Source organism: Mesorhizobium sp. LCM 4576, assembly GCF_001854815.1.
Classification (GTDB): domain Bacteria; phylum Pseudomonadota; class Alphaproteobacteria; order Rhizobiales; family Rhizobiaceae; genus Mesorhizobium; species Mesorhizobium plurifarium.
In genome coordinates this window covers 403699-461369 of the sequence record NZ_MDDT01000089.1, presented here as the reverse complement: position 1 = coordinate 461369, position 57671 = coordinate 403699, and the positions used below count along the sequence as shown (strand labels likewise).

At 64.7% G+C, this 57671-nt stretch carries 54 protein-coding genes (2 of these 54 only partly in view); 16 read left to right on the top strand and 38 right to left on the bottom strand.

Features of this window, described 5'->3' with window-relative positions; genetic code table 11:
• From LCM4576_RS33840 to LCM4576_RS33805, 8 genes are all read right to left on the bottom strand, one after another.
• A protein-coding gene (locus LCM4576_RS33840; protein ID WP_116389958.1) for a hypothetical protein crosses the window boundary here: on the bottom strand, positions 1-1493 show its 5' portion. The gene continues 502 nt to the left of window position 1, outside the view; the window shows 1493 of its 1995 coding nt (coding positions 1-1493); it begins with the start codon at positions 1491-1493; its stop codon lies off the left edge, out of view.
• Positions 1494-1857: 364 nt separating this feature from the next.
• Positions 1858-2799: an alpha/beta hydrolase gene (locus tag LCM4576_RS33835; protein ID WP_071036591.1), complete on the bottom strand. Its 942-nt coding sequence runs from the start codon at positions 2797-2799 to the stop codon at positions 1858-1860.
• A 217-nt stretch (positions 2800-3016) separates the two neighbouring features.
• The gene (locus LCM4576_RS33830) at positions 3017-3799 is read right to left on the bottom strand and encodes a carnitinyl-CoA dehydratase (RefSeq protein WP_071036590.1); all 783 of its coding nucleotides are present in this window, start codon (positions 3797-3799) and stop codon (positions 3017-3019) included.
• Positions 3792-5870, bottom strand: a complete 2079-nt coding sequence (locus LCM4576_RS33825) for an acetate--CoA ligase family protein (protein WP_071036818.1) — start codon at positions 5868-5870, stop codon at positions 3792-3794. The genes LCM4576_RS33830 and LCM4576_RS33825 overlap by 8 nt, the downstream gene beginning before the upstream one ends.
• A gap of 64 nt (positions 5871-5934) precedes the next feature.
• The gene (locus LCM4576_RS33820; RefSeq protein WP_071036589.1) at positions 5935-7098 is read right to left on the bottom strand and encodes an acyl-CoA dehydrogenase family protein; all 1164 of its coding nucleotides are present in this window, start codon (positions 7096-7098) and stop codon (positions 5935-5937) included.
• A gap of 3 nt (positions 7099-7101) precedes the next feature.
• The gene (locus tag LCM4576_RS33815; protein WP_052467846.1) at positions 7102-8241 is read right to left on the bottom strand and encodes a carnitine 3-dehydrogenase; all 1140 of its coding nucleotides are present in this window, start codon (positions 8239-8241) and stop codon (positions 7102-7104) included.
• 2 nt (positions 8242-8243) lie between these two features.
• Entirely contained in the window at positions 8244-8867 is a 624-nt protein-coding gene (locus tag LCM4576_RS33810) for an HD domain-containing protein (protein WP_041007543.1), read from the bottom strand.
• Positions 8868-8883: 16 nt separating this feature from the next.
• Positions 8884-9807, bottom strand: a complete 924-nt coding sequence (locus tag LCM4576_RS33805; protein ID WP_071036588.1) for a 3-keto-5-aminohexanoate cleavage protein — start codon at positions 9805-9807, stop codon at positions 8884-8886.
• A 137-nt stretch (positions 9808-9944) separates the two neighbouring features.
• Between LCM4576_RS33805 and LCM4576_RS33800 the strand changes: the two genes are divergently transcribed.
• Positions 9945-10925, top strand: a complete 981-nt coding sequence (locus tag LCM4576_RS33800) for a GlxA family transcriptional regulator (RefSeq protein ID WP_071036587.1) — start codon at positions 9945-9947, stop codon at positions 10923-10925.
• Here LCM4576_RS33800 and LCM4576_RS33795 read toward each other — a convergent pair.
• The 4 genes from LCM4576_RS33795 to xylA all read right to left on the bottom strand — a co-directional run bounded on the left by LCM4576_RS33795 (position 10906) and on the right by xylA (position 13469).
• Positions 10906-11481 carry an HAD hydrolase-like protein gene (locus LCM4576_RS33795; RefSeq protein ID WP_320411891.1) on the bottom strand — a complete coding sequence of 192 codons (576 nt, stop codon included), beginning with the start codon at positions 11479-11481 and terminating at the stop codon, positions 10906-10908. The two genes, LCM4576_RS33800 and LCM4576_RS33795, sit on opposite strands and share 20 nt — an antisense overlap.
• An 11-nt stretch (positions 11482-11492) precedes the next feature.
• Positions 11493-11678, bottom strand: a complete 186-nt coding sequence (locus LCM4576_RS37680; RefSeq protein WP_320411890.1) for a hypothetical protein — start codon at positions 11676-11678, stop codon at positions 11493-11495.
• Positions 11679-11741: 63 nt separating this feature from the next.
• Positions 11742-11945: a hypothetical protein gene (locus LCM4576_RS33790; protein WP_040979903.1), complete on the bottom strand. Its 204-nt coding sequence runs from the start codon at positions 11943-11945 to the stop codon at positions 11742-11744.
• A 198-nt stretch (positions 11946-12143) separates the two neighbouring features.
• Positions 12144-13469 carry a xylose isomerase gene (gene xylA / locus LCM4576_RS33785; RefSeq protein ID WP_071036586.1) on the bottom strand — a complete coding sequence of 442 codons (1326 nt, stop codon included), beginning with the start codon at positions 13467-13469 and terminating at the stop codon, positions 12144-12146.
• Between the two features lie 111 nt (positions 13470-13580).
• Here xylA and LCM4576_RS33780 point away from each other — a divergent pair, with 111 nt between their 5' ends.
• Positions 13581-13943 carry a nuclear transport factor 2 family protein gene (locus LCM4576_RS33780; RefSeq protein ID WP_071036585.1) on the top strand — a complete coding sequence of 121 codons (363 nt, stop codon included), beginning with the start codon at positions 13581-13583 and terminating at the stop codon, positions 13941-13943.
• A gap of 227 nt (positions 13944-14170) precedes the next feature.
• On the opposite strand, the gene xylB is transcribed toward LCM4576_RS33780, so the two are convergent.
• Both xylB and LCM4576_RS33770 read right to left on the bottom strand, forming a co-directional pair.
• Positions 14171-15625 (bottom strand): xylulokinase, encoded by a 1455-nt coding sequence (gene xylB / locus LCM4576_RS33775; protein WP_071036584.1) that lies wholly within the window; start codon positions 15623-15625, stop codon positions 14171-14173.
• 81 nt (positions 15626-15706) lie between these two features.
• Positions 15707-17032 (bottom strand): tetratricopeptide repeat protein, encoded by a 1326-nt coding sequence (locus tag LCM4576_RS33770; protein ID WP_071036583.1) that lies wholly within the window; start codon positions 17030-17032, stop codon positions 15707-15709.
• A 378-nt stretch (positions 17033-17410) separates the two neighbouring features.
• On the opposite strand from LCM4576_RS33770, the gene LCM4576_RS33765 reads away from it, so the two are divergent.
• A complete protein-coding gene (locus LCM4576_RS33765; RefSeq protein WP_071036817.1) occupies positions 17411-20101 on the top strand; it encodes an autotransporter outer membrane beta-barrel domain-containing protein in 2691 nt (896 codons plus the stop codon).
• Positions 20102-20134: 33 nt separating this feature from the next.
• On the opposite strand, the gene LCM4576_RS33760 is transcribed toward LCM4576_RS33765, so the two are convergent.
• Positions 20135-20758 carry a LysE family translocator gene (locus LCM4576_RS33760; protein WP_041003905.1) on the bottom strand — a complete coding sequence of 208 codons (624 nt, stop codon included), beginning with the start codon at positions 20756-20758 and terminating at the stop codon, positions 20135-20137.
• A gap of 331 nt (positions 20759-21089) precedes the next feature.
• Between LCM4576_RS33760 and LCM4576_RS33755 the strand changes: the two genes are divergently transcribed.
• The 8 genes from LCM4576_RS33755 to LCM4576_RS33720 all read left to right on the top strand — a co-directional run bounded on the left by LCM4576_RS33755 (position 21090) and on the right by LCM4576_RS33720 (position 27720).
• Positions 21090-21758 (top strand): L,D-transpeptidase, encoded by a 669-nt coding sequence (locus LCM4576_RS33755; protein WP_244508214.1) that lies wholly within the window; start codon positions 21090-21092, stop codon positions 21756-21758.
• 86 nt (positions 21759-21844) lie between these two features.
• Positions 21845-23011, top strand: a complete 1167-nt coding sequence (locus LCM4576_RS33750; RefSeq protein WP_071036581.1) for a diphosphate--fructose-6-phosphate 1-phosphotransferase — start codon at positions 21845-21847, stop codon at positions 23009-23011.
• Positions 23011-23772 (top strand): MBL fold metallo-hydrolase, encoded by a 762-nt coding sequence (locus LCM4576_RS33745; RefSeq protein ID WP_071036580.1) that lies wholly within the window; start codon positions 23011-23013, stop codon positions 23770-23772. The genes LCM4576_RS33750 and LCM4576_RS33745 overlap by 1 nt, the downstream gene beginning before the upstream one ends.
• A 186-nt stretch (positions 23773-23958) precedes the next feature.
• Positions 23959-25503: a DegQ family serine endoprotease gene (locus LCM4576_RS33740; RefSeq protein ID WP_071036579.1), complete on the top strand. Its 1545-nt coding sequence runs from the start codon at positions 23959-23961 to the stop codon at positions 25501-25503.
• A gap of 122 nt (positions 25504-25625) precedes the next feature.
• Positions 25626-26237 (top strand): molybdopterin-dependent oxidoreductase, encoded by a 612-nt coding sequence (locus LCM4576_RS33735; protein ID WP_071036578.1) that lies wholly within the window; start codon positions 25626-25628, stop codon positions 26235-26237.
• Between the two features lie 24 nt (positions 26238-26261).
• The gene (locus LCM4576_RS33730) at positions 26262-27008 is read left to right on the top strand and encodes a ferredoxin reductase (RefSeq protein ID WP_071036577.1); all 747 of its coding nucleotides are present in this window, start codon (positions 26262-26264) and stop codon (positions 27006-27008) included.
• A 77-nt stretch (positions 27009-27085) separates the two neighbouring features.
• On the top strand, positions 27086-27319 hold the full coding sequence (locus LCM4576_RS33725) for an AbrB/MazE/SpoVT family DNA-binding domain-containing protein (RefSeq protein WP_040979879.1): 234 nt from the start codon (positions 27086-27088) through the stop codon (positions 27317-27319).
• Positions 27316-27720: a type II toxin-antitoxin system VapC family toxin gene (locus tag LCM4576_RS33720; protein WP_071036576.1), complete on the top strand. Its 405-nt coding sequence runs from the start codon at positions 27316-27318 to the stop codon at positions 27718-27720. The genes LCM4576_RS33725 and LCM4576_RS33720 overlap by 4 nt, the downstream gene beginning before the upstream one ends.
• Before the next feature lie 65 nt (positions 27721-27785).
• On the opposite strand, the gene LCM4576_RS33715 is transcribed toward LCM4576_RS33720, so the two are convergent.
• The 6 genes from LCM4576_RS33715 to LCM4576_RS33690 are packed head-to-tail and all read right to left on the bottom strand — an operon-like array spanning position 27786 to position 32997.
• Entirely contained in the window at positions 27786-29258 is a 1473-nt protein-coding gene (locus LCM4576_RS33715; RefSeq protein ID WP_071036575.1) for a nucleotidyltransferase family protein, read from the bottom strand.
• A complete protein-coding gene (locus tag LCM4576_RS33710; protein ID WP_071036574.1) occupies positions 29258-29935 on the bottom strand; it encodes a glycosyltransferase family A protein in 678 nt (225 codons plus the stop codon). The genes LCM4576_RS33715 and LCM4576_RS33710 overlap by 1 nt, the downstream gene beginning before the upstream one ends.
• Positions 29935-30687 (bottom strand): glycosyltransferase family A protein, encoded by a 753-nt coding sequence (locus LCM4576_RS33705; RefSeq protein WP_071036573.1) that lies wholly within the window; start codon positions 30685-30687, stop codon positions 29935-29937. Before LCM4576_RS33705 ends, LCM4576_RS33710 begins: the two co-directional genes overlap by 1 nt.
• 46 nt (positions 30688-30733) lie before the next feature.
• Positions 30734-31486: a glycosyltransferase family A protein gene (locus LCM4576_RS33700; protein WP_071036572.1), complete on the bottom strand. Its 753-nt coding sequence runs from the start codon at positions 31484-31486 to the stop codon at positions 30734-30736.
• Positions 31455-32531, bottom strand: coding sequence for a serine kinase (locus LCM4576_RS33695; protein ID WP_071036571.1), 1077 nt, complete (start codon positions 32529-32531; stop codon positions 31455-31457). Before LCM4576_RS33695 ends, LCM4576_RS33700 begins: the two co-directional genes overlap by 32 nt.
• Positions 32532-32568: 37 nt before the next feature.
• Complete coding sequence (locus LCM4576_RS33690) at positions 32569-32997, bottom strand: PqqD family protein (protein ID WP_041004069.1); 429 nt, start codon at positions 32995-32997, stop codon at positions 32569-32571.
• 611 nt (positions 32998-33608) lie between these two features.
• Between LCM4576_RS33690 and LCM4576_RS33685 the strand changes: the two genes are divergently transcribed.
• Together LCM4576_RS33685 and LCM4576_RS33680 are read left to right on the top strand one after the other, a co-directional pair.
• Positions 33609-33815 carry a DUF680 domain-containing protein gene (locus tag LCM4576_RS33685; RefSeq protein ID WP_040979868.1) on the top strand — a complete coding sequence of 69 codons (207 nt, stop codon included), beginning with the start codon at positions 33609-33611 and terminating at the stop codon, positions 33813-33815.
• A gap of 69 nt (positions 33816-33884) precedes the next feature.
• Positions 33885-34118 carry a DUF680 domain-containing protein gene (locus tag LCM4576_RS33680; protein ID WP_041007501.1) on the top strand — a complete coding sequence of 78 codons (234 nt, stop codon included), beginning with the start codon at positions 33885-33887 and terminating at the stop codon, positions 34116-34118.
• 106 nt (positions 34119-34224) lie between these two features.
• On the opposite strand, the gene LCM4576_RS33675 is transcribed toward LCM4576_RS33680, so the two are convergent.
• The 5 genes from LCM4576_RS33675 to LCM4576_RS33655 form a co-directional block, all read right to left on the bottom strand.
• Positions 34225-35337: an ABC transporter ATP-binding protein gene (locus LCM4576_RS33675; RefSeq protein WP_071036570.1), complete on the bottom strand. Its 1113-nt coding sequence runs from the start codon at positions 35335-35337 to the stop codon at positions 34225-34227.
• 33 nt (positions 35338-35370) lie between these two features.
• Complete coding sequence (locus LCM4576_RS33670) at positions 35371-37035, bottom strand: alpha-glucosidase (RefSeq protein ID WP_071036569.1); 1665 nt, start codon at positions 37033-37035, stop codon at positions 35371-35373.
• 4 nt (positions 37036-37039) lie between these two features.
• Positions 37040-38194, bottom strand: coding sequence for a carbohydrate ABC transporter permease (locus LCM4576_RS33665; protein WP_071036568.1), 1155 nt, complete (start codon positions 38192-38194; stop codon positions 37040-37042).
• Between the two features lies 1 nt (position 38195).
• Entirely contained in the window at positions 38196-39209 is a 1014-nt protein-coding gene (locus tag LCM4576_RS33660; RefSeq protein ID WP_071036567.1) for a carbohydrate ABC transporter permease, read from the bottom strand.
• Between the two features lie 166 nt (positions 39210-39375).
• On the bottom strand, positions 39376-40731 hold the full coding sequence (locus LCM4576_RS33655) for an ABC transporter substrate-binding protein (protein WP_071036566.1): 1356 nt from the start codon (positions 40729-40731) through the stop codon (positions 39376-39378).
• Between the two features lie 361 nt (positions 40732-41092).
• On the opposite strand from LCM4576_RS33655, the gene LCM4576_RS33650 reads away from it, so the two are divergent.
• Entirely contained in the window at positions 41093-42115 is a 1023-nt protein-coding gene (locus tag LCM4576_RS33650; RefSeq protein WP_071036565.1) for a substrate-binding domain-containing protein, read from the top strand.
• A gap of 143 nt (positions 42116-42258) precedes the next feature.
• Entirely contained in the window at positions 42259-43605 is a 1347-nt protein-coding gene (locus LCM4576_RS33645; RefSeq protein WP_071036816.1) for an FAD-binding oxidoreductase, read from the top strand.
• A 178-nt stretch (positions 43606-43783) separates the two neighbouring features.
• Here LCM4576_RS33645 and LCM4576_RS33640 read toward each other — a convergent pair whose 3' ends face one another.
• The 12 genes from LCM4576_RS33640 to LCM4576_RS33585 all read right to left on the bottom strand — a co-directional run bounded on the left by LCM4576_RS33640 (position 43784) and on the right by LCM4576_RS33585 (position 57472).
• Positions 43784-45235, bottom strand: a complete 1452-nt coding sequence (locus LCM4576_RS33640; RefSeq protein ID WP_071036564.1) for a S8 family serine peptidase — start codon at positions 45233-45235, stop codon at positions 43784-43786.
• Positions 45225-45890: an anti-sigma factor gene (locus LCM4576_RS33635; RefSeq protein ID WP_116389976.1), complete on the bottom strand. Its 666-nt coding sequence runs from the start codon at positions 45888-45890 to the stop codon at positions 45225-45227. The genes LCM4576_RS33640 and LCM4576_RS33635 overlap by 11 nt, the downstream gene beginning before the upstream one ends.
• Positions 45887-46453 carry a sigma-70 family RNA polymerase sigma factor gene (locus LCM4576_RS33630; RefSeq protein WP_041007304.1) on the bottom strand — a complete coding sequence of 189 codons (567 nt, stop codon included), beginning with the start codon at positions 46451-46453 and terminating at the stop codon, positions 45887-45889. Before LCM4576_RS33630 ends, LCM4576_RS33635 begins: the two co-directional genes overlap by 4 nt.
• Before the next feature lie 279 nt (positions 46454-46732).
• A complete protein-coding gene (locus LCM4576_RS33625; protein ID WP_071036562.1) occupies positions 46733-47572 on the bottom strand; it encodes an alkaline phosphatase family protein in 840 nt (279 codons plus the stop codon).
• Between the two features lie 75 nt (positions 47573-47647).
• A complete protein-coding gene (locus LCM4576_RS33620; protein ID WP_071036561.1) occupies positions 47648-49237 on the bottom strand; it encodes an ABC transporter substrate-binding protein in 1590 nt (529 codons plus the stop codon).
• A 117-nt stretch (positions 49238-49354) separates the two neighbouring features.
• Positions 49355-51010 (bottom strand): ABC transporter ATP-binding protein, encoded by a 1656-nt coding sequence (locus tag LCM4576_RS33615; RefSeq protein ID WP_071036560.1) that lies wholly within the window; start codon positions 51008-51010, stop codon positions 49355-49357.
• Positions 51010-51831: an ABC transporter permease gene (locus LCM4576_RS33610; protein WP_071036559.1), complete on the bottom strand. Its 822-nt coding sequence runs from the start codon at positions 51829-51831 to the stop codon at positions 51010-51012. The genes LCM4576_RS33615 and LCM4576_RS33610 overlap by 1 nt, the downstream gene beginning before the upstream one ends.
• Before the next feature lie 58 nt (positions 51832-51889).
• Positions 51890-52849, bottom strand: a complete 960-nt coding sequence (locus LCM4576_RS33605; protein ID WP_071036558.1) for an ABC transporter permease — start codon at positions 52847-52849, stop codon at positions 51890-51892.
• Between the two features lie 101 nt (positions 52850-52950).
• Positions 52951-54540: an ABC transporter substrate-binding protein gene (locus LCM4576_RS33600; RefSeq protein WP_071036557.1), complete on the bottom strand. Its 1590-nt coding sequence runs from the start codon at positions 54538-54540 to the stop codon at positions 52951-52953.
• A 148-nt stretch (positions 54541-54688) separates the two neighbouring features.
• Positions 54689-56674 carry a CocE/NonD family hydrolase gene (locus LCM4576_RS33595; protein WP_071036556.1) on the bottom strand — a complete coding sequence of 662 codons (1986 nt, stop codon included), beginning with the start codon at positions 56672-56674 and terminating at the stop codon, positions 54689-54691.
• A gap of 79 nt (positions 56675-56753) precedes the next feature.
• Positions 56754-57170, bottom strand: coding sequence for a type II toxin-antitoxin system MqsA family antitoxin (locus LCM4576_RS33590; RefSeq protein ID WP_244510982.1), 417 nt, complete (start codon positions 57168-57170; stop codon positions 56754-56756).
• Positions 57167-57472, bottom strand: coding sequence for a type II toxin-antitoxin system MqsR family toxin (locus tag LCM4576_RS33585; RefSeq protein ID WP_071036815.1), 306 nt, complete (start codon positions 57470-57472; stop codon positions 57167-57169). The genes LCM4576_RS33590 and LCM4576_RS33585 overlap by 4 nt, the downstream gene beginning before the upstream one ends.
• A gap of 151 nt (positions 57473-57623) precedes the next feature.
• Between LCM4576_RS33585 and LCM4576_RS33580 the strand changes: the two genes are divergently transcribed.
• A protein-coding gene (locus LCM4576_RS33580; protein WP_071036554.1) for a BrnT family toxin crosses the window boundary here: on the top strand, positions 57624-57671 show its 5' portion. The gene runs 198 nt beyond the window's last position; the window shows 48 of its 246 coding nt (coding positions 1-48); the start codon lies at positions 57624-57626; its stop codon lies off the right edge, out of view.

Sequence of the window (57671 nt, the reverse complement as noted above, 5' to 3'; positions counted from 1 at the left end):
AACCAGGAGCCGAAAGGCGGCACGTTGGCCGGCTTGACCAGCGCGCTCGGCGTCAGCTGCACGCCATGCACGGCAAGCGGTCCGCCGGCGGCGAGCCGCTCGGCGAGCTCGGGATTGTCGCGCAGCTTGTCGCCGGTGTTGACGACAGTGTCGGTGCAGACGGACGTGTCGAGATTGCCCTCGGCGTCATAGCCATATTGCAGGTCGACGCCRCCGGCCGACTGGCGGTTGCCTTGCGGGAAGCCGATCGCATATTCCTCTGGAACCTTGACCCAGCCCGATTCCGTTGCCGGATCGTCAGGGTCCTCGCGCCAGTAACGGATCAACTCGCCTTTGCCGGAGGAGGCGAAGCGGCTGTAATCGTAGCGGTTCTCGACCGGGCCGCGCTGGGCGAGATACACGAAGCCCTTATTGTCGAAGGCGATGTCGGTGACGGCATAGTCCTGGTCCGCCTTGACCGTCAGTTCCCAGCGCGGATCGCCGGCAAAGCTTCCGTCGCTCGCAATGCCGACCGACCAGATTTCGGCCTTCTCGCCGACGGAATAGTAGAGCCGGCCGCCATGATAGGCGACAGCCCAGACGCGGCGCGCATCCTGCGTATAGCCCCAGGTCTCGGGGGCTTCGCTATCGAAAGCGGCAGCCTGGATGTCCATCGCGGCGCCGTCGTCGGCGACGGGCTCTAGCCCATGCGCCGGGCGTCCGGCGACGCCATGGTCGAAGCTGTCGATCAGATGGCCCTCGATATCGATGCGGTGAATGAGCCCCGTGTCGAGATCCGAAGCGAAGAACTCGCGATGGGTAGCATCGAAGGCGAGGTTGCCGATGCCCGGCCCGCTGTTGGTGTCGATGTCGGCGAATTTGGAGACCGCGCCCGTAATGCCGTCGATCTTCCAGATCGTGCCTGGACCGCCGCCATTCTCCGTGCCGAACTGGCCGTCCATGAAGACCGCGCCCGCGGCGCCGCGGCGCTGCCGTTCCGGCCTGCCGTCATTGTCGGCGTCCGGCGTGACGATCTCGATGCCGTGCAGCGAGGTCGCGGCCGCGTAGAGATTGGGAACGCCCGAAGGCACCCCGTCGCGCATGCCATCGTCATAGGCGAGGCCGAACACCTCGCCGATCTGGCCGGCGGTCACCTCGAAGGGCGGCGGCGTGTTGACCAGTTGGCCGGAGGCCGGCCCGCTGAGATTGGAAACGTTGAAGACGCGCAGGGATGCGCGAGACGTGTCGATGAAGGTCTCGTCGATGGGGTCGACGCCGGGCGGCAATCCCCCCTTTTCGGAATCGGGAGAGTCGAAATCGGGAATGGTGGTGCCCGGAAAGCCTGTGACCGCCATCGAGCCGGGATAGATGATCTGGGTTTCCTGTGCCTTCGCCACGCCGCCGAGCCACAGGCCGGCGGACAGCGCCAGGCCGAGAATTCCGCTGCTTGTCGCGATTGCGCGGCGCAAACGGCCGCCACGGGAACGCAGGAACGAGCCGCGAACGCCAGACATTGAACTCCCCCCGAAGCCGCTGGAAGGAGCGTCCGCCTCGACCGCGCCAACCGGGGCAAGGGGCGGCGTCGCGGCACGTTCTTCCCCAGCTGAATTGTCCGCCTTTGTCCGAGCGACGATACGCCTGCGCCGGGGAGGGGTCAACGGAATCAGCCGGAAGCCCAGCGCATCGACGCCATCGCGCGGGCGATGGTTGTGCCGGGCGCACGTCGTTCCTTGAACCCTCGGAATCTCTGGAGTTCTGATCATTGAGGCCTTCCTCCGTGCCGCATCATTGCGGCGCCAGACCGTCAGTCGCGGATCAGAGCGGAAAGGTTCAATGCGGCGGATGCGAGGCGGCAGAAAAGTCGGCCGTACGAGGCGATCACCAGAGCCAGTCGCCGCGCCCAAGCGCCGAAACCGCCTCGACGATGYGGCTGAAGCTCGTCCGAGCCCGGCCGACCATGTGCCGGGCCCTGAGATAACCATGCACCAGCCCCGGCTCCTCGAACCAGGTGGCGCGTCCGCCGGCCGCGACGACGCGGTCGCGATAGGCCTCGCCGTCGGAGGACAGCGGGTCGCATTGCGCGGTGATCAGCACCGTCGGCGGCAAATTGGCGAAATCGGCATCGGCGAGCGGGTAGAGCGTGATGTCGCCGGTCATGTCGACGCCGCCGGTGCGGACATGCTTGTAGAAGTCGAGGTCGCGCACCGTCAGCATCGGCGCCTCGGCATGCGTAACGTAAGAGCCCTTCGAGTGGTCGCCGCCGAGGCCGGGATAGATCAGCACCTGGCCGGCCGGCTTCTTGGCATGGYCGCGCGTGGCGTGAGCGACTGCGGCGCAGAGATTGCCGCCAGCGCTGTCGCCGCAAAGCAGCACGGGGCGGTCATAGGTCTTGGCGGCCCATTCGAAGGCGTCCATGGCGTCATCGAAGGCCGCCGGGTGCAGATGCTCCGGCGCCAGCCGATAATCGAGCGAGACCACCTCGAAGCCAGTGCGGGCGCAAAGCTCGGCGCAGACGTCGTCATGGCTGTCCAGACCGCCAAGGATGAAGCCGCCGCCATGGATATAGAGCACCATCGCGGTCTTGTTCGGCGCCGCGTTGCGGTAGATGCGGACCGGGATGCTGTTGGTCGGTGCGGCAACGACAGTCGTCTCCGCCGTCACGCCTTGCGGATAGCCGGCGAAGAACTCGCGGCACATCCGGTCGTAGATMGCACGCTGCTGTTCAATCGTGTAGTCGATCGTATCCGGCGGGTAGTAGGAGTTGGTCTTCTCGATGAAGGCCCAGGTCTCGGCGTCGATGAGGGTTTTGTAGTCGGTCATAGCGGTTGGACCGATTCCGAAGGCCGAGCCCAGGCACCCCCCTCTGTCCTRCCGGACATCTCCCCCGCAAGGGGGGAGATTGGCAGCGTCGGACTCGGCGCCTTTCTTGGAACGTCGAAGATTGGCGAAAGCCTTCGCGACATCTGATCTCCCCCCTTGCGGGGGAGATGGCCGGCAGGCCAGAGGGGGGTGTGAAGGAACGCCATCGTCCGCGAGACTATCGTCCTTTCCACACCGGATCGCGCTTTTCCGCGAACGCCCGGAACCCTTCCATATTGTCTTCCGACCCGTAGAGCTTGTCGACCGTCGGCAGTTGCCGGCGCGTCACCTTGTTCATGGCGTCCTGGAAGGTCAGCGCCTCGGCAACCCGCGCCGTCTCCTTGATCGAGGCGAAGACCAATGGCGGGCCGCTGGCCAAAAGCCTCGCGATCTCCCAGACGCGCTCCTCGAGCTTCTCCTTGGGCAGCACCTCGTTGACCAGGCCCYAGCGATGCGCTTCGGCAACGTCCATCCAGCGGCCGGTGAACAGGAGGTCCATGGCGATGTGGTAGGGGATACGCTTCGGCAGCTTGATGGTCGCCGCGTCGGCCAGCGTGCCGGCACGGATTTCGGGCAGCGCGAAGGAGGAATGGTCCGAGGCGTAGATCAAGTCGCAAGACAGCGCCAGCTCGAAGCCGCCGCCGACCGCCATGCCGTTGACGCAGGCGATCACCGGCTTGTTGAGGTCGCGCAGCTCCTGCAGCCCGGCAAAGCCGCCGACGCCATAGTCGCCGTCGACCGCGTCGCCGGCGGCGGCCGCCTTCAGGTCCCAGCCGGCGCTGAAGAACTTGTCCCCGGCCGTCTTGACGATGGCGACGCGCAGGTCCGGATCGTCGCGGAACGCCTTGAAGGTCTCGCCCATCAGCCGCGATGTCTTGAGGTCGATGGCATTGGCCTTCGGCCGGTCGAGCGTGACTTCGAGGATCGCGCCTTCGCGGCGGGTGGTGATGACGTCAGCCATTCTTCTTCTCTCCAAGCACCAGCAGGGCGTCCGCGATCCAGGCGCCCTTGCCTTCGGCGCAGACGATCAGCGGGTTGATGTCGAGTTCCTCGATCTCGCCTTCGTTCTTCTGCACGAAGTCGGCGATACCGGCGATGGCGTCGATGGCGGCGTTGACGTCGGCCTTCGGCCGGCCGCGATAGCCTTCGAGGAGAGGATAGAGCTTGAGTCCACGCAGTGCCGCCTCGATGTCGTCGCGCGTCGCAGGCAGCATGAGCGTCACGCTGTCGCGCAGCAGCTCCACCAGCACGCCGCCGGTGCCGAGCGTCATCACCACGYCGAACATCGGATCGCGGGTGAAGCCGACRATCAGCTYGGCGACGCCGTCGCGCACCATGCGCTCGGCATAAAGTCCCGTGCCGAGCGGCAGAAGGTCATGCGCGGCGGCGCTGACGGATTCGGCATCCTTGAGGTTCAGCCTGACGGCGCCGACTTCCGACTTGTGCGTGACGCCCAGCGCCTTCAGCGCCACCGGAAAGCCAAGCGTCATCGACGAGATCACCGCCTCGACCGCATTCGAGGCGCGCTCGCCCTTCGGCACCGGCAGGCCGGCCTTGATCAGCCTTTCCTTGGCTTCAGCCTCGTCCGGCGTGACGCGCGTGGCTTCGGACGCGCCTGCCGCCGTCGTGTCGACCGGCTGCGCCTGCGGCTCGCGCCAAGCCCAGCCGATGAAGGCGGCGGCCTGGGCGGCGTCCATGGCCTCCGAAATGCCGAACAACGGCACCATGCCGCGCGCCATCAGGCCGGCGGTGTACTCCTCCGGCAGGTTCTCCGGCAGCGAGGAGACGATCGCGCCTTGCGCCTTGTTGGTCTTCAGCGCCGACTCGAAGGCGCGCAGTGTCGTCCACCAGTCGACATCCGAGCAGCGGTCGGGACGCGGGAAGTCGAGCACCAGCATGTTGAGGTCGAAGCCGCCCGACACCATGGCGGTGAAGGTCGCCGTCATCGCCGGCTCGTTGTTCCAGATGAAGGTGTGGTAGTCGAGCGGATTGGCGACCGCGACCAGCGGCCCGAGCGTCGATTTCACATGCGCGCGATGCTCGGCCGTCAGCGCCGGGAAATGCACCCAGCGCCCCTCGGCGCTGTCGGCCATGACGGAGGCTTCGCCGCCCGAGCAGCTCATCGAGGACAGCTTGTAGCCGGGCAACGGCCCGGTGATGTGCAAGAGCTTCAACGCCTCGATGAAGGCGGGAATGGAATCGACGCGCGCGATGCCGAGCCGCTTCAGGAACGCGCCGGAGGCGGCATCTGAGCCGGCGAGCGAGGCGGTGTGCGACACCGTCGCCTGCCTTGCTTGCTCCGAGCGCCCGACCTTCATGGCGATGATCGGCTTCTTCAGCTCGCGCGCCCGCGCCGCCAGTCTCTCGAAGCCGGCTACGGAGTCGAACGCCTCGATATGCAGGCCGAGCGAGGTGACGCGCTCGTCCTCGATCAGGCCGAGCGCCATTTCGGAGAGCCCCGTCTGCGCCTGGTTGCCGGCCGTCATCAGGAAGGCGATCGGCAGGCCGCGCTTCTGCATCGTCATGTTGATGGCGATGTTGGACGACTGGGTGATGATGGCCACACCCTTGCCGCCTTCGGCCAGGCGGATGCCGCCATGCTGGTCGGGCCACAGCAACGCGCCGTCGGCATAGTTGATCAGGCCGTAGCAGTTCGGCCCGATGATCGGCATCTGGCCGGCGGCGGCGACGAGCTCCGCCTGCAGCCGCTGGCCGTCCTCGTCATAGGCCTCGGTCTCGAGGAAGCCTGCCGCGAAGCAGACGGCGCCGCCGGCGCCGCGCTCGGCCAGCGCCTTGATCACCTCGATGGTGAGATGCCGGTTGACGCCGACAAAGGCGGCGTCCGGCGCGCCGGGCAGGTCGGCGACGGAGCGGTAGGCCTTGCGGCCGGCGACCTCGTCCTTGGTCGGATGCACCGGCCAGATATCGCCGGCAAAGCCCATCTTGATCGATTGCGCCACAACGGCGGCGGCCTGCGCCCCGCCGAACACGGCGATCGATTTCGGGCGCAGGAGACGTTCGAGTTTATGCATGGTCATCTTTTCGTTTGAGCGCGATCTTCCCCAAAGCCGTATCCCGGCTTTGGCGCATCATGCTCTAAGCTCCGAACGGACGCAGCAGCGCCCGCGAAATAATATGTCGCTGAATCTCCGAGGTGCCTTCCCAGATGCGCTCGACGCGGGCGTCACGCCAGATGCGCTCCAGCGGCAGGTCGTCCATCAGCCCCATGCCGCCATGGATCTGGATGGCTTCGTCGGCGACGAAGGCCAGCATCTCGGTGGCCTTGAGCTTGGCCATGGCCATGTCCTGGTCGGTGACGGTGCCCTGATCGTATTTCCAGCCGGCCTCGAACACCATCAGGTCGGCGGCCTTCAGTTCCGTCGCCATGTCGGCGAGCTTGAACGAAACGCCCTGGAACTTGCCGATCTGCTGGCCGAACTGCTGGCGCTGCGCGGCGTATTCGATGGCGTGCGACAGCGCGCGCTCGGCGCGGCCGAGGCAGGTGGCGCCGACCTGGAGACGCGTGGCGCCGAGCCAGGAATTGGCGACGTCGAAACCCTTATGCACTTCGCCCAGCACTTGGCTCGCCGGCAGCCGGCAATCGTCGAATTCGAGGATCGAGTTGGTGTAGCCGCGATGCGAGACGTTGCGGTAGCCRTCACGTACCGTGAAACCCTTGGTGCCCTTGTCGACGAAGAAGGCGGTGATCTTCTTGCGTTTTCCACGCGGCGTCTCTTCCTCACCTGAGGCCATGAAGACGATGGCGAAGTCCGCGAGATCGGCGTGCGAGATAAAATGCTTGGTGCCGTTGAGCACCCAGTCCGAGCCGTCCTGCACGGCGGTCGCCTTCATGCCGCGCAGGTCGGAGCCGGCGCCCGGCTCGGTCATCGCCAGGCAGTCCCACTTCTCGCCGCGGATGCAGGGGAAGAGGTATTTCTCGCGCTGCTCCGGCGTGCCGGCGAGCAGGATGTTGGATGGGCGTGCGACGCAGGTCCAGTGCAGCGCGTAATTGGCGCGGCCAAGCTCCTTCTCGTAGAGCAGCCAGCTCACCGTATCGAGGCCGGYGCCGCCGACATCGGCCGGCATGTTGGCCGCATAAAGCCCGGCCTCGATCGCCTTGGCCTTCAGCTCGTCGATCAGCTCGCGGCGCAGCTCGCCGGTGCGCTCCACCTCGCGCTCATGCGGATAAAGCTCGTTCTCGACGAAGGCGCGCGTCGTCTCGACGATGAGCTTCTGTTCTTCCGAAAGACCGAAATGCATGGATCAGCCCTTCTTCTTGCTCTTCTTCGCCTTGTCGGCCTTCCCGGCTTTTGTCGGCTTTTCAGCCTTTGCCGGCTTGGCTGCCTTCTTCGCCGGCTTTGCCGCCTTGGTCTTTGCAGTGGGCTTGGCCGGGGTCTTCTTCGCCGCCAGCTTGGCGAGCTGCCTGGTATAGTCCTTGTGCAGCGCGCCGGCGCCCCAGCCCTTGCCCTTGTTCTGCCTCGACAGCGCTTCCATGATCGCGACCAGATTGTCGTCGCGGATCTTCTCCAACTCGCGGATCGACAGTCCGTGYGCCTGTTCGTCCGACTGCGTGGCGATCAGGTCGACCAGCTCGTCGTTGAATTCCGGCACGTCCATCAGCTTGGTCCACGGCCATTTCAGGCACGGCCCGAACTGCGCCATGAAGTGGCGCATGCCGGCCTCGCCGCCGGCGACGCGGTAGACCTGGAACATGCCCATCTGCGCCCAGCGCAGGCCGAAGGAGTAGCGCATGATGTCGTCGAGTTCCTCGACGGTGCAGATGCCGTCCTTGACCAGCCACAGCGCCTCGCGCCAGGCGGCCTCGAGCAGGCGGTCGCCGACAAAGGCCTCGATCTCCTTGCGCACCACCACCGGCTTCATGCCGATCGAGGCGTAGAGCTCCTTGGCGACCTCGATCGCCTCCGGGAAAGTCTGCTCGCCGCCGACGATCTCGACCAGCGGCAAGAGATAGACCGGATTGAACGGATGGCCGACCACCAGCCGCTCCGGATGTTTCTTCATCGCCACCTGCATGTCGGTCGGCTTGATGCCGGAGGTCGAGGAGCCGACGATGGCGTTGGCCGGCGCATGCGCGTCGATCTCGGCCAGCACCTTGTGCTTGAGGTCGAGCCGCTCCGGCACGCTTTCCTGGATGAAATCGGCATCGGCCACCGCTTCGGCGATGGTCTTGGCGAAAGTGAGCTTGCCTTCCTTGGGCAGGCCGCCGGGCAGCATCTGCTTGTAGGCGCGGCGCGCGCCCTTCATCACCTCGCCCACCTTGCGCGACGCTTCGGGATCCGGATCGAAGATCGACACGTCGATGCCGTTCAAGAGCAGCCGCGCCACCCAGCCGGCGCCGATGACGCCGCCGCCGATGGCGGCCGCCTTGTTGATGATGCTCATGGTCAGGCTCCGGTTCTCGTCTTGGCTATATCGGGGTTGGTGAGGGCCACGCGCTCGCCGGCGCGGATCACCGCCGGGTCGTAGGCCTTGCGGGCGAAGACTTCGAGCACGAAGGGCCGGAAGAACCCGACCGGCAGCGTTTCGTAGTCGGGATCGAAGCTCGACTGGTCCCAGCGCTCGCAGAACTGGTCGCAATCGTCGAAGTAGAGGTGGCCGGCGAAGCGGTCGCGGGCATGCCGGTTGCCGCCCAGGTGATGCGCGTARTAGAGGCGCTGGAAATCGCCGTGCTTCTCCACCACCCAGGTGCATTGYTCGCGCACGAAGGGCTTCAGGATCGTCGCAGCATATTCGTCGTGATTGTAGGGCGCGTAGATGTCGCCGATGTCGTGCAGCAGCGCCGAGACGATCCAGTCGGTGTCTGCGCCGTCCTTCCAGGCGCGTGTCGCCGCCTGCAGCGAATGGCCAAGCCGGGTGATCTTGTAGCCGGAGAGCCCTTCATCCAGCTGCACGAGCGCGTCGAGCAGCCGGTCGCCGGTCCTGGCGGCATAGTCGATCTCATGGGCGGTCAGGAATTCGTAGTCTTCCCTATCGCCATCCTTCATCGCGGTGAATTTGACGGTAGCCATGGTGTGCTCTCCCGTCTTACGCCGCGRCTGCGATCGGCGCCCGCTTGGTCAGGTTGAGCTTCTTGCGCACTTCCTCCGGCCCGAGGATACGGGCGCCGAGATTGGTGACGATGCTGGCCGCGCGCTCGACCAGCTGGGCGTTGGTCGCCAGCACGCCCTTGTCGAGCCACAGATTGTCTTCCAGGCCGACGCGGACATTGCCGCCGGCAAGCACCGCAGCCGCGGCATAGGCCATCTGGTTGCGGCCGATCGAGAAGGCCGACCAGTTCCAGGTCGAGGGCACGTTGTTGACCATCGCCATGAAGGTGTTGAGGTCGTCCGGCGCGCCCCACGGCACGCCCATGCAGAGCTGCACCAGCGCATCCGGGTTGAGGACCTTCTCCTCGACCAGCTGCTTGGCGAACCACAGATGTCCGGTGTCGAAGGCCTCGATCTCCGGCTTCACGCCCAGCGCCGTCATCATGCCGCCCATGGCGCGCAGCATGCCGGGCGTGTTCGTCATCACATAGTCTGCCTCGGCGAAGTTCATCGTGCCGCAGTCCAGCGTGCAGATCTCCGGCAGGCACTGGCGCACATGTTCCATGCGGTTGGTGGCGCCGCCCATGTCGGTGCCTTTCTCGTTGAGCGGCAGCGGCGCCTCGGGCGAGCCGAACACCATGTCGCCGCCCATGCCGGCGGTCAGATTCAGCACCACGTCCACGTTCGCCTCGCGGATGCGCTCGGTCACTTCGCGGTAGAGATGCACATCGCGCCTGGGCTTGCCGGTCTCGGGGTCGCGCACATGGCAGTGGACGATCGCGGCGCCCGCCTTGGCGGCGTCGATCGCCGAATCGGCGATCTGCTTGGGCGAGCGCGGCACATGCGGGCTGCGGTCCTGCGTTCCGCCGGAGCCGGTCACGGCACAGGTAATGAAGACCTCGCGGTTCATCGCAAGCGGCATCGTCTTTCCTCCCAAATTCAATCAGCCATTGACGTCGACCAAAAAGCCGGAAACCGGCTTTGCTATGACGACATGCGCCGAAGCTGGCCAAGAATGACCGACTTGCCGGAAACTGTTTTGCGTTTTACGAAGCTCTCATGATCAAAAGCGAAAAGCCGACCATCTTTCGCTCCGAACGCGAGACGCTCAAGGTGACGTTCCTGGTGTTCTCCGGGTCGTCGATCATGTGCGTCGCCTCGGCCGTCGATCCGCTGCGCGCCGCCAACCRCATCTCGGGCGAGACGCTGTTCGATTTCAAGCTGGTCTCGGTCACCGGCGAGGCGCCGGTCACCACGTGCGGCCTTCCCGTAGCGGTCAGCGGCCGCTTCGACGCCGCCGAGCCGACCGACATGCTGGTGGTCGTCGCCGGCTTCGGCACGCAGAACTACGCCACGTCGGCATTGTTGGCTGGCCTGCGCAGGGCGGCGCGGGCGGCCCGCGCCTGCGGCGGTGTCGAGGCGGGCACCTGGCTGGTGGCGCGCGCCGGCCTACTCGAAGGCCGCAGCGCCACCACGCATTGGGAGGACATGGAGGATTTCTCCGCCGCCTTCCCGGGCGTCGACGTGCGGCCGGACCGCTATGTCATCGACGGGCCGGTCTTCACCTCCGGCGGCGCCTCGCCGACCTTCGACCTGATGCTGCATCTCGTCCGCACAAGGCTCGGCATGGCGGCCGCGCTCGATGTGGCGAGCGTCTTCATCTACGACCAGGCCCGCGCCGCGACCGACGCGCAGCCGCTGGTCTCGCTCGGCCGGCTCGACGGCTACGACCCCAGGCTCGCCCAGGCGATCCGGCTGATGGAAGCGCATGTCGACCAGCCGCTCACCATCGACGCCGTGGCCAAACGCGCCGGCGTGACGGCAAGGACGCTGGAAAGCATCTTCCGCAAGTCGATCGGCGAGACGCCCGGCGCCTATTATCTGRGGTTGCGCCTCAGTGCCGCCCGTCGCCTTGTGGTCGACACACGCATCGCCATGGCCGATATTGCCGGGCGCACAGGCTTCTCGTCCGCCGCGGCATTTTCCAGGGCATTTTCAAGAGCGTTCGGCGATGCGCCGGTCAGGCTGCGGCGCGGTTGAGTATCCAATCGGCGGCGGCGGTGAGATCGTCTACCAGCGCAGTCGGAGGCGGCTCGAAGCGCGTTTCATCGTTGGGACGGTACTTGCCGGTCCGCACGAGCAGCGCGGCGCCGAGYCCGGCGCGCAATGCACCGGCGACATCGCTCTCCGCGTCGTCGCCGACCATGACCGCATCGGCCGGCGGACAACGCAAACCGGCAAGCGCCGACAGGAAGAAATCGGGCGACGGCTTGCCGAGCACGACAGGGCTGCGGCCGCTGGCGAATTCGAGCGCCGCGACGAAGGCGCCGGTGTCGAGGCTGAGCAGTCCGTCGRCATCCTTGAACGTACGGTTGACCGCAAGCGCCACGAAATCGGCGCCGGCAACCAGTTCGCGGAAAGCGCGGTTGAGGCTGGCGTGGTTGAACGCCTCGCCGGCATCGCCGACGACGACGGCTTTATCGCTCCGGCCCTCCACTCCGGAAAACTCGGCCTCGAGGTCGGGATGGACGAGCAGATGCGGCCGGCGGCYGTGCTTGCGCAGCCATTCGACGGCTGCGCGCGCGGGCGTCAGCAATTCCTCGTCCTCTACCTTGATGCCCAGCCCGGCAAGTTGAGCGATGATCGTACGCGTGGGGAGCGTGTCGTGTTGCTGACGAAACGAAGCGGCAGCCCGGCGCCGCGCAGACGCTCGATGGCCGCCGCGGCGCCCGCTATCTGGACGTCGCCATCGTAGACGACACCCAGAAGATCGAGCAGCACCGTGCGTATCATCGATGCAGGATGGAGAAACAGTCTCCGTTCGTCAAACCAGGGTAGAAATGGGCCAAGGAAGAATCAGGCGGCGTCGCGGCCTTCACCGACGATGCGCGAGCGCATGCTCCTGGCCAGCGCCGTTTCGAGCCGCGCGGCGACCGCGCGATCCCATTCATTCGGCTCGCGGGCGCCGTCTTTCGAATGCGGCAGCGCCATCAGCCGATCGATGATCGAACCAGCCTCACCGGAAGAGAGCAGGGCGTCGATTTCGCGTTCGTGCTGCATACGTTTCGCCTCCTTCTTTCCTTCCCGCCACAGGAGCCACGTTTATACGAGTTCCGTGACGGCTGTTTGAAGGCAAGAACGAGGTGATTGAGGGGCAGCACGGGGCAAAGTTTTGTCGCGTGATTCTGCCCTCCCGAATGCAATTTTCAGGCCTGCCCCGCGTCCCGATTGTTCGGGCGCGAGGCGGCCTGCCGTTCTTCAGACATACCGGTTAACGATATTCTCCAGCAGCTCCTGCCGGCCCGAGCGCGGCTGCGGCTCGATCTTCTCCTTCACCACGCGTTCGGCGATCTCCTCCAGCGTGCGCTCGCCCGAAAGCATCGCCTTGCCTTCGGCGGTGTTCCAGCCGRCATAGCGTTCGGCCAGCGGGTCGGACAGCGCCTTGTCCTCGATCATCTTCGCCGCCGCCTTCAGGCCGCGCGCGCAGGCATCCATGCCGCCGATATGGCCGATCAGCAGGTCGTCGGGGTCCAGCGACTGGCGCCGGAGCTTCGCGTCGAAATTGGTGCCGCCGGTCTTGAAGCCGCCGCCCTGCAGCACCTGGTAATAGGCCAAAGCCATTTCCGGCACGTTGTTGGGGAACTGGTCGGTGTCCCAGCCCGACTGGTAGTCGTTGCGGTTCATGTCGATCGAACCGAAGACGCCCAACRCATTGGCCAAAGCCAGCTCATGCTCGAAGGAATGGCCGGCGAGGATCGCGTGGCCCTGCTCGATGTTGAGCTTGACTTCCTTCTCCAGCCCGAAGCGCTTGAGGAAGCCGTACACCGTGGCGACATCGTAGTCGTACTGGTGTTTTGTGGGCTCCTGCGGCTTCGGCTCGATCAGGATCGTGCCCTCGAAGCCGATCTTGTGCTTGTAATCGACGACGAGGTTGAGGAAGCGGCCGGCCTGCTCCTGCTCGCGCGCAAGGTCGGTGTTGAGCAGCGTCTCATAGCCTTCGCGCCCACCCCACAGCACATAGTTCTCGCCTTTCAGCTTTTTGGTGACGTCGATGCATTTCTTCACCGTCGCCGCCGCATAGGCAAACACATCCGGATCCGGATTGGTGGCCGCGCCCGACATGAAGCGGCGGTGCGAGAACAGGTTCGCCGTGCCCCAGAGCAGCTTGACGCCGGTCTCTTTCATCTTGGTCGCGAAATAGTCGGTGATCTCGTCGAGGCGCGCGGCACTTTCGGAGAAATCCTTGCCTTCCGGGCGCACGTCCGCATCGTGGAAGCAGAAATAGGGCGCGCCAAGCAACGAGAACATCTCGAAGGCGACGTCGGCCTTGAGCCTGGCCAGCTCCATCGTGTCGACGCCGCCCGGCTTGGCGAACCAGGGCCGGTCGAAGGTTTGGCCGCCRAAGGGGTCGCCACCCGGCCAGGCGAAGGAATGCCAATAGGCGACGGCGAAGCGCAGATGGTCTTCCAGYCGCTTGCCGGCCACCACCTCGTCCGGATTGTAGAAACGATAGGCCAGCGGATTGGTCGAATCCGGCCCCTCATATTTGATCTTCTTGATGTCGCCGAAAAATCCGCTGCTCATGGTTTCCTTCCTCTCCAAGTGCTTTGCCCGATTACCTCAGGCGTAATTGGTTTCGCTCTTTCGCAGGGCCAAAAAGGTCATGTCGAAACGATCCAACGAAGGAGCATCGCAATGACCGACCTCAACACGATCGCCCGCAATTACATCGCCGCCTGGAACGAGAGCGATGCGGCCCGCCGCAAGGCGCTGCTCGAAGCCACCTTCACCAAGGATGTCAGTTATCGCGACCCGGTCATGCAGGGTGACGGCCATGCTGGCGTCGCCGCGCTGATCGACGGCGTGCAGCAGCGCTTTGCCGGCTTCCGGKTTTCGCTGAGGGGTGTGCCCGACGGTTTCGCCGATCGCATCCGCTTCTCGTGGAACCTTGGGCCGGAAGGCACGGAGTCGGTCATCGAAGGCACCGACATCGGCATCATCGAGAACGGCCGCCTGAAGAGCGTCACCGGATTCTTGGACAAGGTGCCGGCGCAGTGAAGATAACTGGGGAGGGGTGGCGCGAGGCCCCCCTCTCTGGCCTGCCGGCCATCTCCCCCTCAAGGGGGGAGATCGGATGTCGCTTCGGCTTTCGCCAATCGTCAGCGTCGCAGGAATGAGCGGGGCGCCCCAACTGCCAATCTCCCCCCTTGAGGGGGAGATGCCCGGCAGGGCAGAGAGGGGGGCCTCGCGCCCACTCACGCGGCTACAGGGTGCCTCGCTCCTGCTCACGCAGTTACAGCCCTGATCGCAGGATAAAGCGCGCGATATCTCTGATAGGCATCAGCAAAAGCCCCACCAAGCCCGGCATCCGGCTCAACCGTCGCATCCGTCGCCGGCGCCGTGCACACGGCAAGCGGATCAGCCCCCGTCGCGGCAATCAACCCCAGCCTTGCCGCGCCAAACGCCGCGCCGAAATCGCCGTCGGCGGGAATCTCGACCGGCACCTGCAGCGCGGTGGCGATCGCCTTCAGCCAGTAGCGCGAGCGCGAGCCGCCGCCGATCGCGGTGACCCGGCTCAATGTCGTGCCAGCCGTCTTCAGCGCTTCGAGACTGTCGCGGAAGGCGAAGGCGACGCCTTCGAGCACGGCCTGCGTCAGCACGGCCCGGCTCGATTGATGCGCAAGCCCGGTGAAAGAGCCGCGAATGGCCGAGTCATTGTGCGGCGTGCGCTYGCCCGACAGATAGGGCAGGAAGGTGACGCCCGTCGGCGCCTTGAGCGTGTCGCCGAGCTCGCCGGTCAGGTCGCCGGCGCTCTTTCCGGTGATTTCGGAGAGCCAGTTGAGCGAATCGGTCGCGGACAGGATCACGCCCATCTGGTGCCAGGTGTTGGGCAGCGCGTGGCAGAAGGTGTGCACCGCGCTTTCCGGATTGGGCAGATAGGAGGCGTTGGCCGCAAACAGCACGCCCGACGTGCCGAGCGACACGAAGGCGTGGCCGGCGCCGACCGTGCCCATGCCGCAGGCCGAAGCCGCATTGTCGCCGGCGCCRCCRGCAACCGGGATGCCCRCCGCGATGCCCCATTTGGACGCGAGCTCGCCACGCAGCCCACCGGCCTTGGCCGTGCCTTCGACCAGCGACGGCATGTGCTTTTCGTCGAGCGATGTCGCCGCCAGCAATTCGGRCGCCCAGCGCCGCTTGCCGACATCGAGCCAGGACGTGCCGRCCGAATCCGACATTTCCGATATATGCTCGCCGGTCAGCCAGAGCCGCAGGTAATCCTTGGGCAGCAGCACCTTGGCGACCTTGGCGAAGATTGCAGCCTCGTTGTTCTTCACCCAGGCAAGCTTCGGCGCGGTGAAGCCCGGGAAAACGATGTTGCCGGTGAGCTTGCGGAAGCGCGGATCGGCATCGAGCGCCGCCGCCTCGACATGGCTGCGCGTGTCGTTCCACAGGATGCAGGGCCGCAGCACCTTGTCCGATTGATCGAGCAGGGTGGCGCCGTGCATCTGGCCCGAAAGACCGATTCCCTTGACCGCCGCCAGCTCTTTCGGATGCGAAGCCTTGAGCTCGGCAATTGCTGCCTCGCAGGCCTCGATCCACTGCGCCGGATCCTGCTCCGACCAGCCGGGATGCGGCCGCGAGACGTCGAGCGTGCCATGGCCGGAACCGATCACTTTCTGGCTGTCGTCGATCAGCAGCGCCTTTACGCCCGAAGTGCCCAGGTCGAGGCCGAGATACATGATTTCCTCCCATTGCCATTAATTTTTTCGGATCTCGAAAAAATCTGGCTTGGCCGTTTTTAGGGCAAGATCCGCTTCGGGTCAATTCTCAGACAAATCGAATGCGCGCCGTGAGAACAGCGCCGACAACGGGCTGTCCGGCCGCGCCAGCTGCCGTTCGGCGGTAAGCGCCCGTGCGAGCGCCGTATCGCCGGCGCGCAGCGCGGCCTCGATCAGCGTCAGGTCGATCACGTCGCGCTGCGCGTGACTGCCGCCGAAACGGTGCGCGATCGAGCGGATCGGCCGGATCAGCCGCACGGCCTCGTCGTGATTGCCCTCGCCGAAGGCCTTGATCGCGAGCGTCAGCGGGTGGCCGACATCGCGCGTGAAGGCGGCGTTGTCGTCGCCGCCGCGCATCGCTTCGCGCTGCGCCTCGAGCAGCGTCTTCGCCGGCGCCTCCAGCCCGGCGCCAACAAAGGCCATCATCGCATGCGCGTCGTTGAAGGCGTAATTGYCGGCGGCGGCTTTCGGGACCCAGTTGGCGGCGAGTGCCGTCCAGCGGTCGCCGACATCGACGCCGCCCAGAGTGAGGCGCCAAAGGATCGCCGACGCATCGACCATGTTGAGCGCCAAGGTTGATCGGTCGCCATAGATAGGCCCGTCATAGAGCCGGAGCACCTCGTCCGTCTCGCCGAGATCATAGTGGAACAGCGCCAGGTGCCACCAATTGTGGATCTTGAGGAAGCTCTCCTTCGTCCACGCTTCCGGATTGGCCCGCATCCAGGCGATGCCGTCTCGTTGCCGGCTTTGCATTTCCATGACATGCGCGACCGCATGCTGTGCCCAGCCATCGCGCGGCTCGATCTCGACAGCTTGCCGGCCGAAGGACTCGGCGCGGGCATAGTCGCCCATTTCCTCCAGTCCGAAGGCCTGCATGCCGAGAATGGCGTGGTAGCCCGGCATGCCCTTCTGCCAGGCCGGCAGCGCCCGGCCGATGCGGTCGCGCAGCATGCGCGCATTGCCGGTGAAGAAATCGATCTGATGYCCGACCTGCAGCGCCAGCGCGTCGCGCGGATTGTCGATCGCGATATCCTCGAGGATGCGCGCGGCTTCATGCCAGCGCCCGTCGGCAAGATGGCCAAGCGCCGCGACATGCGCCTGTTCGCGCGCGGTGGCGGCAAGCGGCAGCGCCGCCTGATGGCTCGATCGGGCAACCGCCGTCGCGTCCCGTTCGGTGGCCAGGCCGAACAGATAGCCCTTGAACACATGCGCCATGACGAAGGCCGGGGCATCGGCAATGGCGCGGTCGATGGAACCCACCGGATCGCCGATGAAGCATTGCAGCTCACGCACGGCGCGGGCGTAGGACGACAACCCGGCTTCGGTCGCGCCCGAGTAAGCGAGGCCGAATGCGTCCTGCAGCGTCATTGAGTATCCTTAGACGATCGCGAATTGCTGTTCGGGGCCGATCCTAAAGCAATTCCAGGAAAAGTGTGTATCGGCGATCCTGTGAAACRCTGGATCGCTCTGGAGCATCGGCGCGGCGCGCGCCAATAGCAGCCTGGTCCAATCAATACTATAGCCGATTCAGTTCACTTTGCAGTTTATCAACCATGCAACCCAGAATAGGCTTTGTAAAATTTTCCGAATTGTGTCTTCATTGCGGYGCCGGGCGKGGGGATAAAAATCGCGAATTGCGAGGACGCGATGYGGCGCTTTGGAAATTCTCTTCCGAGACTCTTCTCGGAAGGAAAAATTATATCAGAAAATGTTGATCGACTAATAAATGGCTTGGAGCATCCTTGGATGCTTGGCCTTCTGGCATCGACAGCACTTACATTGCTGCCTGGCTCTCAGGCTTTTGCCGCGTGTGTGCTGAGCCCGCCCGCCGGCAATACGGCCTATGTCTGCGACAGCGGCGATTTCGGCGGCAGCCTCACTGACACCAGCGGCGACAACACGCTGACCTTCCCCGCCGGCGGCAGYGGYYAGATCAGCGGCAACGTCACCTTCGGTCCCGRCAGCGATCGTATCGACATACAATCCGGCGCCATCACCGGCACGGTAGACCAGGGCGACGGCGCGGATTCCTTCATCATCGGCGCCGGCACCGTCGCCGGCAACGTCCAGCAGGGCGCCGGTATCGACGATTTCAACATGAGCGGCGGCCAGATAGGCTCGCTCAACCAGGGCGATGGGCTCGACACGTTCACCATGAGCGGCGGACGCATCGTCGATTTCTTCGACGACGGCGACCATGCGGTAATGACCGGCGGCCGCATCGGCCGCGTCAACATGAAGCTCGACCAGAACTACTTCAACATGTCGGGCGGCATCATCGACCGCAACCTCGTCACCGGCTTCGACAAGGACACCATCATCCTTTCCGGCGGCACCATCGGCGGCAACATCAGCGTCAGCGGCGGCAACGACAGTGTCACGATCACCGGCGGCACGGTCGGCGGCGACGTGCTGATGAGCTTCGGCTCCGACAGTTTCGTCTGGGACGGCGGCGGCATCATCTATGGCAATGTCGATCTCGGCGCCGACAATGACACCGCCAAGCTCAGCAACCTCACCAACGCCAATCTCGGCGGCACCAAAACGCTCAACGGCGGTCTCGGCACCGACACGCTCACCTTCGACAACGTCAAGCTGGACGGCATCGCCAGGGTCCAGAACTGGGAAACCATCGACGCCACCAACGACACGCAATTGACATTGGACGGCAACCTCGTGCTGGGCGACTCGGGCACTGGCACCGGCAAGATCAACGTCGACCAGGCAAGCACGCTCTATGGCGGTGGCTTCAATGCCTCGATCCAGGCCTTCACGTCGGGGCAGCTGGCCGAGGTCTTCAATGCCGGCCGCATCGATCTGACCAACGGCAACACGGGCGCCACCGACCGGCTGACCATCAACGGCAATTATACCGGGCTCGGCGGCCTGCTGCTGATCCAGACTGAGCTTGGCGACGATTCCTCCGCCTCCGACAGACTCGTGCTGTCGGGCGGCGCCGCATCCGGCTCCACCGGCATCGCCGTCGTCAATGTCGGCGGCGCCGGCGCCGAGACGACGGCGGACGGCATCATGGTCGTGCAGGCAGTCAACGGCGCCACGTCGAGCGCCAACGCCTTCGCGCTCGACGCGCCGGTCGCGGCCGGCGCCTTCGAATACTACCTGTTCAAGGGTGGCGTCAGCGCCGGCAGCGCGGAGAACTGGTATCTGCGCTCCGCGCTGATCACGCCGACATCGCCGGCTGCCGCGCCTGGAGCGCTGGAGCCGACGTCGCAACCGGAGCCCGTGGCGCCGGAAACCGAGCCGCCGCCGCCGCCGTCGGACCTGCCGCCGGTGCCGGTGCCGACCGATGGCGATGCCAACAATCCGCCGGTCGATCCGACGCCGCCGGTGCAGGCCAGCGATCCCGAACCCGAGGCACCGCCAGCTCCGCCCGAGGCGCCGCCGGCCGATCCGCCGCCGCCACCGCCCCCGGTGCCGACCGCCGTGCCCGATCTGCCGACGCCGGCGCCCGGCCAGGAAATCCTGCTTTATCGCGTCGAAGTGCCGGTCTATTCGGCCGTGCCGCCTGTCGCGCAGCATCTGACGATGGCGACGCTCGGCACCTTCCACGAACGCCGCGGCGAGCAGAGCTTGTTGTCGTCCGACACCGATCTGCAGCCGGTCTGGGGCCGTATCTTCGGCCAGGACGCCAAGATGGGCTGGTCGGGAACGGTCTCGCCCTCCTTCGACGGCACTTTGTTCGGGCTTCAGGCCGGGGTCGACCTTATCGGCCGCGAAACCGCCTCAGGCTCGGTCGACCGCGCCGGCCTGTTCCTTGCCTATGGCAGCATGAACGGCGATCTGCGCGGCCAGGCCCTGGGTCAGGACGGTCTCGCCGTCGGCAACCTCGACGTCAGCGGCACCAGCGTCGGCGGCTACTGGACACGGCTAGGCAAGTCCGGCTGGTACCTGGACGGCGTGCTGATGGCGACCTTCTTCGGCGGTTCGGCTTCATCGTCGCGCGACATCGGCATCGATGTCGGCGGAACCGGTGTCACCGCATCGCTCGAAGGCGGCTACCCGGTCGCGCTCGGACAAGGCTGGACGCTGGAGCCGCAGGCGCAACTGGTCTGGCAGCATCTGTCGCTCGACGACGCCAAGGACCGGTTCTCCTCGGTATCGTTCGATTCCGACGATGACGTCGCCGGCAGGATCGGATTGAGGCTGCAAGGCGAGACGATCCTCGACGGGACGCCGCTGCAGCCCTACCTCAAGGCCAATCTCTGGCACGATTTCGGCGGCACCGACCGCGTCGATTTCGAGGGCACCGATATCTCGACCGAGAGCCGGTCAACGTCCTTCGAATTCGGCGGCGGCGTGGTCGCCAAGGTGACCGACAAGGTCAGTGTCTTCGCCACCGGCGACTACACCACCAATCTCGGCGGCGACAAGCGCCGCGTGCTGGAAGGCAATCTGGGCGTGAGCGTGAAATGGTAAGGCCGACAGGCCTTACCATTCGCTAGGCTGATCTCAATTCCCCGACCGCATCGCCACCGTGGCGATGCCGGCGCCGACCAGCAGCGTGCCGCCGGTGCGGTTGAAGATGCGGATCGCCTTAGGGTTACGCACGATCGCGCGGGCCCTGGATGCGATCAGCGCGTAGCCGAAAGCGTTGAGGAAGGCCAAAGTCAGGAAGGTCGTCTCGAAGATCAGCATCTGCGTCCAGAAGTCGGCGTGACGGTCGAGGAACTGCGGCAGGAAGGCGACGAAGAAGGTGATGCTCTTCGGGTTGAGCGCCGTCACCAGCCAGGCATGCGCCATCATTCTTGCCGCCGAGACCGCGTCGGTGCGGGGTTCCGCCTTCAGCGCGCCGCCGGCGCGGAACAGCTTTATGCCGAGATAGATCAGATAGCCGGCGCCGATCACCTTGAGCACGGTGAACACCGTCGCCGAAGCCGCGAGCAGCGCGCCGATGCCGAGCATCGACAGCGTCATGGCGGTGAAGTCGCCAAGCGCAACGCCCACCGCCATGGGCAGGGCGGTGCGCCAGCCCTGGCCCAGCGCATAGGAGACGACCAGGAGGATCGTCGGGCCCGGAATGACGAGAAGGATGGAAGAGGCGGCGGCGAAGGCGGCCCAGTTTTCGAAGGACATTTCCCTGCTCCTTGAGCGCAAAGAAAAGGATAAATCCTGGCGTCGTCGGGAATGTAAAGGGGCCGCTGGAAAAATCTTCGGCACCTGGGCCGGGGCCCGTCGATCGCCGCAACGATCCGTTAGGGTTAAGCCGGGTTCCCGCGCTTTCACCCTTTTTCAACCATGACTGGTGAAAATGCCTGCGATCCGGCCGGACCGTGCTTCCCGCCGGCAGCGTAGGGTTTGGTGCATGCGCGAGTTGCCGCAAAGTCTGACGCCGCCTTCCAACGGCGCCGCAATCGATACCGAAATTCAGCTTTCCCGCCGCGCCGTGCTTTCGGGCGCCGGCGCCATGGCGCTGCTCGGCCTTGCCGGCTGCAGCACCACCGACACGCTCGACCTGCCGCAGATGCAGCTCGACAACACCGTCACCGGCTCCGTGCCGCCCATGCGCCCGGCGATCAGCGTCGACAAGAACATCACCGGTCCCGACGTCATGTACGCCTCGCTCACCGATGGCGGCTTCAACGTGCCGGCCGTGCCGTGGCAGAAGGTCAAGCCGCAGTTCCGCCGCCAGATCGTCGTCGACAAGACCGGCGAGGCGCCCGGCACCATCGTCGTGCATCTGCAGGAACGCATGCTCTATCTCGTCCAGCCGGGCGGCGACGCCATCCGCTACGGCGTCGGCATCGGCAAGGACGGCTTCCGCTGGTCGGGCCGCGCCAACATCCAGTATGGCCGCGAATGGCCGGTCTGGACGCCGCCGCCGGAAATGATCCAGCGCAAGCCGGAACTGGTGAAATGGCAGGGCGGCCAGCCCGGTGGCCTCACCAATCCGCTGGGCGCCCGGGCGCTCTACATCTACCAGAACGGCAAGGACACCGGCTACCGCATCCACGGTTCGCCCGAATGGTGGAGCATCGGCCAGGCGATGTCGTCGGGCTGCGTGCGCCTGATCAACCAGGACATCATCGACCTCTACTGCCGCGTTTCCAAGAAGAACCCGGTCGTCGTGGTCTGATCGGGTCCGAGGCTCACTCTTCCGTTGCGCGATGCCGCAAGACAGGCGAAGGTGCCTTCAAAACCTTCGTCCCGGGAGAGAAAAGCATGGCTGGAACCTTCGTCATCGCGCAAGGCGGCGGCCCCACCGCCGTCATCAACCAGACGGTCGTCGGCGCCACGCTGGAAATCCGCAAGCGTCATCCAGGCGCCAAGGTGCTGGGCTCGATCCACGGCGTACGCGGCATCCGCGACGGCAACTATGTCGACCTCTCCGCCATTCCTGAGGACCGGCTGCGGCTGATCGCCGGCACGCCGAGCGCCGCCCTCGGCTCGACCCGCGACAAGCCGGACGCCGCCTATTGCGAGGTCATCCTCAACGGCCTGAAGAAGGCGGGCGCCGACGCCTTCATCTATATCGGCGGCAACGACACCTCGGGCACCCAGCAGATCCTGACCGATGCCGCCGGCGGCTCGATCGCCTTCGTGCATGCGCCAAAGACCATCGACAACGATCTCGAGGAGAATGACCACACGCCGGGCTTCATCTCGGCCGCAGAATTCGTCGCCGGCGCCTTCCTCTCGGTCGATCTCGATTTCCGCGCCCTTCCCGGCATCTATGTCGGCATCGTCATGGGCCGGCATGCCGGCTTCCTGACCGCCGCCGCGGCCGCATGGCAGCTCGATCCCGACAGYGGCCCGCATCTGGTCTATGTGCCGGAGCGCGCCTTCTCGGCCAAGCGCTTCATCGATGAAGTGCGCGAGAAGCTCGATCGCCACAAGCGCTGCATCGTCGCCGTATCGGAAGGCGTCAGCACCGCCGACGGCAAGGCGCTGGTCGAAAGCCTGGTGCCGCCGGACAAGCTCGAGCGCGACCAGCACGGCAACGTCAAACTGTCGGGCAGCGACCTGCCGGCGGCGCTCGAGCAGGCCCTGGCCGAAGGCCTGCCGGGCAAGCGGGCGCGGGTCGACGCGCTGGGCTACATGCCGCGCGGCTATGTCGGCGCCATCAGCGCCGTCGACGCTCAGGAGGCCTTCGACGCAGGCGCCTTCGCGGTTGCCGTCGCCGGCGAAGGCGGCGGCTCGGTCGCGCTGCAATATGACGGGTCGAAGACGGTGTTGAAGAAGGTGCCGCTGAAGGCGGTGGCCGGCAAGACGCGCCATATGCCCGACGATTTCATGCAGCCGGATGTCAACCAGCTTTCGGAAGCCGGCATGGCCTATCTGAAGCGGCTGGTGCCGGAAAAATACAAGGTCGGGRAGCCCTTCGTCTGATGGCCGGCGGCCCGAAGCCCGAGCTTGAGATTGGTGACTGGTTCGGCAAGGCGAAAGTCGATGCCGCCACCACGATGCTGACCGAGCCCTTCGTGCATGATTTCGTGCGCGCCAACATGTGGCATTTGAAGGGCCGCGACGCGGACCTGCTGGTCGACACCGGCATGGGCATCCGTCCGCTGGCGCCTGAGATCGACAYGCCGCCCGGCAAGCCGCTTATCGTTGTCGCCACGCATATCCATCTCGACCATGTAGGCTCGCTGCACGAATTCCCGCTGCGCATGGGGCCGAGGATAAGCGCGGCTAAGTTCGACGACATGGATGATGCCGTTACCTACGCGTACATGTTCCACAATCTCGATGGAGCCGTCTCGAAGCTGCCGGCGCCGGACTGGAAGGCGGCCGATTACCGCATTCCGTCCGCGCCGCTGACTCGTGCGCTCGACGAGGGCGACATCGTCGATCTCGGCGACAGGAAATTCCGTGTGCTGCATCTGCCCGGGCATTCGCCGGATTCGATCGGGCTTTTCGACGAGGCCGACGGCCTTTTCTTCGCCGGCGACGCCATCTATGACGGCATGCTGATCGACGACCTGCCGGACTCGGACCGCATGGCTTACTGCCATACCATGCAGCGCCTGCTCGACCTGCCGATCCGCATCGGCCATGGCGGCCACGGCCCAAGTTTCGACCGCGCCAGAATGGGCCAAATCGCCTCCTCTTACCTGCGCCGTCGGCAGCGGTTCGTAAGCGCTTCCTGAATTAAATCTTTGTAAGGTCATCCAAAGGCCCTGATTCAGGCCATTCCGCGTCCTAAATCTTGACTGTCGATCCGGCCGGCTGCCATGCGCGGCGAGGCAGGCATTCCCGGTCGCCGACACGTCGACGGGCGCTCCTCCAGAAGCGCCTGCGGCRCTGGATCAACCACTCGCCCGGACAGAACGACCATGTCACCATCAAGCATTCTTCGCAGACATCGCGTCGCCGCCCTGCTGGGCGCCGCGCTGATCATTTCTCCCGTCGTCGTTTCCTTTGCCCAGAACAATGCCGGCCTCAGCACCGTGGCCGCGACGACGCAGACGCCCGTTGCCGGCATCACGGCCCCGAACGGCTCTTTCGCTCCGGTCATCGCCGTCACCAAGCCGGCGGTCGTCACGATCACCTCGATCATGAAGGCGCAGCCACAGGTGGGTGATGACGGTTCGCCCCTCGGCGGCAATGTGCCATTCGACCAGTTCTTCCAGCAGTTCTTCGGTGACCAGGGCATGCCGATGCCGCGCACGCCGCCGCAGCAGCAAGGCCCGCGCTCCGAGGCGCTCGGCTCGGGCTTCATCGTCGGCGCGGACGGCACCATCGTCACCAACAATCATGTCATCGATGGCGCGAGCTCCATCAAGGTGACGCTCGACGACGGCACCGAGCTTCCCGCCAAGCTTGTCGGCCACGACGCCAAGAACGATCTCGCGGTGCTCAAGGTCAAGGCAGACAAGCCTCTGCCGACCGTCAAATGGGGCGATTCCAGCAAGCTGATGACCGGCGACCAGGTGCTGGCGATCGGCAACCCGTTCGGYATCGGCACCACCGTCACCGCCGGTATTGTCTCGGCGCGCGGCCGCGACCTGCATAGCGGGCCGTTCGACGATTTCATTCAGATCGACGCGCCGATCAACCACGGCAATTCCGGCGGGCCGCTGGTCGATGTCAACGGCAATGTCATCGGCATCAACACCGCCATCTATTCTCCCAATGGCGGCAGCGTCGGCGTCGGCTTTGCCATCCCGTCGGATCAGGCACAGAAGGTTGTGGCCAAGCTGATGAAGGGCGGCGACATCGAGTACGGCTATCTCGGCGTGCAGATCCAGCCGGTCACGCCGGATGTCGCTAGCGCCATCGGTCTCGATCATCCGGGCGGCGCGCTGGTCTCCCAGGTCACCGAGGGGTCGCCGGCGGCCAAGGCCGGCATCGAGACCGGCGACGTCATCACCGGCTTCGGCGGCCAGGAGATCAAGGATCCCAAGGATCTGTCGCGCGCCGTCGCCGACGTGTCGCCGGGCGCCAAGGAAACCGTCAATATCTGGCGCAAGGGCAAGGCGATGCAGATCTCCGCCGATGTAGGCCGCAACGCCGAAGATCAGAAGATGGCGTCGAACGGCAATGAAGGCCGCAGCCCGTCGGCCGAACAGGGGCTGCGCGTTCCCACGCTCGGCCTCGGTCTGACCGATCTGACACCTGATATCCGCGACCAGCTCAACCTTTCCGAGAACCAGCGCGGCGCGGTGGTCGAGCGGGTCAATCCCGACAAGGCGGCTTCGGCGGCCGGCATCCAGCCCGGCGACGTCATCGTCGGCGTCGACCAGACGCCGGTGAAGACGGYCAGGCAGGCCAATCAGGCGATCGCCGAGGCCGGAAGGTCCGGCAAGAAGTCGGTGCTCCTGCTGATTGATCGCGGCGACGCGCAGATCTTCGTCGCCGTTCCGTTCGCCGCCGGCTGAGAAAAGCTCAGGCGGAGCCCGTCGGCCTTCCCGGCGGGCTCCGTCCTCAAGATTCCTGTTGCCCGTAGAGGCATATTCGAGAACACTGCCCGCATCGTTCCGCCGATGCAGGAGGCGTCTCAATGGTCACGCGCGGCTTCTTCTCCGGACGGCGTCCTCCTTCCGACACCGACGCGCGCATTCCGCCGGGCCAGTACCTGGAACAGGGTTTTCCGGTTCTCTCGGCCGGGCCGACGCCGCGGGTGCGCACCGAGGACTGGTCGTTCACCCTCAAGCAGGGGCCGCGGCCGATCAAGAAATGGAACTGGGCCGAATTCAACGCCTTGCCGCAGAGCAAGATGACGCGCGACATCCACTGCGTCACGGCCTGGACCAAGTTCAACACGCCATGGCAAGGCGTGATGATCGACGACATCCTTGCCGACGCCGGGATCGAGCCGCCCACGGCCTACACGCTGGCGCTGTCCTTCGACGGCTATTCCACCAATGTGCCGACCAAAGACCTCGTCACCGGCAAGGCGATGGTGGCGCTGCTTTACGAGGGCAAGCCGATCACACCGGATCATGGCGGGCCGRCACGGCTATTGGTGCCGCATCTCTATTTCTGGAAATCGGCCAAATGGGTGAACGGGCTGCAGTTCACCGAGCGCGACGAACCAGGCTTCTGGGAACTGCGCGGCTATCACATGTATGGCGACCCTTGGCGCGAACAGCGCTATTCCAGTGACCCGTGAGGGGCGATCCGTGAGCAGCAATCGATGACCGCCGAGCCGTCGCCGCAATCGCCCTGGCAGGCAGCCACGATCACCCGCATCGAAAAGCGCACGCCGCGCGTCACCAGCTTCTGGTTCCGGCCGTCGCGGCCCTTCGCCCATCTGGCCGGACAGCATGTCGACATCAGGCTGACTGCGCCGGACGGCTATCAGGCGCGCCGTTCCTATTCCATCGCTTCGGCGCCGGAAACAGGCGGCGGCGTCGAGCTGGCGATCGAGCGGCTCGACGACGGCGAAGTCTCGCCCTTCTTCCACGACGTGGCCGCCGTCGGCGACGAGATCGAGCTGCGCGGGCCGCTCGGCGGCCATTTCATCTGGGAGGAGAGCGACGGCGGGCCGATCCTCTTGGTCGGCGGCGGCTCGGGCGTCGTGCCGCTGATGGCGATGGTGCGCCATCGCACGCTGCGCAACAAAGCGGTGCCCGTTGCGCTGGTGTTCTCGGCGCGGGTCTGGGACGAGGTGATTTTTCGCGACGAGCTGATAGGCCTCGACGATCGTCGCGACGGGTTCGATCTGGTGCTGACGCTGACCCGCGAGCCGGCGAGGCGGCCCTCCGACTATTCCCGGCGCATCGACGTTCGTATGATGGCGCAGGCCGTCGAGCGCCTGCCGAAGGCGCCAAGGCTCGCCTATGTCTGYGGCTCGAACGCGTTCGTCTCGGCCGCCGCCRATGCCCTGATCGGGGCCGGCGTTCCGGCGGGGCTGATCCGCACCGAGCGTTACGGGGTTTGAATTGCGATTGCGAACTGTTGAAATTCGATCCAGAAGGTAATACCTTACGTGCGTCTGGTATTACCAAGCGGGCGAAGATGGCCACCACCGTTACAGCAAAAGGGCAAGTGACCATCCCGAAACCGGTCCGCGACCTGCTGGGGATCGTTCCGGGAAGCAGGGTCGATTTCAGGCGCGCTGCCGATGGGAGCGTGGTGCTGGCTCGTGTCGACAGAAAGCAACCGGCGAGCCGCTTTGCCAAGTTGCGTGGCCATGCCGGCGAGGGGCTCACGACCGACGCGATCATGGCGCTGACCCGTGGCGAAGCGTGACGCTCATCGATACCAACGTTCTGCTCGACCTCGTTACGGACGATCCAAACTGGGCGGATTGGTCGGTTGCGCAGCTTGAGGCTGCGAGCCTCAATGGACCATTGTTGATCAAAGACGTGGTCTATGCCGAGCTTGCCGTTCGCTACTCTCGCATCGAGGATCTTGACGCGTTTCTCGAAGCGGCCGGTCTTGAAATGGCGCCCATGCCGAGGGCAGCTCTTTTCCTTGCTGGAAAGGTATTTACGCAGTACCGCCGATCAGGAGGACAAAAGACTGGCGTTCTGCCGGACTTCTTCATTGGTGCTCATGCTGCGGTCGGCCGGCTCCCACTTCTGACCCGCGATGTCGGCCGATATCGGACCTATTTCCCCTCCTTGAAGCTGATCACTCCGGACTCCTGAGCAGCTGCCAGGCTTCCTTCGCCGAGCCGTCGACACGGTAATCAACGCCGGCGTTCCGCCAGGGCTCAGCCGGTCGGAGAAAATTTTGCCGAAACGAGCTGGAAAGGCAGCGCGCCATAGGTGGCGACGGCCTGTTCGTCGTCCCAGACGCGAAACTGCCGCGACGGCCGCRCCTCCAGCACCAGGACTTGTCCCGTCCGGTCGAGCTTCAGCTTGYCGCGAAAGCGCAGCATCCGCTCCCCGCCCGAGCGGCTGATCGTCATCGAGCGCAGCCGGGCCACATGCCGGTCGCCTGYATTGATTTCCATCTCGATGCGCCGCCTGACCGGAGGAACGACGATGCGCACGACGAGATCGAGCATCATCTCGTTGGTTTCRCCCTGTGGTTCATCCAGGGTTTGCGAGAGCACGAAAGATGCCGGTTCTCCGGTTGCCTTCGCGGCCATGGATTTGCCGCGCCACACGGTGTCCGGCTCGGTCTGTTTCAACCGGCCTTTCTTGCGCTGCAGGCGCAACTGCTTCGCAAATCCCCGCGATAGCCAGGTCAGCGCGCCGAAATCGGTGCGCGGCTTGGCCTGCAGGACCGATGACAGGCGCGCCGCGCCGCGCCGGTCGGCCATGTCCACCACCTTGGCCAGGACGGCTTCCGGCACCGCGATGCCGATCTCCAGCGCAAGGTAGGAAAGCGCCACCGCCGCGGCGACGGCGAGGCCGCGTTGAGCGACGATATCGAGGAATATGGTCCAGTCCACAACGCCGCCTTCGATGGCGACGGTGCAGTCGACCAGCCAGTCGCTATGCGCATGCGCGTCGAGGCCGCCATGCGCGATGGCCAAAGCGATGCGATCGGCCGGCGAGGGGACGACCACGCCGACGTCGCTGAATTTGGCGGCGATCGCGCGGCGCCAGATCGCCAGGTCGTCCTCGGCATTCTGCTGCGAGCCGTCGTAGGCGAGCTGATGCAGGTCGATGTCGCCGTAATTGCCCTTGAAGAAGTTCATCGAGCGCAGCGACGCCAGCCTTGCGCGCAGATATTGCGGGGAAACGCCGGTGGCGATCTGCCAGCCGCGGTCGTGCAGCACATCGAAAGCCGGCTGCATATCGCCCGGCCGCACCAGGATGTCGATGTCGTGCGCCACGCGCCCGCGCTGCGCGGCGGCATCGAGCGCGATGCGGCTGGCGCCCTTGATCAGCATCACCGTGCAGCCGGCATCGACCATCGCCGTCAAGGCCGGCTCGGCCTCGCGCATGGCCATGCGCGACTTGGTCCACAGCATCTTCTGCAGGCCGACCAGGCGCGGATAGGCGGCGTGGYCGGCAATCTTGCGTCCGAACCTGTCGGAAATCGCGGCAAGCAGCCGGTGTTCCCGGAAAGAGACGTGGTCGATGTCGTTCTCGTCCAGCCAGCTTTCAGCGCAAAGGCGCGCCGCTTCTTCGTCGGGCAGAAGCGCTGCCTTGAGCAATTGGTCGAGCGACCCGGTCGGCCAGGACCAGCCATAGTCGGGAAAACGCCTGCCGATGCGACGGATATTTGCCATCAACTGGAGCTGGCCTTGCTTTGCGCCCGCCGCAGCATGGCTAGCCGCGCCACTTCCAGGTAGCCGCGGTCGCGCGTCGCGTCGCGCCCATAGGACAGGCTTCCCGGCCTGATGCGCCGCAGCGCCAGGATGTCAGGCATCATGTCGAGGACAAAGCCGGCCTCGCGGGCCCGGGCGATCCAATCGATCATCTCGCCCCGGCCGCCCGGCGGGTCGACCATCGGGCCGACGCTCTCCACGGCCGCTCGGCGCATCAGCATCGTCGAGCGCGACCAGCCGGGCATCGCGGTCGGGGCCACCGCATCGGGCTCGCCGTCGCGGAAACTGCGTATATGGGTGAAGACACCGGCCGTGCCGGGAAGCCGGTCGAGATGGGCAAGCTGCGCCGCGATCTTTCCAGGCAGCCAAAGGTCGTCGGCGTCGAGCGTGGCGATGAAGCGCGTCGACAGCGCGGCGATGCCGCGCGTGGTCGCGCTGCCCGGCCCGGCATTGTCCTGGCGCAGAAGCCTGAGCGGCAAGTCGATGCCGGCGATCGCGGCGGCAAGATCGTCGGTCGAACCGTCGTCGACCACCACGACCAGCTCGGGCCGCAGCGTCTGGGCCGCGACCGATCGCAGCGTCTCCGCGATCGTGGCGCTGGCATTGTAAGCCGGAATGACGACGCTGTATCCGCTCATCACATGAACCGCCAGTCCGCGAGTTTCTTCAACTCGAATATGCCGTCGATCGGCTTGAGCGACGGATTGGCCCTGCGCCGCTTCATCGATTTATAGATCGCGCGCAGGAACTCGCGCGACTRCACGTCTTCCTGCCTTGTCATGTTGCCGGCGTGCCGCCGGTAATAAAGCGCCAGCGTGTCCGGGAGCACGTAGCGGGGGCCAATTTCGAAACCGCGCAGCAGGAAGTCCGTATCCTCGGCCTRGACGAAATCCTCGTCGAAACCGCCGATCCGGTCGACCAGACGACGCGAGAAGATCGCGGACGACAGATGGATGCCGCGAACGGTGATGCTGTTGCTGTCCGGGGTCGGCTCCAGCGTCTCGTCATCGATCCTGTCGACCAGCATCATCCGGGAATAGGTCAGCTCGAGCGAGGGATCGCGCCTGAAAAGGTCCAGATCCGCCGCGAAACGCCCGGCCGGCGAGGTGTCGTCGGAATCGAGAAAGGACACCAGTTCGGTTCCCGGCTCGAGCCGCCTGAGTCCGCTGTTGCGTGCCCGGGTCACGCCCATGTTCTCCTGCTGGAACAGCCGGATGCAAGGTGCTTCCTCCATCATGGCGCGCACAGCTTGAGCCGAACCGTCGGTCGAGCCGTCATCGATGACGATGATGTCGAGATCGGCGGCGTCGCGCTGCCTCAGCAGCGAGCGTAGCGCCGCGCGCACATAGGTCTCGCGGTTGTGGACCGGCATGATCACGGAGAGCCTCATCCGTGGCTCCGGAATAGTTTTGTGCGATTCAGCCCCCCGRCTTCCATCACATGCCCTGCCAGTCCGGCGGGCTCTTATACTCGAAGAAACCCGGAGCCTCGCGCCGCGACGGATCTGCTTTGCGCCGTCGCATCGATTTGTGGATCGCCCGCAGATGGTCGCGGAGTCGGCCGTCATTCTCCCGGGTGGCGTTCCCCGCGTGGCGCCGGTAGTAGATCGCGACGCTGTCCAGGAGCTCGTAACGGGGGCCCGTTTCGAAGACGCGCAGCAGATAGTCTGTGTCCTCGGACAATTCGAACTCCTCGTCGAACCAGCCGACGCGATCGACAAGCGCCCGGCTGAACAGAGCGGTGCTCAGGGAGAGCCCGCGAAGCGTCATCATACGGCTGTCCGCCGCCGGCTYCAACGTCTCGTCGTCGATCCGGTCGACCAACGTCATCAGCGAATAAGTCAGATCGAGGTCGGGATGCGTTTCGAAGTGGGCGAGATCCGCCTTGAACCGACCGGCAAGCGAAATGTCGTCGGAATCKAGGAAGGACACGAAACCRGCATCCGCCGGCAATTGCCGCAGCCCCGCATTACGGGCAGCCGCAACGCCCATATGAGCGTGCCGGAACAGGCGGATGCAAGGGTTCTCGTCGGCCATGGAGCGAACCGCCTCGGCCGATCCGTCCGTCGAGCCGTCGTCGATGACGATGATGTCGAGGTGGGCGGCGTCGCGCTGCCGCAGCAGCGAGCGCAGGGCCGGGACGACGAAGCGCTCGCGGTTATGGACCGGCATGATCACGCTCAGCTTCATCGGGCGCCCGCGCAAGGAAATCCGCAATCGTACCGRCAATCTCCTCCGGACGCGTCCCGAGGAAAAGCCGGTAGCACGGCAAAAGGYGTGTGAGATCGCTGAAGAAGCGAAAGCCGCTTTCCCRCTCGCCAGGCATCTGCGCGATACCGGACGACGCCAGCGCGATCATTGCATCCTTGCGCGACATCGGCACGATCGAACTTGCCTCGCCGTCACCGATATGTGGCACCATCAACATAAGGATGTCCAGGGTTGCAGGTACCGGCCGCGGCGCGATCTCGTCAATGTGAAAGATATGTTTTCCTTGCCAGTTGAGCGGGCGGTCGGTGCCCAGCCGCCTTTCCAGTCCGAGTCGGGCAAAACCCTTCGGGTCCTGCTTCAGGATGGAAAACAGCGGTCGCGCGGTCACGCCGTTCTCGAGGTCGATGAGCACATAGTCGTCGCCAACGCTGTCCAGCCCGTTGAGCAATCCCGCAACGACGGTTCCGGATTTTCCCGCGCCGCCGGCGCCGGCCAGCAGCACACCCTTGCCATCGATTCCCAGCGTGCCGGCATGGGCAAGGCGCATGCCGCGCGCGGCATATTCCCAGTGCAGGRCGGCGCGCAGCGGCGCTCCCTGCTCCCAGGGTGGAAACGCGTCGGCCGAGCGCATCAACTGGACGCCGACGCGCCGTCCGGGGTCGTAGATCTGCCAGAAGTCCAGATCGTGGAAATGATGGCCGCGCAGCCCCGCCTCGGCGAGTTTTTGGGCAAAGCCGTGTTCGGTGAAATGCGCATCGCCCCAGCTTGCCGGCACCGGCATGTCGCCGATACCTGGATGGCCGATGAAGATATGGCATTGACGGGAGTCCAGCCGATCGCCGTTGGTTCCGATGAAAGCCTGGTCCATGGCATCCGCCAGCGCGCCGGCATCGAGATGCGCGGTCAAGTCCAGCCCGGGAAGGCGGACTGCCCGCTGGACCGGGAACTGACCGGCCGCGCTCTCGGCGGCGGCGAGGAGGAAGCGGGCGTAATCCGGTAAAGTCTCGAGCGTGACGCGTGGCATGGTCCGTTCCAGCCTGGCCCGAGCCGTGGCCRCTCGCTCAGGATACCTGCTTGACGGCCGGCCAGCCGAGCGGCTCCTCGACCTCGTGGATCGGGTCGACGGTGATGAGGTCGGCAAGATCATCRTGGACGCTGACATCGAGCGGCTCGCTCGCCGCCGCCAGGGCCGCCGGCAAATCGTCCGAAGAGGGCAGCGGCGTTGCGCCGGAGGGGGCCAACAGCCCAAGCTCGACCAGCCGCGCGATGAAAGCCTCGAGTGCATCGGCGCTGATCATCGCGGCGCCCGCGGCCGATCGGATCAGCGCCTCGGTGCCGACACCCGAGGACAGTGCCTGCCACACCTTGCTGCCGGAATCGGAGAAGCCGAAATACTTGCCGTTGGAGAGGTCGAGCACGACAGCTTCGCCGTCGAAGGATTCGAACACGATGTCCTTGCTCGCAACGGCATAGACCTCGGAAAGAGGCATGTTCCTGACCCCGCTCTGCAAGCCGGCTGCTGCCGGCCGCATCCTTGCCTGACCCCTGAACAATGCCTGTAAACGCTCGATCCTTGCTTGGCAAGGCAAGGCGCGCAGGCGCCATCGCGAACCACTTTAGGTTTTAATTCGCGGTTCAAGCCTCGATTTTCACCCCCGACGAAGAGCGGCTGGGACCCTTTCCGGCACGAACGCTCCTTGGCCTTGAGCCTGAACGTAGTTCTGAAAGCGAGCCGAATCGCCCTTCGGACAGAGGTAGAATGGTTAACAGTATCGAAAAGTGACTATTAGGAGATTCTAAAATCGAACTGAACGGTTCGTTTCTGTTGACGGTGCGTGCAGGACGCTGTGAACGGCGGCGCTCCGATACACTTGGTGAGCCAACTGTCAAATCGATATAAGCCATTGATAAAGTTCAGAAAAAATAAAGTCATAGGCATGCTTATCAAAACTTCAAGATGCGGATTCATGGTCCAGACGGAAAAACTTCGTGATTGGAATCCGGCAGTCGGCTCACCCAAATCACCGTTGTCCGAACGACGCGATTTCATTCCCAAGGCACGCCGCTAGACGGACGGAATAAAGATACTGGAGTAGCAAAAATGAAAAAGATTGTTCTCACTGCCGCAGCCCTTCTGGCAATTTCCGGCAGCGCCTTCGCTGGTAGCGACCATTACAACCCGAATGAAGCCAATCAGGCGTCGGCTAAGGTCGACTCGTCCTACACGGCTTCGGTCCACCAGTCCGCGCCTGCCACTCAGCAGTCCGCCACGACGGGCGCCGACCACAACCTTTTCGGCAACAACTAACAGCCGACCTCGACCCGGCGGCAGGTTTGCCGCCGCATCGGTCGGACCATAGAATTCAGGAGCATTGAAATGAAGAAGATCGTACTTGCCACGGCCGCCTTGTTGGCCGTTTCCGGCGCTGCTTTTGCCGCGGAGAGCGGCCATACCGGCGAGGTCCGCGTCAACCAGCCGGCTACCGCCGTGGACACCACGCGCACGTCGTCGATCAACACTGACTCGACGGTTTACAAGCTGTTGAACTCGTCGAACGACGTTCACAAGCCCGCCTCTCAGGGCAGCGACCGTAACCTCTTCGGCCGCTAATAGCCTTAGACGGTATGAACAAGAAAAGCGGCGGGCCCTGGCCCGCCGCTTTTCTTTTCCACGATGACTTCGTGGATGACTTCGTGTCCGTCGGAGCGCTTGAACCTCAGGCCGCTTTCGCTTCCTCGCGATGCAGCGTGAAGGAATGGCCGTCGCCATCGAAGATATGCAGATCGCCGGCGCTGGCGTTGAGCCGCAGCGTCTCGCCGCGCTTGACTTCGACATTGCCTGGCAGCTTGGCCACCAGCGGCAGGTCGGTGCGGCCGATATCGACATAGACGAGCTGAACCTCGCCGAGCTGCTCGATATAGTCGACCTTGCCTTCGAACAGATAGTCCGCGCCGGTCGCTATGGCGAGATCCTCCGGCCGCACGCCGAAGCTGACCGCGGCGCCATTCGCCGAGGCGGGCGTTGCGATCGGCACCGTCGCCTTGCGATCGCCGACATGGCTGACCACGGTCGGATTGCCGGCCTTCTCGATCTTTGCCGGCAATATGTTCATCGCCGGCGAGCCGATGAACTGGGCGACGAACAGATTGCCCGGGCGCTTGTAGAGCTCCATCGGCGTGCCCACCTGCTCGACGCGGCCTTCCTTCAGCACCACGATGCGGTCCGCCAGCGTCATCGCCTCGACCTGGTCGTGCGTGACGTAGATCATGGTGGTGTTCGGCATCGATTCCTTCAGCTTGGCGATCTCGATGCGGGTGGCGACGCGCAGTGYCGCGTCGAGGTTCGACAGCGGCTCGTCGAACAGGAACACTTTCGGGTTGCGCACGATGGCGCGGCCGATGGCGACGCGCTGGCGCTGGCCGCCCGACATCGCCTTGGGCAGGCGGTCGAGATATTTGGTCAGCTGCAGGATCTCCGCCGCCTGGCGCACGCGCTTGTCGATCTCGGCCTTGCTTTCCTTGCCGATCTTCATCGAGAAAGCCATGTTGTCGTAGACCGTCATATGCGGATAGAGCGCATAGGACTGGAACACCATGGCGATGCCCCGCTTCGACGGCGGCACGTCGTTCACCACCTCGCCGTCGATCTTCAGCTCGCCCGAGGTGATCTCCTCGAGGCCGGCGATCGACCTCAGCAAGGTCGACTTGCCGCAACCCGATGGCCCGACAAAAACGATGAACTCGCCCGATTTGATGTCGAGGTCGATGCCGTGGAGAATGTTGAGGTTGCCGTATGATTTCTTCACCTGGTTGAGCGTGACATCGGCCATGTTTTCTTCTCCCGTTGATCTCTGTTTGCAAGTTCAGTCGATGCGTCCGAACCAGGCGCCGTAGCCGCCGAGGCGGACCGGCCCATTGCCAGTCTGTCCCGAAAAGYCATGCCCGGGCAAGGGTTGCAGCGCGCCTTTGCCGAGATCGACCTCGGCCGGCTTGTTGCCCAGGTTGAAAGCGCAGACGATCCGCTCATTGCCTTCGCGGCGGGTGAAGGCGACGGTGTCGCCATCGCTTTCGATGAAGTCGATGTCGCCCTTGGCCAGCGCCGGATGCTGGCGCCGGAAGGCGAGGAAGCGGCGATAGTGCTCAAGCAGCGAGCTTGTATCGCCCTGTTGCACATTGACGGCCTGCGACAGGTGCTTGCCCGGCACCGGCAGCCAGGGTTTTGCGGTCGAGAAGCCGCCGTTCTTGGCCGCGGCATCCCACACCATCGGCGTGCGGCAGCCGTCGCGGCCCTTGAACTCCGGCCAGAAGCGGATGCCGTAGGGATCCTGCAGGTCCTCGAACTTCAGCTCCGCTTCGCCAAAGCCGAGCTCTTCGCCCTGATAGATGCAGACAGAGCCGCGCAGCGACATCAGAAGCGCCGAGATCACCTTGAGATAGGCGGTCGGATTGGCCTCGTTGGCGGCCCAGCGCGAGGCGACCCGCATCACATCATGATTGGAGAAGGCCCAGCAGGACCAGCCGTCGCTGGCGACCCGGCCGAAGGCTTCCAGCACCGCGCGCACTTTCGCCGCGCTGATCTTCTCCGGCGCCAGGAAGTCGAAGGAGTAGCACATATGCACGCGCTTGCCGTCGGCGGTGTAGGCGGCGACCACTTCGAGGCCGCGCTGCGAGTCGCCCACCTCGCCCACGGCGGCCTGCGCCGGATATTCGTCGWGCAGCGCCCGGAAGCGCTCGAGGAAACCGAGATTCTCCGGCCGGCTCTTGTCGTAGAGATGGTCCTGGTAGTTGTAAGGGTTGACCGCGGGTGCGGTCTGGTCGTTGCGCTGTTCCGGCGGCAGCGGCGGATTGTCCTCAAGCCCCTGGCTGTGGAAGTAGAAATTGATCGTGTCGAGCCGGAAGCCGTCGACGCCGCGTTCCAGCCAGAAGCGGGTGATGTCGAGCAGCGCGTCCTGGACTTCGCCGTTGTGGAAATTGAGGTCCGGCTGCTCGGCCAGGAAATTGTGCATGTAGTATTGCTGGCGGCTGGTGTCCCACTGCCAGGCTGAGCCGCCGAAGATCGACAGCCAGTTGTTGGGCGGYGTGCCGTCGGGCTTGGCGTCGGCCCACACATACCAGTCGGCTTTCGGGTTGGTGCGGCTGGAGCGGCTTTCCTTGAACCAGGGGTGGATGTCGGCGGTGTGAGACAGCACCTCGTCGATCATCACCTTGAGGCCGAGCCGATGAGCTTCCGCCACCAGCGCGTCGAAATCGGCGAGCGTGCCGAACATCGGGTCGACGTCGCAATAATCCGACACGTCGTAGCCGAAATCCTTCATCGGCGATTTGAAGAAGGGCGAGATCCAGATGGCGTCGACGCCGAGCGAAGCGATGTAAGGCAGGCGCTGAACGATGCCCTTCAGGTCGCCGATGCCGTCGCCGTTGGAGTCTTGGTAGGAGCGCGGATAGATCTGGTAGATCACCGCGCCGCGCCACCAGTCGCGATCGATCGCAGGGTCTGGTCTCGAAGTCGCCTTCAAAGCCGATTGCATKTCTTCAACCTCCTTTCACGGAGCCGGCAAGCAGCCCGCGGACGAAATAGCGCTGCAGCGAGAAGAACACGATCAGCGGCACGATGATGGTGATGAACGCCGATGTCGTCAGGATCTCCCAGTTGCCACCCCGCGAGCCGAGCAGCGCGTTGAGCTTGGCCGTCAKCACGATCTGATCGGGCGCCGTGCCGAGGAAAACCATCGCCACCAKGAGATCGTTCCATACCCACAGGAACTGGAAGATGGCGAAGGAGGCAAGTACCGGGAAGGACAGCGGCAGCACGATCTTGACGAAGATCTCGAAGTCGCTGGCGCCGTCGATGCGCGCCGATTCCATGATCTCGCGCGGCAGGCCGGCGATGTAGCTCCYGAGCAGGTAAATGGCGAAGGGCAGGCCGAAGCCGGTATGCGCCAGCCAGATGCCGAGATAGGTCTTGGACGGCACGCCGAAGAAGCTGCCGACGCCGTTATAGAGCCTGAGCAGCGGGATCAGCGACATCTGCAGCGGCACCACCAGAAGGCCGATGATGACCGCGATCAGCAGCGCCCGGCCGGGAAAGCGCATCCAGGCCAATGCGTAGGCCGCGAAGGCGGCGATCAGGATCGGGATTACCGTCGCCGGAATGGTCACCGTCAGCGAGTTCATGAAGGAGCGGCCGATGCCTTCCGAAAACAGCACGGTTCTGTAGTTCTCGGGGGTGAATTTCGGCGGCGCCGACGAGGCGAAATAGACGCGCTGACCGCGGTCGCCCTCGAAGGCTTTCGGTGAAGACAGYACGAAGCTGCCATCGGCGTTCATCTGCAGGGTGACGCCGTCATTGAGGTCGGCGACCGATCCCGCCTTGTACTGCGTCGGCGCAGAAGATTTTACGCCGAAGGCGCTGATCTCGCGCTTGGGACCGTCGCCGAAGATGTTGCCCTCGATGACGTATTTGCCGTCCTTCTGGGTTTGCGCCGACGCCCCCGGCAACCGTCCCGCCTCGCTCTGGCTGGAACTGGCGAAGGCGTTCCACCAGCCCGACGCGACGATCTGGTCCTTGTCGCGCAGCGAGGAGACGAGGATGCCGAGGGTGGGGATGGTCCAGATCGCCACGAAGACGAGCACGGCGATGTGGACGCCGAAACGGCCGATGAAGGATTTTCCGGTCTTGGTCGGCATCTCAGTGCCCTCCCGTCTCTTTGTTGGCCTGGCGGATGTTCCAGACCATGATCGGAATGACCGCGATCATGATGATGATGGCGATGGTGGYGCCGCGGCCGAAATCGCCGCCGCCGCGGAACATCCAGTCGAACATCAGATTGGCGAGCACCTGGCTGTTCCACTGGCCGTTGGTCATGGTCAGCACGATGTCGAACACTTTCAGCACCAGGATGGTGATGGTGGTCCAGACAACCGCGATCGTGCCCCAGATCTGCGGCACCATGATCTTCCAGAAGATCTGGAACGGGTTGGCGCCGTCGATCACTGCCGCCTCCAGCGTCTCTTCCGGGATGCCGCGCAGCGCCGACGACAGGATCACCATGGCGAAGCCGGTCTGGATCCAGATCAGGATCACCATCAGGAAGAAATTGTTCCAGAACGGCAGCGATATCCACACCTGCGGCTGGCCGCCGAAATACTGGATGATGGCGTTGAGCAGGCCGATCTGCACCTGGCCTTCGCCGCGATACTCGTAGATGAATTTCCAGATCACGCTGGCGCCGACGAAGGAGATCGCCAGCGGCAGGAAGATCAGGCTCTTGGCGATGGTGCCCCACCAGATCTTGTCGGTGAGCACGGCGATGATCAGGCCGAGGAAGGTGCAGGCGGCCGGCACCACGGCCAGCCATAGTATGTTGTTGAAGATCGAGTTGCGCAGATCGTGGTCGCCGGCCGCCCATTCATAATTGGCGAGCCCGACGAAGCTGGTGCCGCCGCGGTCGAAGAAGGAGAGCCATAGCGTCGCGATCACCGGGTAGATCAGGTAGACGGCAAGGATGATCAGCGCCGGGCCGACGAACAGCCACGGCCGCACATAGCCCTGCCGGCGCAGATTGTTGATGGCGGCGGCGCCGGATACCCCGCGTGAGGGCAAGATGAGGTCGAGCAGTCTGTTGGCGCCCCAGAAATAGGCGACACAGCCGCCGACGCCGATGATGATGACGAATATGGCCRAGAAAATCTGAGCCGCCATGGGTCCCTCTCCCTGCGCATGACCGGTCAGCCGAGGCTGGCGATCGGATGCACCGACTTTCGGTTATTCGGAACAATCGAARCGCGAAGGCTTCCGGCGTTGGCCGCCGGTCGGACCCGGGCCGTAGCCCGGATCCAGGTGGAGGATGAGGAGGATTTCAGGACGCTTACTTGATGCCGTCCCAGCTTTTCTGGATGTCGGCGGCGACGTCCTGCGCGGACTTGCCRCCGACCAGGTCGACCATGCCGGTCCAGAACGAGCCCGCGCCGATCTTGCCGGGCATCAGGTCGGACCCGTCAAACCGCACCGTCGTGGCGCCGACCAGGATTTCGCCCTGCTTCTTCAGCGCCTCGCTGCCATAGGCCTCCTTGTTGGCCGCCTTGAACGGGGTGACGAAGCTCTTCTGCGCYATCCACAATTCATGCRCGAGCGGCATCTCGAGGAACTTGATGAACTCGCGCGAGGCCTTGGAATCCTTGGTGATCATCACCAGCGTTCCGGCCACTTCCAGCGGCGTGCCCAGTTCCGGCTTGGAGGCGTAAGGCGGATAGGGGAAGAAGTCGGCGTCCTGGCCGAGCTTCACATTCTCCGGGAAGAAGGACGGGATGAACGACGCCTGGTGGTGCATGTAGCACTTCGGCGGCACGGTGAAGAGGCCCTTCGGGCTGTCGCGGAAGTCGGTCGCCGCGACCGCCTTGGCGCCGCCGTCCACCATCTTGTCGTCGGTGGCGATCTTGCCGAAGATGTCGATGGCGTTGACCACGGCCGGGTCGGTGAACGGGATCTCGTTCTTCACCCACTTGTCGTAGACTTCCGGCGGCTGCGTCCTCAGCATGATGTCCTCGACCCAGTCGGTCGCCGGCCAGCCGGTGGCGCCGCCGGAGCCGAGCCCGATGCACCAGGGCTTGCCGCCATCGGCGATGATCTTCTTTTCGAGGTCAGCGAGCTCTTCCTGGGTCTTCGGCACCTTGTAGCCGGCCTCGTCRAAATTGTCGGGCGAGTACCAGACCAGTCCCTTCACGTCGATCTTGTAGGGGAAGGCGTAGAAACCGGGCTTGCCGTCCTTGCCATTATAGGTGCCGAGCTTGGCCCAGGAGTCGCCGGCGGCGTAGTTTTCCTTGATCCAGGCGGCGACGTCGTCGCCCAGCGGGGTGAGCACGCCCTTGGAGGCAAGATCCTGGATGAGGCCGGGCTGTGGCAGGACGGCGATGTTCGGCGGGCTGCCGGCCTGGGTGTCGATGACGATCTGCTGCTCGTAATTCTCCGACGAAGAGTATTTGACGTCAGCGCCGGTCGCTTCCTGGAAATAGTCGAGAACCGAACGCACGAGCGTCTCGTCTTCGCCGCGCCACGGTCCGAAGATCGTCAGCGTCTCGCCCTTGAGATCGACCTTCTTGAGGTCGTCGTAGTTCGACCAATGAAATTTCGAATCCTCGCCCGGCTTGAACTTCAGTTCGGCTTGCGCCGGCAGGCTGAGGGTGAGTGCCGCGAACGCCRCACCCAAGAGAAGCATTTTCTTCATCGCAAGTCCTCCCAGTGGTCACAAACAGGACGAAACCTCCATTTCGTCCGCCGACGCCCGCGGAACTGTGACTCAGCGAAAGGGCAACCGCAACCTTTCGAAGAGACTTCCAAAGCGCTTTGGCTATTTCGATCTCGCCATTGAATCGCTTGAGAGTCAAGTGGGCGCGTTCATTAATCGATTTAAATTCCTCGGGATCGGGTAGCAAAACTGCACTGCAGCATGCTTTTTTGGCGCTGCAGCAGCAATTTTGCTTCAAACGACGCCGGCAGGGCTTTAAGGTCCGCTTGTGCTTGGCGGCCTTGCCAACAATCATCGGATCGATTCAAATTTGAAAGCGCTTTGAGACTGGAGGCCTCCGATGAACCTCAAGCAACTCTCGCATATGCTGTCGCTCTCGCAGACCACGGTGAGCCGGGCGCTGAACGGCTATCCCGAGGTCAATGAGGAAACCCGGCGCCGGGTCATGGATGCCGCCAAGCGCCATGGCTACAGGCCGAACCCCAGCGCGCGCCGGCTTGCCACCGGCAAGTCGGGCATGATCGGCTATGTGCTGCCGACGGGTGCTGCCGTCGACATCGATCCGCATTTCGTCGAATTCCTCTCCGGCCTCGGCGACTATGCCCGCGCGCATGAGCTCGACCTCGTGCTTTCGCCCGCCGATGCAGACGACGAGGAAACCACCTACCGCCGCATCGTCGCCAACCGGCAGGTCGACRCCGTCTACATCTCCTCGCCGCGTCCGGCCGACAAGCGGCTGGCGCTGGTCAACACGCTGGGCATCCCCTTCATCGTCCATGGCCGCAGCGAGGGCTTCGACTTCGACTATCCCTTTCTCGACATCGACAATGAGGGCGCCTTCCACGAAGCGGCGCGGCTGCTGATCCAGCTCGGCCACAAGCGCCTGGCGCTGATCAACGGCAACGAGCGCGAGACCTTCGCCATCCACCGCGAGCGCGGCGTGCGCCGCGCGCTCGCCGCGAGCGGGCTGACGCTTGGCGAACGCAACATCCGCTCGGTGACCATGACCGAGGAGAACGGCTACCGCGCCGCCCGCCGCCTGCTCGAAGAGGCCGAGCCGCCGACGGCGATCRTCTGCTCCAGCCTGATCATGGCRCTGGGCGTCGTGCGCGCCGTGCGCGATCTCGGCCTGACCATTCCGGGCGACCTCTCGCTGGTCGCCCATGACGACGTCTTCCCCTGGCTGCGGCCGGAGAATTTCCCGGTGCCCCTGTCGACGACACGCTCGTCCATCCGGCTTGCGGGAGCGCGTGTCGCCGAGCGCCTCGCGGCGCGCATATCGGGGCTGGAGGAGGGCGCGCGAGGCGAGGTTTGGCCGGTGGATCTGGTGGTTCGGGGATCGGTGGCGGGTGCGCCGGTCTAGGGTCGGCCCGACAGCGTCGTCGACCGCCTCCTTTCGGGTGCCTTTGCTGTCGTGGGACAACGTTCCGCCTTCGACTGCTCCTGATGTTGGACGCCGACAGCCGGTAAGCCAGAACCGTCAACCAGTCGTCCAGAGTGCGCCATTTGCCGACATTCCCGTTTACCGAAGCGGATCCGATCCAACACGGCGGGCCGCCGCCCAGAGACTCCGAGGTGGTGATCGTCGGTGGCGGTGTCATCGGCGTAACGACGGCGCTTTTCCTTGCCTCCCGGAACATCCCGGTGACGGTGCTGGAAAAAGGCCGCGTYGCCGCCGAACAGTCCTCGCGAAACTGGGGCTGGATCAGAAAGCAGGGGCGGGACGCCGATGAGCTGCCGATCGTCATCGAGGCTTGTCGCCTGTGGCGGCAACTGGCCGATGAGTGCGGCGAAGACATCGGGCTGAACCAGACAGGCGTGACCTATCTGGCGAACGCCGACAAGGACATGGCCAAGTTCGAAGAGTTCATGAGGGTCGCCGCGATCCATGAGCTCGACACGCGCCTCCTGGACGCCGAGGAGACCGCAAAGCTCATCACCGGCATGTCGCGCAGGTTCGTGGGCGCGATGACGACATCCTCCGATATGCGCGCGGAACCTTGGCTGGCGGTGCCGGCGCTCGCCAGGCTTGCCGTGCGAAAAGGCGCCAGGATCGTGGAGAACTGCGCGGCGCGAACTCTCGATATTGCGGCCGGCAAGATCAAGGGCGTGTGGACCGAGGGTGGATATATCGAGGCCTCCACCGTGCTGGTCGCGGGCGGCGCCTGGTCGTCCCTGTTCCTGGCGAGGCACGGCGTATCCATCCCCCAGCTCAGCGTCCGGGTCACCGCGGCCGCAACGGAGCCCCTGCCTGAAGTCTATCCGGGCGCGGCCRCCGACGATCACATCGCCTTCAGGCGCAGGCAGGATGGCGGATACACGCTTGCCGCGGGCGGCAGCCACCTGCTTTATCTGGGGCCTGACGCGTTCCGGCACTTCACCCAATATCTTCCCGCCCTCAGGGACAATCCGTACGGAACGCGCTATTTCCCCTTCGCTCCGTCGGGCTACCCCGATGGCTGGTCGACGCCGCGCGATTGGGCGCCGGATTCAGAGAGTCCGTTCGAGAGAATGCGGGTGCTCAATCCCGCTCCTGAGCCGGCAAAGCTTCGTTCGATCGAGCGCAATTTCAAACAGCTTTTCCCGCAATTCGAAACAGTTCGCTTGAAGGCCGGCTGGGGCGGTATGATCGACGCCATGCCCGACGTCGTCCCCGTCGTGGATCAGGTGCGGGCAATCGGCGGTCTTTTCGTCGCGACGGGAATGTGCGGCCACGGCTTCGGGATTGGGCCCGGCATAGGCCGCGTCGTCTCCGACATGATCCAGGGGAATGAATCCGGGCACGACCTCAGCCGCTTCCGACTGTCGCGTTTCTATGATGGAAGCCCGGTACGGTTGGGTCCGGCGCTTTGAATGGCCGCCGGCGGTCCTCCCCCGCAAGGGGGAGATCAGCGGTTTCAGCGCCGGCCCAACTTCTTCAGCGTCGATGACTGGCGAAGGCGGTGGCGACGTCTAATCTCCCCCCTTGCGGGGGAGATGGCCGGCAGGCCAGAGGGGGGTGCTGTCCCGCCAACAAAACAGATATGAGCCGCTACTCCTTCGCCGCTCCAGCCGCCTTGATGTCCAGCAACCCGTAGCCGAAATCATTGTCCCGCCCCTTGGGCCCGAGATCCTTGGCTGTGGCGGCAAGCGCCTTCTCGATCTCGTCAGCCGAACGATCGGGCGCGGCGTGGATCAGATTGGYGATGGCGCCGGATACGATCGCGGCCGCGAAGGAGGTGCCGGTCACGACGTCGGAGCCGGCGCCGCTCGGCGCCACCATCTCGACGCCCGGCGCCGAGATGAAGACATAGGCGCCGYGATTGGCCTGCGGCATCAGCCCGTCCTTGGCGTCGGTGGCGGTCACCGCGATCACGCCGTCGAAGGCGGCCGGATAGCCATAGGGCGCCTTCGGGCCATTGTTGCCGGCGGCGGCCACCAGCACCATGCCCATCGCCCGGGCATTGCGGCAGGCGGTGCCGAGCAGGTCGTTCTTCGGGCCGACGAAGCTCATATTGATGATGCGCACATTCTGCTCGGCCGCCCAGTCGAGCGCCGACAGGATGACGTCCATGGTCGACTTGCCGTCTTCGAAGGCGCGCGCATGGTAGATCCTGGCGCCAGGCGCCATGCCTTCCAGCGGACCGACGCCGGCGATCAGCCCGTCGACCGAGGTGCCGTGATCGCGCTTTTCRATCGGCACGTTGGGCATGGCGTCATATTGGTCGGCAATGACGCCGGCGAGCGCGGGATTGGTGTCGTCGATGCCGGTGTCGATAACGGCGACGCGCACATTCTCGCCGCTCGCTTGRCCAGCATCGAGCGCGATGCGGTCGAAGGCATAGTTCACGATGCCGGCCGCCTGCTGCAGCGAATAGATATGGTTTGGCTCGCGCCGCTGCGTGCGGCCGTCGGCGGCAAGCTGCGCCAGCACCACRCCGACGGGCCGCCCGTCGGTGATGCCGAAGCGCACCAGCGTGGTGCCGAGCAGTCGCGACTGGCGCTRCGAGYGCACCTGCAGGYCGAAGGAATTGGCGATCTGCCGCACCACGCCGGGATCGCCGTCGACCGTCACCAGCACCTCGTCGGGCACGAATTCGCCGACGACCGCGCGCGGCGGTTCGGCCAGGTTGAGGCCTTGCGGCACCGTGACCGGACCGCTCGGCGTTGGCGCGGGCGGTGGCGCGCTGTTGGAACCGTTCGATGACGATGTCCCGTTGGACGGTGCGGGCGTTTGTGGGGCGGCGGGCGCCGGCGAGTTCGGAAAGAGATCGACGATCAGCGCCGGCAGGAACACCGCGCCGCTCGTGGCCGCGCCGGGCGTTCCTGCGCCATTCTTGGCGCCGCCGTCCTTGTCGCAGCCGCCGCCGGCCGCCGTCGTACGGTTCAAACAGTCGATCTGCTTTTGTGACAGGTTCGGGTCGTTGGTCTGCGCGAACGCAGGCGCGGCGACAAATGCCACCGCGAGCACTGCCACGCGAAGAATGACCGCCTTAGCCGCCATCGGCCGGTTTCCTTCCCTGCACCACAGCATCCGCGAAAGGCTGGGCGGCAATAAGGCCGACGAGCCTGTCGTAATCGGCTGCCGTGCTCGCCGGAACCGTCAGGTGGAACACGCCGTCCGCGGTCGGGCCGCCGGCGATCTTCAGCCCGTTCTGGCCGAGGAAGGCGGCGATATCGGCCATCCTGGCGTCCGGCTTGAACTTCACCAGCGCGAAAGGCAGCTTCGCCAGATCGTCCTGGGCGCCGGCCACTTCGAAGTCGTTGCCCTTGCCGCCCGGCTGTTCGAAGGACTGCACGATGACCAGCGCAAGCAGCGCTGCGGCTGCCGCCCAGGCGACGCCGGCGGGCATCGCCGTCACCCGGCCGAAGATCTTCGCCAGCCAGGATTGGCCGGGCGCGCGCACGGGGCCGGCCTCGGCGTCGAGCGCCCTGGTGAAACGGCTCAGCGCATCGGCCGGCGGGCGGATCGCCTCGTTGGCGGCGGCGGTGCCGGAAAACTCGGCCTCAGCCTCGCCAAGGGCGGCAAGCGCCGTCGGATCGGTGGCCAGCCATTCCTCGACGGCCTCCAGCTCGGCGCCTTCCAGAGAGCCGTTCAGATAGAACGGCAGCAGCGTCTCCATCTCGTCGCGGCGCGACATCTTTTCAGCGGCGCTCATGGCCACCCCCTGTCGTAACCGGCGGCCTTGAGGGCTTCGCCGAGTTTCTTGCGGGCGTAGAACATCCTGGTCTTGACGGTCGCGACCGGAATGCCGAGYACCTCGCCGATTTCGGTCACCGACTGGCCGTGGTAATAGGCAAGGTCGATCACCGTGCGGTGCTCTTCCGGCAAGGCATCGACGAAGCGGCGCAAGGCGGCGGCCTTGTCCTCTTTCATGGTGACGACTTCGGGCGTGTCGGCGCCGTCGGGAACCTGCGCCGCGTCGTCGTCGTCGATCCAGTCTTCCTTCTTCTTACGCAGCGAAGACAGCGCCTTGAAGCGGGCGATGCCGAGCAGCCACGTGGAAACTTCGGAGCGGCCCTCGAAGCTGGGCGCCTGCTTCCACAGCTCGAGAAAAACCTCGTTGGCGATATCGTCGGCCATCATTTCCGATCCCGTCTGGCGCGCCACGAAGCGGTAGACCCGCGCGTGGTGACGCATGAACAGGAGCCGAACGGCGGCCCGGTCGCCCTTCGCGACCCGGTCTACAAGCGCGCGATCGGTTTCGGTCGCCGCGTTCATGGCCGGTCGAGCCGCCTGGCTCCTCGTAGCTCTGTCGCTGATCGGTCCAAAAAGGTTCACCCTCCGCCAAGGATTTTTCGGAGGCTAACCGAAGAGCGGGGAGGTTGCCAGTAGGGGCGCTTTCCTTCTCCCTTTGTGGGGGAAGGTGGATCGGCGCGATAGCGCCGAGACGGATGAGGGGTGTTCCAGCGGAGTGAGACGTTGGCTTTCCCTGGAACACCCCTCATCCGTCGCCTTCGGCGACACCTTCTCCCACAAGGGGAGAAGGGGGAGGCGCGCTTACCCCAAAAAAACCTTCGCCTTCATCGTCTCGGGTATTTCCACGCCGAGCCGGCTCAACACCGTCGGCGCGAGCTGCAGTTGGTCGAGCAGCGTGTCGGCTTCGGGCCCTTTCGCGGGTCCGAAATAATAGAGCGCGAAATCCTGCATCTCGTCGTCATGGCCGCCATGGTGGCCGCGGTCGGTCTGGCCGTGGTCGGCCGTCACGATCACTTCATAGCCGGCTGCGCGCCATTGCGGCAGGAAAGCCGCGAGCATGCCGTCCATGGCGTAGCAGGCATGGTCCATCTCGTGGCAGTCGTGGCCGAAGCGATGACCCATGGAGTCCAGCGTGCAGGTGTGCAGGATGCCGTAGTCGATGCCGTGCCGCTTCGCCAGCATGGTCAGCGTCGCGAACAGGTCGACGTCGCTCGGTGTCATCTGGTTCTTGAGATTGTAGCCGGTCATCGTGTGGAAGCGGCCATGCGTGATCGGCCCGCTTGGATCGTCGAACTCCATGTCCTCGACAAGGTCGAACGGGTACGAACGGAAGAATTCCGACCAGTAGGAATGGGTCACCGCGCCCGTCTTGCCGCCGGCCTTGCTCACTTCCGAGAAGATATCCGGCTGCCTGACGCGAAAGCGGTTCTCGTTGGAAAGGATGCCATGCACCTGCGGCGTCACCCCGGTGTGGATCGAGGCGTAGCAGCAGGCCGAGGTCGACGGCAGCACCGAGCGCATCTTCCACACCTGCGCCTCGCCCGACTGCGCCCAGCCCTCGAGATTGCCCATCAGCCGGCGCCAGTTCCGGTAGGGCACGCCGTCGAGGATGATGAGCAGCAGTTTGGATTTGAGCGCCACGGAAGGTTCCTGTTCTTCGAAACGAAAGCGCCGCGTGTCGCGCGGACACGCGGCGCTTCTTTGGATAGCCTGACATCAGGCGTTCAGCCAGCACTCGCAGAGCGCATAGCCGTCCATCATCTCGCCATTGGGGTTCTTCACCCAGCCGCTGAGCTTCTTGGTGTTGGCGGCGTCGACGAACTGGTTGAAGAACGGCACGATCAGCCCGCCTTCGTCGCGCATCAGCATCGCCATGTCGCGATAGATCGCCTTGCGCTTGGCCTGGTCCAGCTCGGCGCGCGCCGTGTAGAGCATCTTGTCGAATTCGGGCCGCTTGAAGCGCGTGTCGTTCCAGYCGGCGGTCGACAGATAGCCGGTGGAATACATCTGACCTTGCGTCGGCCGGCCGCCCCAATAGGAGAGCGAGAAGGGCTGCTTGTTCCACACTTCCGACCAGTAGCCGTCGCCGGGCTCGCGCTTGATCTCTATCTTGATGCCGGCCTTGGCGCAGCTCTGCTGGTAGAGCTGCGCTGCGTCGACCGCGCCGGGGAAGGCGACGTCGGAGGTGCGCAGCAGGATCGAGCCGCTATGGCCCGACTTCTTGTAGGCCGCCGCCGCTTTTTCCGGATCGAACTTGCGCTGCTCGATGTCGGTGGAAAACAGCGGATAGGCTTCGTTGATCGGGAAGTCGTTGCCCACCGACCCGTAGCCGCGCAGGATCTTGTCCAGCATCTCCTCGCGATCCATGGCGAGCTTCAGCGCCATCCTGAGGTCGTTGTTGTCGAAGGGCGCGGTGTCGCAGAACATGTTGAACGGGTAATAGCCGCGCCCCGCCACGTTCTCGATGCTGACGCCCGGCATGCGCTTGACCAGATCGACCACCTTGGGCTCGACGCGGTTGATGAGATGCACCTGGCCGCCCTGCAGCGCGGCAAGCCGGGCCGTCGGGTCGTTGATGACGACGATCTCGATCTGGTCGGCGTGGCCCGCCTTGTCGCCGCGCCAGTAATTGGCGAAGCGCTCGCCGCCATGCCTCACGCCGGGCTGATTGACGGCGACCTTGTAGGGCCCGGCGCTGATGCCGGCATTCGGGTTGTCCTTGCCGCCATTCGGCTGGATGACGAGGTGGTAGTCGGCCATCAGATAGGGGAAGTCGGCATCGGCGTCGCCGAGCGTCACCACCACGTCCTTGCCGTCGGCCTTGATGGTCTTGATGTTCTTCAAAATGCCGAGCGCGCCGGATTTCGACTTTTCGTCCGCATGGCGCTCGAGCGTGGYGACGACGTCTTCCGCCGTCACCGTCTTGCCGTTGTGGAATTCGATGCCGTCGCGGATCTTCATCGTCCAGGTCTTGGCGTCGGCCGAGGCGCCGATCTCCTCGGCGATCAGGTTCTCGACGCCGCCCTCGGGCGTCAGCCGCACAAGGAATTCGCCCCACTGCTTGCAGAAGTTGTAGGTCACCTGGCTGAGATTCAGCGCCGGGTCGAGGCTGTTGGTCGATTCACCCCCCTGCAGGCCCGCCTTGATGATGCCGCCCTTCACCGGGCTCGCGGCGAAAGCCTTGCCGGCCAGCGTCGTTGCCAGCGCCGCCGAGGCGCCGAGCGCCGCYGCGCGGCCGAGGAAATCGCGGCGAGAGATCCTGCCCTTGCCGGCGAGCGCGGCGAGATGGTCGAATTCCGTCTGCATGTCCTGCCCCCTTTTTCGAGATTGATTTCGGTGCGAGCCCTACCCGCCCGCAGCAATCTTTCCCGTTCCCTGTTGCAGCCACATGACAGCCGCCGCCTCGGAGGCAGACTTCGTGGGCTAATTTCCGGCGCTTTCCATGCGCCGGCCCTTGATCGCCTTTTCCAGCCAGCCGATTTCCATTTCCGGCACGGAGGACAACAGCAGGTCCGTATAGGCGTCGAAGGGCGGCGTCAGCACCTTGCTCTTGGAGCCGTAGCGCACCACCTCGCCGCGATACATGACCGCGATCGAATCGGCGATCGACTTCACCGTCGCCAGGTCGTGGGTGATGAACAGATACGCGACCTTTTCTTGGCTCTGCAGGTTCAAGAGCAGCTTGAGGATGCCGTGGGCGACGAGCGGGTCGAGCGCCGAGGTCACCTCGTCGCAGATGATCAGCTTCGGCTTGGCGGCGAGCGAGCGCGCGATGCAGACGCGCTGCTTCTGACCGCCGGACAGCTCGGCCGGATAGCGGTCGACAAAACCCTTGCCCATCTCGATCTCGTCGAGCAACTCGGCGACGCGCTTGTCGCGCTCGCGCCCTTTCATGCCGAAATAGAATTCCAGCGGCCTGCCGATGATGGTGCCCACCGTCTGGCGCGGGTTCATCGCCACGTCGGCCATTTGGTAGATCATCTGCAGCTGGCGCAGATCCTCCTTCGGCCGGTCGGCCAGCCTGTTGGCGAGCGGCCTGCCGTCGAAGGTGACGGTGCCCTCCTCGGGCGGCAACAGGCCGGTGATGGCGCGCGCCAGCGTCGACTTGCCGGAGCCGCTCTCGCCGACGACGGCGAGCGTCTGTCCCGGATAGATGTCGACCGAGACGTTCTTCAGCACCTTGACATGGCCGCCGCCATAGGCGGCGGTGACATTCTTCACCGACAGGAAGGGCGTCGCGCCTGGCTGCTGTTCCTGGTGCTCGATCTCATGCACCGAAACCAGCGCGTTGGTGTATTCCTGGCGCGGCTCCTTGATGATCTGCCGCGTGCCGCCCCATTCCACCAGCCRGCCATGGCGCAGCACCATGATCTCGTCGGACACCTGGGCGACGACGGCAAGATCGTGGGTGATGTAGAGGGCCGCCACATGCGTGTCGCGGATGGCGTCCTTGATCGCGGCAAGCACGTCGATCTGCGTCGTCACATCGAGCGCCGTGGTCGGCTCGTCGAAGACGATCAGGTCGGGCTCCGAGCAAAGCGCCATCGCCGTCATCACGCGCTGCAGCTGACCGCCGGAGACCTGGTGCGGATAGCGCTCGCCGATCGTTTCGGGATTGGGCAGGCTGAGCTTCTTGAACAGCGCGACGGCCCGCTTCTCGGCCTCGGCGCGGGTCGCGGTGCCATGCAGCATGGCGGCCTCGACCACCTGGTCGATCAGCTTGTGCGCCGGATTGAAGGCGGYCGCCGCCGACTGCGCGACATAGCACACCTCGCGTCCGCGCAGCGCCCGCACGCCCTTGGGGCCGGCTTTCAGGATGTCGCGGCCGTTGAGGATCACCTCGCCGCCGGTGATGCGCACGCCGCCGCGGCCATAGGCCATGGACGACAGGCCGATGGTCGACTTACCGGCGCCGGATTCGCCGATGAGACCGAGCACCTTGCCCTTCTCAAGAGTCAGCGAAACGTCATGGACGAGCGTGATCGTCTTCGGCGCTTCGCCCGGCGGGTAGACGGTCGCCTCGATGCGCAGGTTGCGGATATCGAGGAGCCTGCCTGAATTTGCCTTGCTGTCGGCCATCAGCCGCGCCCTCCCTTCAGGCTCGTCGTGCGGTTGAGCACCCAGTCGGCGACGAGGTTGACGGAGATCGCCAGCACCGCGATCGCGGCCGCCGGGATCAGCGCCGCCGGAATGCCGAAGACGATGCCGTCCTTGTTCTCCTTGACCATGCCCCCCCAGTCCGAATCCGGCGGCTGCACGCCGAGCCCAAGGAAGGACAGCGCCGACAGGAAAAGCACCGCGAAGATGAAGCGCACGCCGAGCTCCGCCACCAGCGGCGACAGCGCATTGGGCAGGATCTCGCGGAAGATGATCCAGGCCTTGCCTTCGCCGCGCAGCTTCGCCGCCTCGACGAAGTCCATGACGTTGATGTCGACGGYGACGGCGCGTGACAGGCGGTAGACGCGGGTGGAATCCAGGATGCCCATGACCAGGATCAGCGTCAGCGTGTTGGTTGGYAGCACCGACAGCACGACGAGGCCGAAGATCAGCGTCGGGATCGACATCAGAAGGTCGACGAAGCGCGACAGCAGYGTGTCGAACCAGCCGCCGAAGACAGCCGCCGTGAAGCCGAGGATAGAGCCCAGCGAGAAGGRCAGCGCCGTCGCCGCCACCGCGATCTCCATGGTGATGCGCGCGCCGTAGATCATGCGCGAGACAAGATCGCGGCCGAGATTGTCGGTGCCCAGCCAGTGCGCCGCCGACATCGGCTCCCATACGTCGCCGACGATCTCGCCATTGCCATGCGGCGCGACCCAGGGCGCGAAGATGGCGCAGAACGCGAACGCGCCGGTCAGGATCAGCCCGATCCAGGCGGTGACTGGGATTTGTCGTAGCGCCATTCGCCTCAGTTCCCCTTCTGGTCGTCTTGCATCCGGCCCGTCACTTCAGATGTTTTTGTCATTTCGGATGCCGCAGCCGCGGGTTGGCCACGATGGCGGCGATGTCCGCGACGATGTTGAGYGTGATGTAGACCGCGGCGAAGATCAGGCCGACCGCCTGCACCACCRGCACGTCGCGCTTGGCGACAWGGTCGACCAGATATTGTCCCATGCCCGGATAGACGAAGATCACCTCCACCACCACGACGCCGACGATGAGATAGGCGAGGTTGAGCATGACGACGTTGACCACCGGCGCGATCGCGTTCGGGAAGGCATGCTTGCGGATGATGTCGAAGGGCCTCAGCCCCTTGAGCTCGGCCGTCTCGATATAGGCCGACTGCATGACGTTGAGGATCGCTGCGCGCGTCATGCGCATCATGTGGGCGAGCACCACCAGGGTGAGCGCGGTGGCCGGCAGCACCACGGCCTGCAGCCTTTCGAGAAAAGGCGTGGAGTCATCCACCGTCGAGATGCTCGGGAAGATCTGCCAGTGCACGGCGAACACGAAGATCAGCACATAGCCGATGAAGAATTCCGGGAACGACGTCGAGGCCAGCGCCAGGCCGGAGATCAGCTTGTCGACGAAGCCGTTGCGATAGCGCACGGCAATGAGCCCGAGGATGATCGCCAGCGGCACCGCGACGATTGCCGCGCAGGCGGCCAGGAAAAGCGTGTTCTTCAGCCGGGTGCTGATCGAGGTGGCGATATCGAGCCCGCTTGACTGCGCCGTGCCGAAATCGCCATGCAGGACGCCCCACAGCCAGTGCACGTAGCGCARCCACGCCGGGTCGTTGAGCCCGAGCTGCTCGCGCAGGTTCGCCAGCGCCTCCGGCGTCGCCGACTGGCCGAGGATCGCCTGGGCGACGTCGCCCGGCAGGATCTGCGTGCCGGCGAAGATCAGCACGGAAACGGCCAAAAGAAGAACCAGGCCCAGCAAGATGCGCTGAGCGACCAATCTCAGGATCGGAGACGACATCGGCTACCCGCAATGGTGAAGAAGGGATGATACCCGCCTTTACGGGCGGGCCATGAAAGCCGGGAAGGGCCGACTCGCGCCGGCCCTTCCTTTGTCCTTCGTCAAGCTTGCAGCCAGCACTCGATCAGGGCATGGCCGTTGCTGAGTTCCTGCGCCGGATTGTCGACCCAGCCTTCGACGCCCTTGCCGGTCGCGTCGACGAACTGGTTGAAGAACGGCACGATCAGGCCGCCTTCGTCGCGCATGATCTCGCCCATGTCGCGGTAGATCTTCTTGCGCTTGGCCTCGTCCAGCTCGCCGCGCGCCGCAAGCACCATCTTGTCGAAGTCAGGGCGCTTCCAGCGGGTGTCGTTCCAGTCGGCGGTCGACAGATAGGCGGTCGAGTACATCTGGTCCTGGGTCGGTCGGCCGCCCCAGTAGGAGAGCGAGAAGGGCTGCTTGTTCCAGACTTCCGTCCAGTAGCCGTCGCCGGGCTCGCGCTTGATCTCGATCTTGATGCCGGCCTTGGCGCAGCTCTGCTGGTAGAGCTGGGCGGCGTCCACGGCGCCCGGGAAGGCGACGTCTGAGGTGCGCAGCAGGATCGAGCCGCTATGGCCCGACTTCTTGTAAGCCGCGGCCGCCTTTTCCGGATCGAATTTGCGCTGCTCGAAATCGCCTGCAAACAGCGGGTAAGCCTTGTTGACCGGCATGTCGTTGCCGACCTCGCCGTAGCCGCGCAGGATCTTGGTCAGCATCTCCTCGCGGTCCATGGCGAGCTTCAGCGCCATCCTGAGGTCATTGTTGTCGAAGGGCGCGGTGTCGCAGAACATGTTGAAGGGATAGAAGCCGCGGCCAGAGGCGGCGCGGATGGTGACGCCGGGCAGCCGCTTGACCAGATCGACGATCTTCGGCTCGACGCGGTTGATCATGTTGACTTGGCCGCCCTGCAGCGCGGCCATGCGCGCCGTCGGGTCGTTGACGACGACGATCTCGACCTGATCGGCATGGCCRTATTTGTCGGGCTGCCAGTAGTGGTCGAAACGCGCGGCGGTGTGCTTCACGCCGGGCTGGTTGCCGGTGATCTTGTACGGGCCGGTGCCGATGCCGGCATCCGGCTTGTCCATGCCGCCATTCGGCTGGATGATCAGATGGTAGTCCGCCATCAGATAAGGCATGTCGGCGTTCGGGTCCTTCAGYGTGACCACGACATTGCCGCCATCGACCTTGATGGTGTCGATGCTCTTCAGGACGCCGAGCGCGCCCGACTTCGACTTCTCGTCGCTGTGGCGCTTCAGCGTCGCCACGACGTCGTCCGGCGTCACTTCCTTGCCGTTGTGGAACTGGACGCCCTTGCGGATCTTCATCGTCCAGGTCTTGGCGTCCTTGGAGCTGCCGATCTCCTCGGCGATCAGATATTCAACGCCGCCGCCCGGCGCGAGCTCGACCAGCGTCTCGCCCCAGCATTTGCCGAAGGCGAACGGAACCTGGCTGAGGAAGGTCGCCGGATCGAGGCTGTTGGTGGATTCGCCGCCCTGCAGGCCTGCCTTCAGCGTGCCGCCCTTGACCGGGCCGGCAGCGCGCACGGCGCTGGAAAGCATCGAGTTGGCGACGGTGGCGGCGACGYCGAGCGCGGCGGCGCGACCAAGAAAATCGCGACGGCTGAGTTTTCCGGCCGCGACTCGCCGGCTGAGATAGTCAAGTTCGTTGGACATTATGGTTCCTCACTCTGGGTATGCGACCTTATGGTCGTTTCTTAGTATTGGAGGAGATAATGACCGTAAGGGAAAGCGGCAGGCAAGACCGAATGCGACATGCGGTGGCGTAAATCGCACGTCGCATTTGGACCAATCTTGCCGGGGCTCAGAGGAGCGCGCGGGGAATCGCGTGCTCGAAATGGCGTTCGAAGACCAGCTTTTCGCCCTCATAGGCTTCGATTCTGGCGCTGACGATGAAGTTTGCGGCGTCCGATCGCATCTGGGCAAAGGTTTCTGTCCGCACCGACCAATCATTCCGCGACAAGGTCTGCGTCCAATGCGTGGCTCCGGTGGCCGACAGCGGGTCGTCGGGATGGATCATCCATGTCTCGYGCACGATGCTGCCATTGACCAGCCCGTGGTCGAGGTCGCGCACCGCGCCGAAATCGTCGGTTATGGAAAGCGTGACGAGGCCGGTCTTCTCGTCGCGGTCGACATGGCGTTCGGAATTCGCCGGCCGGATCGTCTCGGTCGCCCAGGGAGTCGCGCCTTCCGGTTCAGGGAACGAGACTTCATTGCCTTTCGCCGGCGGGCGCAGCGGCAGCTTCAGCGTCGCCTTCGCGAGATCGAGCCGCACCGGCTCCGGCGAGGGCCAGATCATCGGCCAGTAGGCGGTCGAGACGGCGATGCGCAATTTATGGCCGGCCRGCACCCGGTAGGCGCACTGGTCGAGCACCACGCGTGCCGAAACCGTCTCGCCGGGAACCAACGGCTCGGGGAATTCGTGCGAGTTGCGGTGGGTTAGGTTAAGCACACCATAGGAGATCAGCTCCGAGGCGCCGTCGGGATGCACGTCGCAGAGGCGCACCGCGATGTTGGCCTGGGGCCGATCGGCGGCAACCCGGATTTCGAGCTCCGGCGCGCCGACGATGTCGATCTCCGCGCCGAGCACGGGCTGGTCGAAGCACACCGACAGCGCGTCGTCGGGGCGTTGGTCGCCGGGCAGTTCCGGCCCGAAGGTGAAGGGAAAATACTCTCCGCCGGCAAGGCCGCAGGTCTGCGGCGAAGCGACGATGGAGGGCTTGGCGCCGTCGGTGATGAGTCCGATCGCCTCGATCCTGATATTCGGTGACGGCCATTCCTGGTCCGCCACCCAGCGGCCCGGCCGCTCGGGATGCCAGCGCGCCGGCCGCACGCTGTCCATCACATAGGCGCGATAGGCCGGATCGGCCTCGACGCCGGTCGCAGCGCCCTTGAGCCAGCGGTCCCACCAGCGCAGCGCTTCCTGCAGGAAGCCGATGGCCGGATTGGGCCCGGCGTAATGCGGGTATTTGTGGATCCAGGGGCCGACGATGCCTTTGACCGGCGACTGGATGTTGGTGACGAGGTGCGAGATCGTGTTGCGGTAGCCGTCATGCCAGCCGCCGATAGACAGCACGGCCGCCTTGACCGCCGAAAAATTCTCGCAGATCGACCCACGTTTCCAATAGGCGTCGCGATGCTGGTGGCTGAGCCATAGCGGCAACAGGAAAGGCTGGTTCTCCAGCCGGCTGAGCCACAAGTCGCGCCAGCGATTGCCGCCGGCGATGGCCGGGTCCGGCGGCCGCGACGAATAGGACAGCATTGTCGAGGCCCAGCCGAAATTTTCGAGCAGCAGGCAGCCGCCCTTGTAATGGATGTCGTCGGCATAGCGGTCGACGGTCGAGCACAGGCTGATCACCGCCTTCAGCGCCGGCGGCTGCTTCGCCGCCGTCTGCAGGCAGTTGAAGCCGCCCCAGGAAATACCCATCATGCCGACATTGCCGTTGCACCAGGGCTGCGCCGCCGCCCAGGCGATGACGTCGCAGGCATCCTGCAATTCCTGCTCGGAATATTCGTCGTCCATCAGCCCTTCGGAATCGCCGTTGCCGCGCATGTCGACGCGGATCGAGGCATAGCCGTGGCCGGCGAAATAGGGATGGGTGAGCTGATCGCGAAAAATGGTGCCGTCGCGCTTGCGGTAGGGCAGGTGCTCGAGGATCGCCGGCACCGGACTGTCCGTCGCATCCTCGGGCATCCAGACGCGCGCCGACAGCCGGCAACCGTCTGGCATGACGATGCCCATATCGGGAAATTCGACGACCTTGCGGGGAAATTCGGTGATGGTTTTCATGGGGCGCATAACGCTCCGCGTCATGGCGACTTTCAATCGCCAATCGCGACTGGAGCATCAAAAAATGCGACCTGGGTCGTTAGCRCAATTCGTCAAGCAGTTCGGGGTGCTTTTCCAGCAACGTCATCAGTTGAATGGTCGGGCCGCTCGGCTCGATCAGGCCCCTTTCATATTTGTCGAAGGCGTTCTCGCCGACCTTGAAAAGAGAGCCGGCCTCACGTTGCGACAGCTTGAGCTTTGCGCRCATGCGCCGGATAGTTTCTGGCGYCGRCACGCCGTCGATCTTTTCCTTGAGAACGCGCAGGGCGGCATCAACGCCAGCCATGTCGTCTCCGACATGCACGCCGTCTCCGTCCGAAGCCGGATAATAGCCCGGCAGGTCGACAACCATGCTCTCGCCTTTGTAGGTCACGGTGAACGGACGCACCCCGCGCGTTAGGATCTCTCCGGTTTCGGGAGAGATCATGGTTTCACTGGTTTCTCTTGCYATTATCATTTCTCCTTGAATGCCATGACCGTGAATTCGGTCACGACATCCGCCTGGAATTTMACATAGAGAACGATGTCGCGCGCCGGYACGTAGTAAACGTCCTGCCAGACCCGGTGATCCGCGAAAGTCGTCATCGACTTCACGAACATCTTGCRTGTCATGCCGCCGATCACCTCGACAATRCCGGCACGATCGAAGCCGAGGCCAATTGCGTCCCGCAGGGCTGACGTTGTGATGGCCAACGTATCGACAGACCCGAACGTCGCCTTGATTGCATCGAGATCGTAGGTGGGCCTGCGTTTCTCCATGACCAAATATGCCACCATAAAGGTGGCAATTCAAGATGACCAGTTGCCGAGGACCGGCTCAGATCATTCGGCTTTCAACTTGCGCTGTCGCGCTAATTTATGTATTACGTTTATTCACGTGGCCCGACGCAGACACAGTGGATGATCTCGCCTGAAAATCGTTTGGGATGAGCCAAAACGGGTGACGAACCTCGAAAAC

Excerpts from the sequence above, each read along its gene's own strand:
- LCM4576_RS37680 (WP_320411890.1), bottom strand. The coding sequence starts at position 11,678 with ATGATACGCACGGTGCTGCTCGATCTTCTGGGTGTCGTCTACGATGGC.
- LCM4576_RS33725 (WP_040979879.1), top strand. The coding sequence starts at position 27,086 with ATGGCCACCACCGTTACAGCAAAAGGGCAAGTGACCATCCCGAAACCG.
- LCM4576_RS33685 (WP_040979868.1), top strand. The coding sequence starts at position 33,609 with ATGAAAAAGATTGTTCTCACTGCCGCAGCCCTTCTGGCAATTTCCGGC.
- LCM4576_RS33635 (WP_116389976.1), bottom strand. The coding sequence starts at position 45,890 with ATGAGCGCCGCTGAAAAGATGTCGCGCCGCGACGAGATGGAGACGCTG.
- LCM4576_RS33755 (WP_244508214.1), top strand. The coding sequence starts at position 21,090 with ATGGCGCTGCTCGGCCTTGCCGGCTGCAGCACCACCGACACGCTCGAC.
- LCM4576_RS33760 (WP_041003905.1), bottom strand. The coding sequence starts at position 20,758 with ATGTCCTTCGAAAACTGGGCCGCCTTCGCCGCCGCCTCTTCCATCCTT.
- LCM4576_RS33680 (WP_041007501.1), top strand. The coding sequence starts at position 33,885 with ATGAAGAAGATCGTACTTGCCACGGCCGCCTTGTTGGCCGTTTCCGGC.
- LCM4576_RS33710 (WP_071036574.1), bottom strand. The coding sequence starts at position 29,935 with ATGAGCGGATACAGCGTCGTCATTCCGGCTTACAATGCCAGCGCCACG.
- LCM4576_RS33790 (WP_040979903.1), bottom strand. The coding sequence starts at position 11,945 with ATGCAGCACGAACGCGAAATCGACGCCCTGCTCTCTTCCGGTGAGGCT.